This is a genomic window from Streptomyces sp. NPDC046900 (assembly GCF_040644975.1).
In the GTDB taxonomy this organism is placed as follows: Bacteria; Actinomycetota; Actinomycetes; order Streptomycetales; family Streptomycetaceae; genus Streptomyces.
Window position 1 is genome coordinate 114127 of record NZ_JBEYXD010000016.1, and the last position, 54702, is coordinate 168828.

The 54702-nt window shown below is 71.8% G+C and carries 51 protein-coding genes and 4 pseudogenes (1 of these 55 only partly in view); 36 read left to right on the forward strand and 19 right to left on the reverse strand.

The window, feature by feature from the left end; all coding sequences use genetic code 11:
* Together alc and allB are read right to left on the reverse strand one after the other, a co-directional pair.
* A protein-coding gene (gene alc, locus ABZ904_RS18675; RefSeq protein WP_361824407.1) for an allantoicase crosses the window boundary here: on the reverse strand, window positions 1-568 show its 5' portion. 548 nt of this gene lie to the left of the window's left edge; the window shows 568 of its 1116 coding nt (coding positions 1-568); the start codon lies at window positions 566-568; the stop codon falls past the left edge of the window.
* A gap of 47 nt (window positions 569-615) precedes the next feature.
* A complete protein-coding gene (gene allB, locus ABZ904_RS18680) occupies window positions 616-1956 on the reverse strand; it encodes an allantoinase AllB (RefSeq protein WP_361824410.1) in 1341 nt (446 codons plus the stop codon).
* 275 nt (window positions 1957-2231) lie between these two features.
* On the opposite strand from allB, the gene ABZ904_RS18685 reads away from it, so the two are divergent.
* Window positions 2232-3029 carry an IclR family transcriptional regulator gene (locus ABZ904_RS18685; RefSeq protein WP_360994642.1) on the forward strand — a complete coding sequence of 266 codons (798 nt, stop codon included), beginning with the start codon at window positions 2232-2234 and terminating at the stop codon, window positions 3027-3029.
* Between the two features lie 10 nt (window positions 3030-3039).
* Here the strand turns inward: ABZ904_RS18685 and ABZ904_RS18690 are convergent.
* The 3 genes and pseudogenes from ABZ904_RS18690 to ABZ904_RS18700 all read right to left on the reverse strand — a co-directional run.
* Window positions 3040-3384, reverse strand: a pseudogene (locus ABZ904_RS18690) (ATP-binding cassette domain-containing protein); the annotation flags it as partial.
* Window positions 3375-3656: pseudogene (locus tag ABZ904_RS18695) on the reverse strand (ABC transporter permease); the annotation flags it as partial. The pseudogenes ABZ904_RS18690 and ABZ904_RS18695, both read right to left, overlap by 10 nt.
* A 92-nt stretch (window positions 3657-3748) precedes the next feature.
* Window positions 3749-4063, reverse strand: coding sequence for a DUF5955 family protein (locus ABZ904_RS18700; protein WP_361824413.1), 315 nt, complete (start codon window positions 4061-4063; stop codon window positions 3749-3751).
* A gap of 187 nt (window positions 4064-4250) precedes the next feature.
* Here ABZ904_RS18700 and ABZ904_RS18705 point away from each other — a divergent pair, with 187 nt between their 5' ends.
* Both ABZ904_RS18705 and aceB read left to right on the forward strand, forming a co-directional pair.
* Entirely contained in the window at window positions 4251-4850 is a 600-nt protein-coding gene (locus ABZ904_RS18705; RefSeq protein WP_361824416.1) for a nucleotidyltransferase family protein, read from the forward strand.
* 198 nt (window positions 4851-5048) lie between these two features.
* Window positions 5049-6668: a malate synthase A gene (gene aceB / locus ABZ904_RS18710; RefSeq protein WP_360994649.1), complete on the forward strand. Its 1620-nt coding sequence runs from the start codon at window positions 5049-5051 to the stop codon at window positions 6666-6668.
* A 1-nt stretch (window position 6669) separates the two neighbouring features.
* Here the strand turns inward: aceB and ABZ904_RS18715 are convergent, their stop codons facing one another.
* The 3 genes from ABZ904_RS18715 to ABZ904_RS18725 all read right to left on the reverse strand — a co-directional run bounded on the left by ABZ904_RS18715 (window position 6670) and on the right by ABZ904_RS18725 (window position 9435).
* Window positions 6670-6948 carry a SelT/SelW/SelH family protein gene (locus ABZ904_RS18715; RefSeq protein ID WP_359403849.1) on the reverse strand — a complete coding sequence of 93 codons (279 nt, stop codon included), beginning with the start codon at window positions 6946-6948 and terminating at the stop codon, window positions 6670-6672.
* Window positions 6949-6965: 17 nt separating this feature from the next.
* Window positions 6966-7880 carry a HipA family kinase gene (locus ABZ904_RS18720; RefSeq protein WP_359403810.1) on the reverse strand — a complete coding sequence of 305 codons (915 nt, stop codon included), beginning with the start codon at window positions 7878-7880 and terminating at the stop codon, window positions 6966-6968.
* Window positions 7881-7953: 73 nt separating this feature from the next.
* Window positions 7954-9435, reverse strand: a complete 1482-nt coding sequence (locus ABZ904_RS18725) for an IucA/IucC family protein (protein WP_359403813.1) — start codon at window positions 9433-9435, stop codon at window positions 7954-7956.
* Window positions 9436-9537: 102 nt separating this feature from the next.
* Between ABZ904_RS18725 and ABZ904_RS18730 the strand changes: the two genes are divergently transcribed.
* The 5 genes from ABZ904_RS18730 (at window position 9538) to ABZ904_RS18750 (ending at window position 15599) form a co-directional block, all read left to right on the forward strand.
* On the forward strand, window positions 9538-11046 hold the full coding sequence (locus ABZ904_RS18730; RefSeq protein WP_361824420.1) for an IucA/IucC family siderophore biosynthesis protein: 1509 nt from the start codon (window positions 9538-9540) through the stop codon (window positions 11044-11046).
* Between the two features lie 128 nt (window positions 11047-11174).
* Window positions 11175-12701: a hypothetical protein gene (locus ABZ904_RS18735; RefSeq protein ID WP_359403819.1), complete on the forward strand. Its 1527-nt coding sequence runs from the start codon at window positions 11175-11177 to the stop codon at window positions 12699-12701.
* Window positions 12702-12720: 19 nt separating this feature from the next.
* Window positions 12721-13464 (forward strand): NUDIX hydrolase, encoded by a 744-nt coding sequence (locus tag ABZ904_RS18740; protein WP_359403822.1) that lies wholly within the window; start codon window positions 12721-12723, stop codon window positions 13462-13464.
* A gap of 60 nt (window positions 13465-13524) precedes the next feature.
* The gene (locus ABZ904_RS18745) at window positions 13525-14790 is read left to right on the forward strand and encodes a VWA domain-containing protein (RefSeq protein WP_360994661.1); all 1266 of its coding nucleotides are present in this window, start codon (window positions 13525-13527) and stop codon (window positions 14788-14790) included.
* A complete protein-coding gene (locus tag ABZ904_RS18750; RefSeq protein WP_359403828.1) occupies window positions 14790-15599 on the forward strand; it encodes a hypothetical protein in 810 nt (269 codons plus the stop codon). Before ABZ904_RS18745 ends, ABZ904_RS18750 begins: the two co-directional genes overlap by 1 nt.
* A 120-nt stretch (window positions 15600-15719) precedes the next feature.
* Here ABZ904_RS18750 and ABZ904_RS18755 read toward each other — a convergent pair whose 3' ends face one another.
* Window positions 15720-16346, reverse strand: a complete 627-nt coding sequence (locus tag ABZ904_RS18755; protein ID WP_361824425.1) for a winged helix-turn-helix transcriptional regulator — start codon at window positions 16344-16346, stop codon at window positions 15720-15722.
* Window positions 16347-16432: 86 nt separating this feature from the next.
* Here ABZ904_RS18755 and ABZ904_RS18760 point away from each other — a divergent pair, with 86 nt between their 5' ends.
* The 4 genes from ABZ904_RS18760 (at window position 16433) to ABZ904_RS18775 (ending at window position 19632) form a co-directional block, all read left to right on the forward strand.
* Window positions 16433-17641, forward strand: coding sequence for a pyridoxal phosphate-dependent aminotransferase (locus tag ABZ904_RS18760; RefSeq protein ID WP_359403834.1), 1209 nt, complete (start codon window positions 16433-16435; stop codon window positions 17639-17641).
* A gap of 96 nt (window positions 17642-17737) precedes the next feature.
* On the forward strand, window positions 17738-18388 hold the full coding sequence (locus ABZ904_RS18765; RefSeq protein WP_359403837.1) for a histidine phosphatase family protein: 651 nt from the start codon (window positions 17738-17740) through the stop codon (window positions 18386-18388).
* A gap of 54 nt (window positions 18389-18442) precedes the next feature.
* A complete protein-coding gene (locus ABZ904_RS18770; RefSeq protein WP_360994671.1) occupies window positions 18443-19066 on the forward strand; it encodes a hypothetical protein in 624 nt (207 codons plus the stop codon).
* A 131-nt stretch (window positions 19067-19197) separates the two neighbouring features.
* The gene (locus ABZ904_RS18775) at window positions 19198-19632 is read left to right on the forward strand and encodes an acyl-CoA thioesterase (RefSeq protein ID WP_359403840.1); all 435 of its coding nucleotides are present in this window, start codon (window positions 19198-19200) and stop codon (window positions 19630-19632) included.
* Between the two features lie 10 nt (window positions 19633-19642).
* Here ABZ904_RS18775 and ABZ904_RS18780 read toward each other — a convergent pair.
* A pseudogene (locus ABZ904_RS18780) lies at window positions 19643-19777 on the reverse strand (transcriptional regulator); the annotation flags it as partial.
* A gap of 3 nt (window positions 19778-19780) precedes the next feature.
* Between ABZ904_RS18780 and ABZ904_RS18785 the strand changes: the two are divergent.
* Both ABZ904_RS18785 and ABZ904_RS18790 read left to right on the forward strand, forming a co-directional pair.
* Window positions 19781-20296 (forward strand): annotated as a pseudogene (locus ABZ904_RS18785) (MFS transporter); the annotation flags it as partial.
* Between the two features lie 69 nt (window positions 20297-20365).
* Window positions 20366-20962 carry a 3'-5' exoribonuclease gene (locus ABZ904_RS18790; protein ID WP_360994674.1) on the forward strand — a complete coding sequence of 199 codons (597 nt, stop codon included), beginning with the start codon at window positions 20366-20368 and terminating at the stop codon, window positions 20960-20962.
* 346 nt (window positions 20963-21308) lie between these two features.
* On the opposite strand, the gene ABZ904_RS18795 is transcribed toward ABZ904_RS18790, so the two are convergent.
* From ABZ904_RS18795 to ABZ904_RS18820, 6 genes are all read right to left on the reverse strand, one after another.
* Window positions 21309-22688, reverse strand: a complete 1380-nt coding sequence (locus tag ABZ904_RS18795; RefSeq protein WP_361824432.1) for an 8-oxoguanine deaminase — start codon at window positions 22686-22688, stop codon at window positions 21309-21311.
* A gap of 125 nt (window positions 22689-22813) precedes the next feature.
* Window positions 22814-23734, reverse strand: a complete 921-nt coding sequence (gene pucL / locus ABZ904_RS18800; RefSeq protein ID WP_359406163.1) for a factor-independent urate hydroxylase — start codon at window positions 23732-23734, stop codon at window positions 22814-22816.
* 6 nt (window positions 23735-23740) lie between these two features.
* Window positions 23741-24148: a hydroxyisourate hydrolase gene (gene uraH / locus ABZ904_RS18805; protein WP_360994679.1), complete on the reverse strand. Its 408-nt coding sequence runs from the start codon at window positions 24146-24148 to the stop codon at window positions 23741-23743.
* Window positions 24145-24660, reverse strand: coding sequence for a 2-oxo-4-hydroxy-4-carboxy-5-ureidoimidazoline decarboxylase (uraD, locus tag ABZ904_RS18810; protein WP_359406157.1), 516 nt, complete (start codon window positions 24658-24660; stop codon window positions 24145-24147). The genes uraH and uraD overlap by 4 nt, the downstream gene beginning before the upstream one ends.
* A 208-nt stretch (window positions 24661-24868) precedes the next feature.
* Window positions 24869-25237 carry a helix-turn-helix domain-containing protein gene (locus tag ABZ904_RS18815; RefSeq protein WP_360994683.1) on the reverse strand — a complete coding sequence of 123 codons (369 nt, stop codon included), beginning with the start codon at window positions 25235-25237 and terminating at the stop codon, window positions 24869-24871.
* Complete coding sequence (locus tag ABZ904_RS18820) at window positions 25234-25482, reverse strand: hypothetical protein (RefSeq protein ID WP_359406151.1); 249 nt, start codon at window positions 25480-25482, stop codon at window positions 25234-25236. The genes ABZ904_RS18815 and ABZ904_RS18820 overlap by 4 nt, the downstream gene beginning before the upstream one ends.
* Before the next feature lie 225 nt (window positions 25483-25707).
* Here ABZ904_RS18820 and ABZ904_RS18825 point away from each other — a divergent pair, with 225 nt between their 5' ends.
* From ABZ904_RS18825 to ABZ904_RS18905, 17 genes are all read left to right on the forward strand, one after another.
* Window positions 25708-26787: a lytic murein transglycosylase gene (locus tag ABZ904_RS18825; protein ID WP_361824437.1), complete on the forward strand. Its 1080-nt coding sequence runs from the start codon at window positions 25708-25710 to the stop codon at window positions 26785-26787.
* A gap of 52 nt (window positions 26788-26839) precedes the next feature.
* The gene (locus ABZ904_RS18830) at window positions 26840-27883 is read left to right on the forward strand and encodes a sigma-70 family RNA polymerase sigma factor (protein ID WP_361824440.1); all 1044 of its coding nucleotides are present in this window, start codon (window positions 26840-26842) and stop codon (window positions 27881-27883) included.
* A 119-nt stretch (window positions 27884-28002) separates the two neighbouring features.
* The gene (locus tag ABZ904_RS18835) at window positions 28003-28941 is read left to right on the forward strand and encodes an ABC transporter ATP-binding protein (RefSeq protein WP_359406141.1); all 939 of its coding nucleotides are present in this window, start codon (window positions 28003-28005) and stop codon (window positions 28939-28941) included.
* A complete protein-coding gene (locus ABZ904_RS18840; RefSeq protein ID WP_360994691.1) occupies window positions 28938-29708 on the forward strand; it encodes an ABC transporter permease in 771 nt (256 codons plus the stop codon). Before ABZ904_RS18835 ends, ABZ904_RS18840 begins: the two co-directional genes overlap by 4 nt.
* A gap of 2 nt (window positions 29709-29710) precedes the next feature.
* Complete coding sequence (locus ABZ904_RS18845; RefSeq protein WP_359406135.1) at window positions 29711-30535, forward strand: ABC transporter permease; 825 nt, start codon at window positions 29711-29713, stop codon at window positions 30533-30535.
* 5 nt (window positions 30536-30540) lie between these two features.
* The gene (locus ABZ904_RS18850; protein WP_361824444.1) at window positions 30541-31788 is read left to right on the forward strand and encodes an MCE family protein; all 1248 of its coding nucleotides are present in this window, start codon (window positions 30541-30543) and stop codon (window positions 31786-31788) included.
* Window positions 31785-32822 (forward strand): MlaD family protein, encoded by a 1038-nt coding sequence (locus ABZ904_RS18855; RefSeq protein ID WP_359406129.1) that lies wholly within the window; start codon window positions 31785-31787, stop codon window positions 32820-32822. Before ABZ904_RS18850 ends, ABZ904_RS18855 begins: the two co-directional genes overlap by 4 nt.
* 185 nt (window positions 32823-33007) lie before the next feature.
* Complete coding sequence (locus ABZ904_RS18860; RefSeq protein ID WP_359406175.1) at window positions 33008-33988, forward strand: MCE family protein; 981 nt, start codon at window positions 33008-33010, stop codon at window positions 33986-33988.
* Entirely contained in the window at window positions 33985-35118 is a 1134-nt protein-coding gene (locus tag ABZ904_RS18865; protein WP_360994698.1) for an MCE family protein, read from the forward strand. Before ABZ904_RS18860 ends, ABZ904_RS18865 begins: the two co-directional genes overlap by 4 nt.
* The gene (locus ABZ904_RS18870; protein ID WP_361824447.1) at window positions 35115-36401 is read left to right on the forward strand and encodes an MCE family protein; all 1287 of its coding nucleotides are present in this window, start codon (window positions 35115-35117) and stop codon (window positions 36399-36401) included. Before ABZ904_RS18865 ends, ABZ904_RS18870 begins: the two co-directional genes overlap by 4 nt.
* Window positions 36398-37672, forward strand: coding sequence for an MlaD family protein (locus tag ABZ904_RS18875; RefSeq protein WP_361824450.1), 1275 nt, complete (start codon window positions 36398-36400; stop codon window positions 37670-37672). Before ABZ904_RS18870 ends, ABZ904_RS18875 begins: the two co-directional genes overlap by 4 nt.
* The gene (locus ABZ904_RS18880) at window positions 37645-38157 is read left to right on the forward strand and encodes a hypothetical protein (RefSeq protein WP_359406117.1); all 513 of its coding nucleotides are present in this window, start codon (window positions 37645-37647) and stop codon (window positions 38155-38157) included. The genes ABZ904_RS18875 and ABZ904_RS18880 overlap by 28 nt, the downstream gene beginning before the upstream one ends.
* A gap of 48 nt (window positions 38158-38205) precedes the next feature.
* Window positions 38206-38991, forward strand: a complete 786-nt coding sequence (locus ABZ904_RS18885) for a hypothetical protein (protein WP_361824453.1) — start codon at window positions 38206-38208, stop codon at window positions 38989-38991.
* 205 nt (window positions 38992-39196) lie between these two features.
* The gene (locus tag ABZ904_RS18890; RefSeq protein WP_361824456.1) at window positions 39197-40036 is read left to right on the forward strand and encodes a TIM barrel protein; all 840 of its coding nucleotides are present in this window, start codon (window positions 39197-39199) and stop codon (window positions 40034-40036) included.
* Between the two features lie 44 nt (window positions 40037-40080).
* Window positions 40081-40974 carry a 2-hydroxy-3-oxopropionate reductase gene (locus tag ABZ904_RS18895; protein ID WP_359406107.1) on the forward strand — a complete coding sequence of 298 codons (894 nt, stop codon included), beginning with the start codon at window positions 40081-40083 and terminating at the stop codon, window positions 40972-40974.
* Window positions 40975-41412: 438 nt separating this feature from the next.
* Window positions 41413-41649, forward strand: a complete 237-nt coding sequence (locus ABZ904_RS18900; protein ID WP_361824459.1) for a hypothetical protein — start codon at window positions 41413-41415, stop codon at window positions 41647-41649.
* A gap of 160 nt (window positions 41650-41809) precedes the next feature.
* A complete protein-coding gene (locus ABZ904_RS18905) occupies window positions 41810-42391 on the forward strand; it encodes a TIGR04222 domain-containing membrane protein (protein WP_359406101.1) in 582 nt (193 codons plus the stop codon).
* 57 nt (window positions 42392-42448) lie between these two features.
* Here the strand turns inward: ABZ904_RS18905 and gcl are convergent, their stop codons facing one another.
* Window positions 42449-44233 (reverse strand): glyoxylate carboligase, encoded by a 1785-nt coding sequence (gcl, locus tag ABZ904_RS18910; RefSeq protein ID WP_360994718.1) that lies wholly within the window; start codon window positions 44231-44233, stop codon window positions 42449-42451.
* 236 nt (window positions 44234-44469) lie between these two features.
* Between gcl and ABZ904_RS18915 the strand changes: the two genes are divergently transcribed.
* Entirely contained in the window at window positions 44470-45225 is a 756-nt protein-coding gene (locus tag ABZ904_RS18915; protein ID WP_360994721.1) for a hypothetical protein, read from the forward strand.
* Between the two features lie 44 nt (window positions 45226-45269).
* Here ABZ904_RS18915 and ABZ904_RS18920 read toward each other — a convergent pair whose 3' ends face one another.
* A complete protein-coding gene (locus ABZ904_RS18920) occupies window positions 45270-46877 on the reverse strand; it encodes an AMP-binding protein (protein ID WP_359406092.1) in 1608 nt (535 codons plus the stop codon).
* Window positions 46874-48553, reverse strand: a complete 1680-nt coding sequence (locus ABZ904_RS18925) for an AMP-binding protein (RefSeq protein WP_359406089.1) — start codon at window positions 48551-48553, stop codon at window positions 46874-46876. The genes ABZ904_RS18920 and ABZ904_RS18925 overlap by 4 nt, the downstream gene beginning before the upstream one ends.
* Window positions 48554-48654: 101 nt before the next feature.
* Here ABZ904_RS18925 and ABZ904_RS18930 point away from each other — a divergent pair, with 101 nt between their 5' ends.
* The 4 genes from ABZ904_RS18930 (at window position 48655) to ABZ904_RS18945 (ending at window position 54523) form a co-directional block, all read left to right on the forward strand.
* A complete protein-coding gene (locus ABZ904_RS18930; RefSeq protein ID WP_359406086.1) occupies window positions 48655-49491 on the forward strand; it encodes a LuxR C-terminal-related transcriptional regulator in 837 nt (278 codons plus the stop codon).
* A 221-nt stretch (window positions 49492-49712) separates the two neighbouring features.
* A complete protein-coding gene (locus tag ABZ904_RS18935; protein ID WP_361824465.1) occupies window positions 49713-52523 on the forward strand; it encodes an AAA family ATPase in 2811 nt (936 codons plus the stop codon).
* A 254-nt stretch (window positions 52524-52777) separates the two neighbouring features.
* Complete coding sequence (locus ABZ904_RS18940) at window positions 52778-53095, forward strand: trypsin-like serine protease (RefSeq protein ID WP_361824468.1); 318 nt, start codon at window positions 52778-52780, stop codon at window positions 53093-53095.
* Between the two features lie 267 nt (window positions 53096-53362).
* Window positions 53363-54523 carry a magnesium and cobalt transport protein CorA gene (locus ABZ904_RS18945; RefSeq protein WP_361824470.1) on the forward strand — a complete coding sequence of 387 codons (1161 nt, stop codon included), beginning with the start codon at window positions 53363-53365 and terminating at the stop codon, window positions 54521-54523.
* Window positions 54524-54702: the final 179 nt, after the last annotated feature.

Below are 54702 nucleotides of genomic sequence, written 5' to 3' on the forward strand. Positions count from 1 at the left end.
GGTGCTGGTTGACCCGCAGATGCGTGAAGCGCTGTTCGACGGCGACCGCGAACCCGTTGGCCGCGTGACCGCCGACCGGGGTGCGCGGGACGAGCGTCGTCCACTTCACGTCGTCGCCCAGCAGCTCCTGCGGGGACGGGGAGCCCGCTACCGCCGTGCCCTCGACGGACACCGCCTGCGGGTAGTTGCCGCGGAAATGGGCGGTGTCGACGACGATGCCGCGTACGACGCCCGGCGTGCCGAGGCGGATCAGCGCCCAGTCGTGGTCGTCCTCCGCGGGCCAGGGGTGCTCCGCCGAGCCGCCGCGGCGGCGCCGTGTCTCCCAGCCGTCCATGACCTTGCCCTTGTGCCCGAAGTGCTCGGGGTCGAACTCGGCGCGCCCGGGCACCAGCAGGTTCTCGCGCTGGGCGAAGAACTCGTCGTTGGCGGCGACGACCCCGGCGCCGAGCCGCCGGTCGGCGAGGTCGGCGTGGCGGGTGAAGGGGAAGTCGGCGGTGCGGTAGTCCGCGTACGGGTCACCGCCTCCGTAGGGGCCGGCGTCGCCGGTGAACGTGGGAATCGCCGTCACAGTGATCAGGTCTTCCTTTCGGGAGTCGGTCGCGGCGGGTGCGGAGGTCAGTCGGTTCTGGCGAGCAGTCGTCCCTTCGGCTCGGTGAACGCGCCGTCCGCCACGATGCGCTCGCCGCGCAGCCAGGTGGACTTGACGACGCCGTGCAGGGTCCGGCCCGCGTACGCCGTGACCCTGTTGCGGTGCTGGAGGGCCGCCGGGTCCACGGTGAAGGTCTCCTCGGGGGTGAACACCGCGAAGTCGGCGTCGCGGCCGGCCTCGATGGCGCCCTTGCGTGCGTCGAGTCCCGCCAGTCGTGCCGTGCGTGTCGACATCCAGCCCACCACGTCCTCAAGTCCGTGGCCGCGCCCGCGGGCCTCGGTCCAGACCGCGGACAGGCTCAGCTGGAGTCCGGATATGCCGCCCCACGCGGTCGCGAAGTCGCCGGTCTTCAGGTCGGCCGTCGAGGGCGAGTGGTCGGTGACCACGCAGTCGATCGTGCCGTCGGCCAGCGCCCGCCACAGCGCGTCCTGGTTGGCGGCCTCGCGGATGGGCGGACAGCACTTGAACTCGCTCGCCCCGTCCGGGACTTCCTCGGCCGTCAGGGTCAGATAGTGCGGGCAGGTCTCCACGGTGATCCGTACGCCCTCGGCCCTGGCCTCGGCGATCAGCGGCAGCGCGTCGCCGGACGACAGGTGGAGCACGTGCACACGGGCGTCGAGGCGCTTCGCCTGTGCGATGAGGTGGGCGATCGCCGTGTCCTCGGCGTCCTTGGGCCGGGAGGCGAGGAAGTCGGCGTACCTGGGACCGCCCCGCTGCGGGGCCGCGGCGAGCCGGCTCGGGTCCTCGGCGTGCACGATGAGCAGTCCGCCGAAGCCGGCGATCTCGGCCAGGGAACGGGCCAGTTGCTCCGGGTCGAGCGGAGGGAACTCGTCCACGCCCGACGGGGAGAGGAACGCCTTGAACCCGAAGACACCGGCCTCGTGCAGCGGTCGCAGGTCCTTGACGTTGTCCGGCAGGGCGCCGCCCCAGAAGCCGACGTCGATGTGCGCCTTGCCGGCCGCGGCCTCCTTCTTCGTGCGCAGGTGGCCGACCGTCGTGGTCGGCGGAAGCGAGTTGAGCGGCATGTCGACGACCGTGGTGATGCCGCCGGCCGCCGCCGCGCGGGTGGCGCTCCAGAAGCCCTCCCACTCGCTGCGACCCGGGTCGTTGACGTGGACGTGGGTGTCGACCAGACCGGGCATGAGGACGTCGTCGCCGAAGTCCTCCCGTCGGGTCCCGGCCGGCACGTCCGCGTCGTAGGGCAGTACGGCCGAGATCGTGCCCCCGGCGACCGCGACCGCCGCCGGGCGCGTCCCTTCGGGAGTGACAACGCGCCTCGAGCGCAGCACCAGTTCAGTGTCGGACACCCCGGCCCCTCTCTGCCGACGTCCTGCCCGCGGGAAACGGGAGTTGCCTCCACGGAACGAATTCAACGTTCTGTTGAAGGAGTCTTCACTCCCGCCCCTGCACCGTCAAGGGTGCGCCTACTCCGAGCACCTCCGGCACGGCCGTTCTGGACGTTTCCACAAGGCGGAATTAGACTTTCGTAACGAGAGGCGTAGCTATGCACCACCGGGCGGTGGACCGGCCGCCGGGTAGGCTTCTGCCCCTCCCTCCCTGTCCGCCCCGAAAGGAACGCGCCGTGCCGACGTCCAGCGCCAGCGACGCCCCCGCAAAGTCCGCCGCGGGCGGCGGCGTCCAGTCCCTCGAGCGTGCCTTCGACCTTTTGGAGCGAATGGCCGACGCGGGCGGCGAGGTCGGCCTGAGCGAGCTGTCCGCGAGCAGCGGGCTGCCGCTGCCCACGATCCACCGTCTGATGCGCACACTGGTGGCCTGCGGTTACGTCCGCCAGCAGCCCAACCGCCGCTACGCGCTCGGCCCCCGGCTGATCCGGCTCGGCGAGTCGGCGTCCCGCCTGCTCGGCACCTGGGCCCGCCCCCACCTCGCACACCTGGTGGAGGAGACAGGCGAGACCGCGAACATGGCCCTGCTCGACGGCGACGAGATCGTGTACGTGGCGCAGGTGCCGTCCAAGCACTCGATGCGGATGTTCACCGAGGTGGGCCGGCGGGTGCTGCCGCACTCCACGGGTGTGGGCAAGGCGCTGCTCGCCAACACGCCGGACGGCGAGGTGCGCGCGCTGCTCGCCCGCACGGGCATGCCCGCCGCGACGGAGAAGACGATCACCACTCCGGACGCCTTCCTCGCCGCACTGGCCGAGGTACGCCGGCTCGGGTACGCGGTCGACGACAACGAGCAGGAGATGGGGGTCCGCTGTCTCGCGGTGTCCGTCCCCGGCTCCCCGACGGCCGCGGCGATCTCCATCTCCGGGCCGGCGGGCCGGGTCACGGACGCGGCGACGGAGAAGATCGTGCCGGTGCTCCAGCAGGTGGCCGCCGAGCTGTCGGCGGCGCTGGCGAGCACGGGCCCCGCCGCCTGACCCACAGCCGTCACATGGGCTGCCCGTCGACCGGGGAGGTCAGCCGCCCGTCCGTCATCTCCCGCACCGCGTCCACTCCTTCGAGATGGGAGCGGTCGTGCGTCACCAGGACCGTGGCCGTGCCCTGCTCCCGTGTGAGACGGAACAGCAGGTCCACCACGGCCGCGCCCCGTTCGTGGTCGAGGGCGCTGGTCGGCTCGTCCACCAGCAGCACGGACGGCTCGTTCATCAGCGCACGGGCGATGTCGACCCGCTGCCGCCGGCCCCCGGAGAGCTGGTGCGGCCGGCGGTGCGTCTGCCCGGCGAGCCCGACCGAGGCGAGCAGGTCCCGGGCGCGGTCCGCCGCGCCGCGCCGAGCGCTCCGAGGACGGTCATCACCCCGGACGGCCCGAGAAGGGTCGGTGCGTCGAGCACGAAGGGCACGTCCCCGCCGGAGATCAGGACACCGGTCACGGCGGCCAGGCCGGCCCCGAGCAGGGTCCCGGCGACCAGCACGACGACCGCCTGGCCGAGCGCGTCGCGCAGCAGATACGGCGTGGTGGCGCCGAGCGCCTTCAGGACCGCGATGTCGGGCGACCGCTGGATCGTCCACACCGTGAAGAAGGCCCCGGTGACGAGGGCGGAGATCACGAGTTGGGCGTCGACTCGCACGGCCGCGGTGGCGGTGGCCGCGGAGCGGGGAGTCATCCGCCGCCGGGGATAGCCCCGGCCGCGAGCGCTCAGTCGCGGGGCGGCTCCCCGAACAGCTCCACCGCGCTGCGGACGTCCGCGAGGCCCCGGCCCAGGGCACTGACCGAGCCGATCGCACCGGCGACCAGCAGCAGGGACCGGCGCAGGCGCGGGATCTCGGGAGCGCCGCTCACGGCCATGGAGGCGAGCGCGGCGAGTTCGTCCTCGGCTATGCCGCGGTCGGGGAACTCGGCCGGGAGCATGGCGAGTTCGCGGCGCAGCTGGTACACCGCGGTCCGCAGTCCCGCCACTCGCGGGTCCTCATCGCTGCCGGTCACTGGCCTCTGCCCCAAGCTCCGCAACACAGCTCTCCCCCCTCGCACCCCTTTGCGCGCACGGCGTCGGTACGTCGCCCGGTGCCCCGTGGCGTCGGTCAGGCGCCGGGGGACGCGGGTCAGTAAACGCCAATCGGTGCGCCGGGCGCCACCGTGCGGACCGAAATTCAGCCCTGGGAAACCGCACGCCCGGCACGGGGTCAGGTATGCAGGACGTATGACGCGAAACGAAGACCGCATCGCCGGGCTCCTCCTCGCGGCGGGCGGAGGCCGGCGGCTCGGCGGACGGCCCAAGGCGCTGCTCGAACACCGCAGGCGGCCGCTCGTGGAGCACGCGGTCGAGGTCCTGCGGGCGGTCGGGTGCGCCCGCGTGCACGTGGTGCTGGGAGCGGCTGCCGAAGTCGTACGTGAGCGGGCGGAGCTCACCGGTTGCGTACTGGTGGACAACCCGGACTGGGAGCAGGGCATGGGTTCCTCGCTGCGGGCGGGGCTCGCGTCGCTCGCCGGGACGGGGGCGTCGGCGGCCCTGGTCCTGCTCGTCGACCAGCCGGGGATCGGTCCGGCGGCGGTGGCCCGGGTGCTGGCCGCGTACAAGGACGGGACATCGCTGGTCTCGGCCGCCTACGACGGGGTACGCGGCCATCCGGTGCTGTTCGGCGCGAGCCACTGGGCGGGCATCGCGGCGACGGCGACGGGCGACCGGGGGGCGCGCGACTACCTCAAAGCCCATGAGGACGCGATCACCCTCGTGGAGTGCGGGGACGTGGCGCAGGCCTACGACATCGACACCCGGGGCGACTTGGTCCACCTCGAGTGAGGGCGTGGCACCGAGCGCCATCTTGGCTCGATGCGGAGAATCTCGACGTCAACAGATCATTGAACTTCCACTATGAGGAAACTACTATCCACTGATCAGAAGCGTCTGACGGGCCCACCGGGTGCCGTCGGCCGCATCCGCGCCACCTGGCACCCAGTGCCGCGGCGAACTCACGTCAGCCGAAGGAAGTGACAGCTCATGTCCGCATCAGCGCCGTCGCCGGTCGTCGTCGAGGCCGAGCTCCTGCCGCGGCAGGACGAGGTCCTCACGGAAGCGGCCCTCGCCTTCGTGGCCGAGCTGCACCGCCGGTTCACACCTCGGCGTGACGAGCTGCTGGCCCGCCGGGCCGAGCGCCGCGCCGAGATCGCCCGCACCTCTGCCCTCGACTTCCTGCCGGAGACCGCGGCGATCCGCGCGGACGACTCCTGGAAGGTCGCCCCCGCGCCCCAGGCCCTCGACGACCGCCGTGTCGAGATCACCGGCCCCACCGACCGCAAGATGACCATCAACGCCCTCAACTCGGGCGCGAAGGTATGGCTCGCGGACTTCGAGGACGCCTCGGCACCCACCTGGGAGAACGTGGTCCTCGGTCAGCTCAACCTGATCGACGCCTACACCCGGAACATCGACTTCACGGACCCGGCGAGCGGGAAGACCTACGCCCTGCGCCCGGCCGAGGAGCTCGCCACGGTCGTGACGCGTCCCCGCGGCTGGCATCTGAATGAACGTCACCTCCTGGTCGACGGACAGCCGGTGCCCGGCGCCCTGGTCGACTTCGGCCTGTACTTCTTCCACAACGCGCAGCGCCTGCTCGACCTCGGCAAGGGCCCCTACTTCTACCTCCCGAAGACGGAGTCCCACCTGGAGGCGCGCCTGTGGAACGACGTCTTCGTCTTCGCGCAGGATTACGTCGGCATCCCGCAGGGCACCGTCCGCGCCACCGTCCTGATCGAGACGATCACAGCGGCGTACGAGATGGAGGAGATCCTCTACGAACTCCGCGACCACGCCTCGGGGTTGAACGCGGGTCGCTGGGACTACCTCTTCTCCATCGTCAAGAACTTCCGCGACGGCGGCCCCAAGTTCGTCCTCCCGGACCGCAACGCGGTCACCATGACGGCCCCGTTCATGCGCGCGTACACCGAACTCCTCGTGCGCACCTGCCACAAGCGCGGCGCCCACGCTATCGGTGGCATGGCGGCGTTCATCCCCTCCCGCCGCGACGAGGAGGTCAACCGGGTCGCCTTCGAGAAGGTCAAGGCCGACAAGGACCGCGAGGCGAACGACGGCTTCGACGGCTCCTGGGTCGCCCACCCGGACCTGGTGCCGATCGCCATGGCGTCCTTCGACCGGGTCCTAGGCGATCGGCCCCACCAGAAGGACCGCCTGCGCGAGGACGTGGACGTCAAGGCGGCCGATCTGATCGCCGTCGACTCCCTGGACGCCAAGCCGACGTACGCTGGCCTGGTCAACGCGGTCCAGGTCGGCATCCGCTACATCGAGGCCTGGCTGCGGGGTCTCGGCGCGGTCGCCATCTTCAACCTGATGGAGGACGCGGCCACCGCCGAGATCTCCCGCTCGCAGATCTGGCAGTGGATCAACGCGGGCGTCGAGTTCGAGAACGGCGAGAAGGCGACCGCCGAGCTCGCCCGCAGGGTCGCCGCCGAGGAGCTCGCGAACATCCGGGCCGAGATCGGCGAGGACGCCTTCGCGGCCGGCCACTGGCAGCAGGCCCACGACCTGCTCCTGAAGGTGGCGCTCGACGAGGACTACGCGGACTTCCTCACCCTCCCCGCGTACGAGCAGCTCGCCGGCTGACCTACTCCGCCGCCCTGTCCGAGTGGCCGAGGGGCTTTCCCGGGGCCACTCGGTCGCGCACCAGGCGCTTGACCGCCGTGGGCTCGGGGAAGCCCTGCTCACGGCGGTCCCAGACGACCTCGTCGTCCACCCGGACGACGAAGACACCGCCCTTGCCCGGCTTGAGGGCGAGCTCCGCCAGCTCGTTCTCGAACGTGGTCAGCAGTTCCTGCGCCAGCCAGGCCGCGCGGGGCAGCCACCGGCACTGGGTGCAGTACTCGATCTGGACGCGATGGGTCATCGCGCCGGCGGGGTCCGTCATCCCAGATGCACCGACCAATCCTGTTCCGCGGCCGGCTTGCCGTGCAGGTCCGGGACCCGCTTGAGCCAGTCCGGACGGCCCTGCTGGGTCCGCGCCGCGCGCCGGGCCTCCTCGGCCGCGAGCTCCTCCCGGGTGGGGAAGTCGGTGGGCAGCCAGGCCTCCGAGGTCTTGACCCGGGCCAGGAGGTAGTCGACGTAGGCGTCCCTGACCTCTCCGGGCGTCGCGAAGCCCGGCTCTCCGGCCAGCCAGGCGTCCGGCACCTCCCCGGTGACCTCGCGCAGCAGCTCCTCGGTCACCTCGGGCGCGAGCTGGTCCTCGGCGGCCCGCATGTCCGGGGCGAAGTGGCCGAGGGCGTGGTGCCGGAAGTCGTACGCCTTGTCCGGCGCCGAGGCGTCCCAGCGGTGGTGGAAGACGAGGGCGGCGCCGTGGTCGATCAGCCACAGCCGCGGGGGTGCGGTGCCGAAGGTGGGCCAGACCATGAGGTTGGAGCTGTGCACGGTGCGGTCGACGTTCACGGTCAGCGCGTCCAGCCAGACGATCCTGCCCGCCTCCACCGGGTCGACGGTGCAGGCCCGGGCGACCTCGGGGGTGAAGTCACGGGCGCCGGGGAGGTAGTCCATGCCGAGGTTGAGACCGGGGCTCGCGTTCAGCAGGTCGCGCACCTCCTGGTGCGGTTCGTGCGCGGCGATGGCCGGGTCGAAGTGCGCGAGGACCAGTTCGGGCACGCGCAGTCCGAGCCTGCGGGCCAGCTCCCCGACGATCACCTCGGCGACCAGCGCCTTCACACCCTGCGCGGAACCGGTGAACTTCACGACGTACGTCCCCAGGTCGTCGGCCTCGACGACTCCGGGCACGGAGCCGCCGGACCGGAGCGGGTTCACGTATCGAACAGCAGTCACGTCGCGCAGCACACCGGCCACTGTAGGACAGCCGCTCGCGGGGGTCTGTGGAGATCGCCTGCCCGCCGGGACCGCCGGCGGGCGTTCACCGGCAGGCCAGCGGGTTGGGCAGCGGCAGATAGCGCGCGTCGGCGCCGTCCGCGCCGGTCCAGCGCAGCAGGAGGTTGGTCTTGCCGGGGAGGGTGGGCGCGGCCAGCAGCCCGGGGATCTCGGGGACCGGGTGGCGGGCGAGCTCGGCGCGGGCGGCGGGCCAGGGGTTCCACCCGGGGTGGCGTTCGGTCAGCAGCGCGGCCAGTTCCGAGAGGTTGTTCACGACCAGGCAGTAGACCAGCCGCTCCCAGCCCGCCTGACGCGACACGTCCGTCAGGAGCTTCACGCCCTCCGCGTCCCGGAACAGCGCCTGCACCGGCAGACCGGAGGCGTCCACCGCGACGAGCGTGTTCTGCAGGTGCGCCTCCAGGACGACACCGTGCCGCTCGAACGTCTCCAGGGCCGGCGGGACGACCTGACGCAGATACGCCGTCCACCAGGCCTCCGGGTCGCTGAGCGCGTCGAGCGGGCTGCCCCCGAAGCCCTCCACCAGGCCGGCGGCGAGCAGCGGGGTGGCGCCGGGCAGGACGTGCCGGCGCAGGCCGTCACGGACCAGCACGGCCAGTTCCTCGAAGGCGAAATCGGCCGTGCGGTAGCCGCGGTCGCTCAGCCAGGCCGCCGGGCCCTGGGCCGCCGCGAACGCGCGGGCCACGGCCCCGTCGGTGCGGCGCAGCTCGAGCAGGTCGTGGCGCCACAGCCGGCGGATGTCGTTGGTGATCCGCACGTCCAGGCTGAACTTGACGAACAGGTCGTCGTCGGGGGCGTACACCGTACGGATCGCGGCCGTCGGCGTGACGGGCCGTGCGGTCGCGCCGAGCCTGACCAGGCGCCCGTCCGCGAACGCCTGCTGGATCTCCGGGCGGCCGGCGACCAGGCCGAGCTGCCAGGGGTGCGCGGGCAGCAGCCGGTAGCCGCGCGGTGCGGTGCCGAGGGCGTCGAGCGCTGTCGTGTCGCCCTCCTCCACCACGGCGTCCTCGCGGACACCCAGAAGGGTGAGCGGGAAGCGGGCGTACGCCTCGGGGGCGTACGGCAGCCAGCTCGCCACGGGCCCGCCGCCGCGCGCCTTGGGGGCGGGGTGGTGCGGGTGTCCCATGATCAGGGACTGTTCGGAACGCACATACGGGTCCTGCGGCGCCGTCGCGCGGGCGCGGGCCGTCAGGATGGCGGCCACCGCCTCCCGGCTGTCGAGCATCTCGCCCGGCAGTTCGGGATTGGACAGACCGGTGGCGCGGCGCAGCTCGTCGGCGGTGAGTTTGACCAGTTCGGCATGGGTGAGCGGGTGCCAGGAGCCGTCGGCGTACACCTCGGGGTCATGGGGCCGGCGCCCGCCGCGGACACGGAGCAGCCGGCCGCCGGCCCGCAGGCGGTGGACACCCTGTTCACCGGCGGGCTCCGCCGCCTCCCGCAGCAGGCAGTTGAGCAGCGGCGCCGCCGCGTAGGCGTCCGCGCGCTCGGGGACCTCGTCCCTGTGGTGCATGGGGTCCACGGTGGTCCATTCGTTCCGTACGGGCACTGGCGATCAGTATGTCTTTGGTGGTCCTTGACCACGATCCGCACCCAGCCCCCGAGGAGCCAGACCGTGCCCCCTTCTCCTTCGGCCGAGACCGAGCTCGCCGCCGAGCTCGACGCCGTACGGCCCGACCTGTCGGCGTCGTACGCGGCCGCGCTCCCCGGTGCCCGCTCGGCCGTCCTGTCGCGCCTGTGGCGGGCGCTGGCCCATGAGCCGCTGCCGTGGATCGCGCGCCGGGAGCCGGCGGCCGGGGGGCTCACGCTCCGACTGACCGACGGGCGCAGGCTGCACGGGCCGCTCGCCGACCCCTGCGCGACCGCCGCGTACGTGACCGAGGTGCGGCTCGAGGGACGGGCGTACGACCGCCCGGGCGCGCTGGTCAGGGCGCTCGGCGTCCCGGACGGCGAGTCGTTCGCCGCCGAACTCGACCACAGCTCCGCGTCGCTCGCACTGTCGCGGGCCGGCCGGCCGCAGGACACCGGGGAACCGGTGACGAGCTGGGCGTGGGAGCAGCGGGTGGTCGACGGGCACCCGTTCCACCCCAACTGCCGGTCGCGGCCGGGTTTCTCGGTCGCCGAGCAGCTCGCCTACGGGCCCGAGCACCGGCCGCTGGTACGCCTCGGTCTGGTCCCCTTGGACGACGGCGGTCTCGTACGGGGCGAGTGGCCGGAGTGGCTGCGGGACGGCAGGCGCCCGCTGGTCCCGGTCCATCCCTGGCAGACCGCGCACGTACTCGGGATGCCGGCGCAGGAGGGACCGACCGCCCATCCGCTGATGTCGCTGCGGACGCTGGCCCTGCCCGACGACGGCCCGCATGTGAAGACGGCGCTCAGCGCACGGCTGACGTCCTCGGTGCGGGACATCTCGGTGCAGTCCGTCGAGACATCGCTCACCGTCTCCGACTTCGTGGGGTCGATCGCCGCGCGCACCGACGGCCTGCTGCACGTCACCCGCACCCTCGGAGCGGTCAGCGCGCACTCCCCCGACCTCGCGGCGTTGCTGCGGGAATCGCCCGAGACCCACGCGGACACGGCGACCGGTGAACGGGTGGTCCCGGTCGCCGCTCTGCCGCTCACCGGCCTGCCCTCGTCCGCCGCCTGGTTCGCCGCGTTCACCCGTCTCGCCCTGACCGTGGGACTGCGCCTGCTGGACCTGGGCGTGGCGCTGGAGGCGCACGGCCAGAACCTGCTGGTCGTGCTCTCACCCACGGGCGCCCCACGACGGCTGGTCTACCGCGACCTCGCCGACATCCGGGTGAGCCCGGCCCGGCTGGCCCGGCACGGCATCAAGGCCCCGGACCTGGCCGGCCGGATGGTCACGGACGACGAGACGACCCTGCGCCGCAAGCTGTTCGGCTCGCTCGTGGCGGGCGCCCTGGCCGCGGCCGCGGGGTCGGCCCCCGTGCTGCGTGAGGCGCTGGAGCCGGCCGTGCGGGACCTGCCGCGCACGGCCGATCGGACGGCGCTGTGTGCGGAGCCTCTGCCCACCAAGGCCCTGACCCTGATGCGGCTGTCCCCGCAGCGGCCCGGCGATCTGTGGACGCTGCTGCCGAACCCGCTGACCGGGGCGGGCCCGTGACCGCGACGGGTCTGTCACGTCTGCTTCAACTACATGGAGATGGAAGGGAGTTGCATTGCGTCCCGGTCGTTCGGCACTGAATCATGGAGTGCTGCAGAAGTGGCGCGGTGGAACGAGGGGACTGAACAGTGGCCGACATCCGGGGGATCGACGAGTCGATGACCCCTCTGCGTCCGGACCAGCTCGACGCGGGAGCGGTGATCGCCCAGTCGCTGGACAACCAGTGGGTGAGTGCGCATCTGGCCGAGGAGATGATCCGGGACGGGAGATCGTTGCGGCAGGTGGCGGACCGGCGGGAGACACAGGTGCGCGCCGAGTACTTCCGCAGTCTGATCAACGCCCCTCAGGTCGTGGTGAACCGGGCGTTCTTCTACAACAACCCGGCGATCAGCCGGGACCTGATCGAGGGCGGGGACGCGCGGCAGGCTCATCGCAAGCTGCTCACCTCGGGCGCCCTGGTCCCGTATCTGCTCAACGAACGGCACCCGGCCGAGCAGCCCGCCCCCCATCTGCACGTGGACGAGGCCGGATACGCGGCGTGGCGGGACACCTTCGAGGAGATGTCCGCCACGGACCGGGTCCGGTGCGTGCGCATGTCGTGGGACGACCAGGAGAACCGGGAGCGGACCCGGGCCCGGCTGTACAGGCCGTTCGCCGCGAAGGTGCAGGGACTGACGGCACTGGACCTCGATCTGCTGGCCGGTCAGGTCGGCGTCGCGCCGGAGGAGTACGGGGCGTTCCGGCGGCGGCTGGGCGAGCTCGTCTCCTTCAGCAACGACCTGAACGTCCGGGGCGAGTCGGTCGTGCGCAACGTCCTGTACGAGCAGTTCGTGACCGTGCCGGGCAGCAGCGTGGTGGACGGGCGGTACGACGGCGCCAAGCCGTTCGCCGCACAGCTCAAGCAGCTGCTCGACCTGCTCTACAACGTCAACCTCGCCGATGCGCTGGGCCGCTTCCCGCTCACCCCGCAGGGCAGCCTGCGGCGGGTCGTGCTGCAGGAGGTCCGGCAGGTGCGGGACGATCCCGGGATCATCCGGGATCCCGAAGCGCTGTCCCTGTTCCTGCGAAGGCAGGCTTTCGGCATCGTCCAGGACCACCTCACGCCCTCCAACGTCGACGGGCTGGCCCTCGGGGACGTGTGGTCGCTGCGGCAGAGCGGGGCCTGGAACGCCTACATCAGGGCCTTCGGCGCGCTGACCGCGGACCCGCTGGCCTTCCACGACCAGGTGGGGCGTGTCTTCGACCACTACGTCCGGGTCAACCGGGCCATCGTGGACCTCGCGGCGGCGCGCGGGCAGCGGATCGGGACCAGCCGGTGGTCACCCGTCATCGAGGTCGTGGTCACCCTGGGCGGTTCGGTGTTCTCCGCGATTACCGGCGACCAGACCTGGGAAGTGCTGGGAAGTATCGCGCCCCTGGCGGCCGGACCGGTGGGCGGCTCGGTACAACTGGTGCTGCGCAACAGGCGGGAAGGCATGCGGGAACAGAGATTCGCCCGTGAGATCGCCCGGGTCCGACTCGACAGCGAGCGGGAATGGGCCGTGTTCCACGACCTGGTGAGCCGGCTCGGCGCCTACCGGGAGGCCGCCGCGCCCCCGCCGCGGGCGACCGCCGTCACGACCACGCAGGACGACGACGACCTGCAGGAGTGGTGACCGTCGTGCGCGGGAGCCGATGACCGCGTACCGGCGCGCACGGCGCGCCTATGAGGCCCTGCGCCGGGTCCGCCCGGAGTGGTTCCGCAACGAGTCGGGCGGTATCGAGATCCTGTCCGAACCCGCGCTCACCTCGTCGCTGTGGCGGATGCGGTGCCACACCGCCGCGCGGGAGGCGCGCGGCAGCCGGGGGCGGTACTGGTGGGCGCGACTGCGGCACGCGGTGCGTCCCGAAACCGTCGGTGTGGTGTCGGCCGACCGCTTTCTGTTCCATCTGCGCGATCCGGTGCGCTTCCCGGACGGAACGCTCGGTCTGTACAACCGGATCGTCCCGCCGCCGGGGGCGACACCGGGCGTCGTCGTGCTGCCGCTGCTGGGCCCGGACGGAGGGATCCTGCTGATCGAGCACTACCGGCATGCCACCCGGGAGTGGCACTGGGAGGTGGTGCGGGGGTTCGGCGAACCGGGGGCGAGCGCGGAGGAGAACGTGGCGCGGGAACTCCAGGAGGAGGTGTCCGCCCACCCGCGGCAGACGGTACCGCTCGGGGAACTCCACCCGGACACGGGCCTGCTGGCCCAGCAGGTCCAACTGTTCGCGGCCCGCGTGGAGTCCGTCGGCGAGCTGGAGCGGCACGAGGGGATCCGCCGGGCGAAGGTCGTCACCTGCGCCGAGGCGGAGGAGATGGTGCGTACGGGAGACATCACCGACGCCTTCACCATCGCGGTGCTCTACCGGGCCCGTCTGGCAGGGTTGTTCGATTAGACCACCAAGGTTCCACGGCTCGTTTTGAAGCGCGCGGCTTCTGATCAATAGGATCCGCCGATGATCACAAGAAAACGGTTGGCGACGGGTGTCTGTGCCCTGCTCGCCGCCCTGGCGGCCGGGATGGCCGTCCCGGCCGGCGCCGTCGCCGACGAGACGACGGCCCAGGCCGCGCCCAAGGTCGATCTCGTCCTCGACGTCAGCGGCTCCATGCGGGCGCAGGACATCGACGGCGGCTCGCGGATGGCTGCGGCGAAGCAGGCCTTCAACGAGGTGCTCGACGCGACACCGGAGGAGGTGCAGCTGGGCATCCGGACGCTGGGCGCCAACTACCCGGGCGACGACCAGAAGACCGGCTGCAAGGACACCGCGCAGCTCTACCCGGTGGGGCCGCTGAACCGGACCGAGGCCAAGACGGCCGTGGCCACGCTCCAGCCCACCGGCTGGACCCCGATCGGCCCCGCCCTGCTGAAGGCCGCGGACGACCTCAACGGCGGCAACGGCTCGCGCCGCATCGTCCTCATCAGCGACGGTGAGGACACCTGCGCCCCGCTCGACCCCTGCGAAGTGGCCCGCGAGATCGCGGCCAAGGGAATCGGGCTGACCATCGACACCCTGGGCCTCGTGCCGAACGCCAAGCTCAGCAAGCAGCTCAGCTGCATCGCCGAGGCCACCGGCGGCACCTACACCTCGGTGCAGCACAAGGAGCAGCTCTCCGACAAGGTCAACCAGTTGGTGGACCGCACGGCGGACAAGGTGGTCACCCCGGTCGCCGTGGAGGGCACCGGACAGTGCACGACGGCGCCCACGCTGAAGTCCGGCCTCTACACGGACCGCGAGGAGATCGGTCAGCACCGCTTCTACCGTGTGGACGTGGCGCCCGGTCAGGAGCTGCGCGCCTCCTTGAGCGTGGCCGACGACCGGCAGGTGAACCCGGACTACGGGGTGACGCTGCGGGCGATCAGCTCGCACGGGCGTGAGATCGTGCGCGGCGAGGCGACGGGCTCCGGCCGTACGGACGTCATGTCGACGGGTCTGCGCTATCCGAAGGCGAAGAGCGGCGAGGAGGACGCACCCGCCGAGACGGTGTGTCTCCAGGTCGCCAACTCCTTCTCGCCCGTGGCCGGTGTGAAGACGACGCCCGGATTTCCGCTGGAGCTGACCGTCGACGTCGTCGACGGGCCCGACCAGGCGGGCGACGTCGCCTCCTTCGGCCTCGGCCGTGGCTGGTGGCTGCTCGGCGCCCTGGTCCTGACCGGCTTCCTCGCGGGTGTCCTGTGGGGCTGGATTTCCCGCTGGCGGCTCGCGGTCTGGAGGACCAACTGATGCGTATCAAAACGATTCTGACCGCGGCGGCCCTGCTGCTGGGCGCCTCCGTCTCCCCGGCCCTCGCCGACTCCTCACCGTCCCCGAGCGCGTCCGGCGACAGCGCCGCGCCCACCTCGGCGGGCACGTCGTTCCGTACGGCGACGGAGATCGAGCAGGGCCAGCAGGCCACGGCGAGCGCCTCCACCGGTGACTACCTGTACTGGTCGTTCCCCGCGGACGCGGGACAGCGCCCCACCGTGAAGGCGACGGTGAAGCTGCCCTCGGCGTCCCAGAGCGGGACGCAGACCTGGCAGTTGGACGTGTACGACGGGCTGCGCCGCCGCCAGGCCTGCCAGTACGGCACGCAGACGCGCGCGGCGGCGCAGGGTGCGTCCTCCGTGAACCTGTCCTGCACGCTGCGCACGGTTCGCGCCTGGTCGGAGCAGTGGTCCGACGACCCGCTGCCGGGCACGTACTACGTCCGGCTGACGGCCGTGGGCCTCGGTGCCGCGGACCTCGGCATGCCGGTGAACGCCGAACTCCAGGTGCAGTCCAAGGAGATCGGCGGCTCGGCGGCCGTGGACGGTTCGCTGGCGCAGCCGCTGGTACCGGGGATCGCGACCACCACCTCGCAGCAGCAGTCGTCCGAGTCGGACGCGGCCGTGCTGTCCTCGCTGAAGCCCGACGACGGCTGGGCCTCCGGCTGGTGGTCCGACCGCTGGGTGTGGACCGCGGTCGGCGGCATCCTCGCGGCCCTCGCGGGCATCGGCGGATACGCGCTGACGCGTGGTTCGGGACGTCCGTACCGGGTGCCGCCGGGCGCCTGAGGCACCGCTCGGGGCAAGCGGAGGCCCGCCGTGCCGTCTCGGCACGGCGGGCCTTCCCGCTGAACTCCCTCGCAGCACACGAGGACGGCTGAAGGTGCCGGAAAACGCCATGCGCGCGGGTCAGTCCCCGCGCAGCGCCTTGGCGAGCGTCCCGTCCCCCGACACCTCCACGCGGCCTGCGCGTACGGCCTGATCCAGTGTCACATCACCTCTGCCCAGGGCGGTGCAGGTGCCGGCGTCGAGGGAGAGCCGGGCGTCGGGCTCCCGGGGGGCGGCTCCCTCGCCGTACACCGGGCCGTCCTCGGCGCCGAGCCGCAGATGGAACTTGCCCTCGTCCAGGTGGACTTCGACCAGGCCCTCCCCCTCCAGCGAGGCCAGCAGCGGCAGCGCGAACCAGTGCGCGCGCACCGCGTCCGTCGGCCTGCGCTCCCCCAGCGCGGGCCCGCCCCACGCGCCGAGCGCCTGGATCACCGGAAGCAACTCCCGGCCGCGAGGGGTGAGTTCGTACACGAACGCGGCGGAAGGCGGTGGCAGCCGGCGCCGCGTGGCCAGTCCGTCGCGTTCCATGTCCTTCAGCCGGGACGCCAGGACGTCCGTGCTCACGCCCGGCAGGTCCGCGTGCAGATCGGTGTAGCGGCGCGGTCCCGCGAGCAGTTCACGGACGATCAGAAGGGTCCAGCGGTCGCCGACGGCGTCGAGGGCCCGGGCCGTGGAGCAGTACTGGTCGTAGCTTCGGCGAGGTGACATGCGACGCAGTCTAGACACGTTGTTGGACTTTCCAAGCTCCCACTTGGTAAAACCAAGCATCACAGCTAGCGGAGGGGAAGCGACGCATGGAGTTCCGGCAGTCGAGCAAGCTCAGCGAGGTCTGTTACGAGATCCGCGGCCCGGTGATCGAGCACGCCGACGCGCTGGAGGAGGCGGGCCACAGCGTGTTGCGCCTGAACACCGGCAACCCCGCGCTCTTCGGCTTCGAGGCGCCGGAGGAGATCCTCCAGGACATGATCCGGATGCTGCCGCAGGCGCACGGCTACACCGACTCGCGCGGCATCCTCTCCGCACGCCGCGCCGTGGCCCAGCGCTATCAGGAGCGCGGCCTGGAGGTGGGCGTCGACGACGTCTTCCTCGGCAACGGTGTCTCGGAGCTGGTCTCGATGGCCGTGCAGGCGCTGGTGGAGGACGGCGACGAGATCCTCATCCCCGCACCGGACTTCCCCCTGTGGACGGCCGTGACGACCCTCGCGGGCGGCCGGGCCGTCCACTACCTGTGCGACGAACAGGCCGACTGGTACCCGGACCTGGACGACATGGCGTCGAAGATCACGGACCGCACCAAGGCCGTCGTGATCATCAATCCCAACAACCCGACGGGCGCCGTCTACCCGAAGGAGATCCTCGAGGGCATCCTCGACCTCGCCCGCCGGCACGGCCTGATGGTCTTCGCGGACGAGATCTACGACCAGATCCTCTACGACGACGCCGTACACCACTCGGCCGCCGCGCTCGCCCCCGACCTGGTGGTCCTCACCTTCTGCGGCCTGTCGAAGACGTACCGGGTGGCGGGCTTCCGCTCCGGCTGGCTGGTGGTGACCGGTCCGCAGCAGCACGCGCGGAACTATCTGGAGGGCCTGACGATGCTGGCCTCCATGCGGCTGTGCGCCAACGCACCCGCCCAGTACGCCATTCAGGCCGCGCTCGGCGGACGCCAGTCCATCCACGAGCTGACCGCACCGGGCGGCCGCCTGCACGAGCAGCGCGACCGCGCCTGGGAGAAACTCAACGAGATCCCCGGAGTGACGTGTGTGAAGCCGAAGGGCGCGCTCTACGCGTTCCCGCGCCTGGACCCGAAGGTGCACCGGATCCACGACGACGAGAAGTTCGTCCTCGACCTGCTGCTCCGCGAGAAGATCCAGGTGGTCCAGGGCACGGGCTTCAACTGGCCCGCCACGGATCACTTCCGCATCCTCACGCTGCCCTACGCGGACGACCTGGAGGCGGCGATCGGCCGGATCGGGCGGTTCCTGAGCGGGTACCGCCAGTAGGGGAACGGCCGTCTGGCTCAATCCGTCCTGCGCGCCGCCACGGGCGTGTGACACGGTGCCGGTAGACGGAAGCGGAAGGGCCAGGAAGGGCAGGGCGTGGGCGACCTCATTCTCGTCCGGCACGGTGAGACCGAGTGGTCGTTGTCCGGGCGGCACACCGGGCGGACCGACGTACCGCTGACCGACAACGGCCGGGAGCAGGCGCGCCGGCTGGCTCCGCTGATCGCGCGGCACCACATCGCCGCCGCGTTCGTCAGCCCGATGCAGCGGGCCCGCGAGACGGCCCGGCTGGCCGGGATCGGCGGGGCGCGCGTCGACGCGGACCTGTCCGAGTGGGACTACGGCGGGTACGAGGGGATCACCACCCACGAGATCCACCGCACGCGTCCGGACTGGTTCCTCTTCAGGGACGGTGTGGCGCCCGGCCCGCCCGAGCACCCCGGGGAGGGCCCGGACGAGGTCGGGGCACGCGCGGAGCGCATGCTCGCCAAGATCGACGCGGCGCTCGGCGACGCGGAGGGCAGCGTGGTCGTCGTCTCGCACGGCCACTTCCTGCGGGTGCTGACGGCGCGGCGCCTCGGGCTGCCCGCGTCGTCGGGCGCGCTGTTCCAGCTCTCCACCGGCACGCTGAGCCGGCTGGGCACGGAGCACCGGCGCCATGTCGTGGCCGGGTGGAATGTCAGACCCGACGCGTACTGTTCCCATGGGTCCGTCTCGGAAGGAGAGGCGGGGCCGGACGTGCCCTGACCGGGGCCAGGACACCGGTCCCCCGCCCGGTGCGCCCAGGGGAAGGAGCACGCCGTGACCCGACCGCCCACCGCCGCGCAGCGGCGAGTCATCGACGCGGCCGATCCCGTGACCGGCCGGCTCAAGGGGACGGACGCCCAGCTGGCCGCGCTGGTGAAGCGAGGCCTCGCGTTCCGGCATCCGCGTCCGCCGCACGACCACTTCCTGACCCCCTCGGGCCATCGCATACGCGAGTCGCCCCAGGAACAGCCGACCGCGGTCCCGGCGCCGTCCGACTCCGGTGTGTTCGCCGCGCGCGTCGGCGGCGAGGACGCACCGGCCACCGGGCCCGCCCGGCTGCGCGAGGTACGCGGCGCCTGGGAAGGACTGCTGGAGCTGCGCCGGATGACCAACCCGGACGGTGCCGTGGACCGTCCGTGCGGCTGGGAGCGGGCCCATCTGGTGCGGGCCGCGGCGCTCGCCCTGGAGGCGGCCGGACACCGGCCCGCCCCGGGCGAGGGCGACGGCTACCGGGTACGCGGGACACCGCAGCCGGAGGCGGTCGCGGTGTACGAACAGGACCTCGGGGCACGGCACGCCTGCGCGGCCACGCTGGAGAAGGCCGGGTGGCAGGTGAGCGAGCACACGCAGCCGCGCACCGGGGCGCGGTACCTGCTGGCATCACCGCGGCGCACATGAACCGGATGAACCCCCTGGCGCGAACCGCGCGGAGTACCGAGGAGCCGACCGCGGCCGGGTGATCAACACAGAGGGCACTGCCGTACATTCGTACGCTCGCACGTCTGTTGCCGTCACCTTGGAGGAAGAGCATGGCCGAGCACACCGCGGAGCCGTTCTCCGTCGCCGTCACCGTCCGCGGGTACGAGACCGATGCCCTCGGGCACCTGAACCAGAGCGTGTATCTGCAGTACGCGGAGCACGCCCGCTGGAGCCTGCTGCAGGCCGCCGGAGTGAGCCCGTCCGAGCTGCTCGCCAAGGGCGTGGGGCCGGTGGTCCTGGAGACGACGATCCGCTATCTACGGGAGCTGCGCGCGGGCGACGAGGTGGAGGTGACGTGCGCCTTCGAGTGGGGCGAGGGCAAGACGTTCCGGGTCGTGCAGACGATCCGCAGGACGGACGGCACGGTCTCCGCCGAGGTCACGGCGGTCGGCGGACTGATGGACCTCAACCTGCGCAAGCTGGTGTCCGACCCGCAGGGGCACTTCCGGGCGATGGCGAGCGAGCCGGGGGCATTCGGTCTGTGAGGTCGGCGGTCTACGCGTCGAGCAACTCCGGGCGGTGCTCGGCGTCGTAGACCGCGCGCGCCTCGGCGATGGCCACCCGGTGCCGTTCCACCCGGTCGGTGAGCGACAGCAGCGTGGCGTGCAACTCCTCCGCGATGGGCGTCAGTGACGCGTCCTTGGATACAGCGAGCCGGCCACCGGAACCGCGTTCCTGCCGGCACCGGTCGCGATCGGAGCGCTGATGCTGGGGCTCTCGGCACGGACCATCGCCCGGTTCGGCGCGTACCGGGTGCTCATGGCCGGGCTCGTGCTCATCGTCACCGGGATGGGCCTGCTGAGCCGCGCTCCGGTCGACGGTTCGTACCTCACCGACGTACTGCCGCCGCTGCTGCTGCTCGCCGCCGGGTTCGCGGCCGCGATGCCCGCACTGACCGGGCTCGCGATGTCGGGAGCCCGGAAGGAGGACGCGGGGCTGGCGTCCGGGCTCTTCAACACCACGCAGGTGGTGGGCGGTTCGCTGGGCCTCGCGACGCTGTCGACGCCGGCGGCGGGCCGGACCGGCGGACTGTTCGAGCGGGGAGCGGGGCTGATCCCCGCCACGGCGGCGGGTTACGGGCTGGCCTTCCGGGTGGCGGCGGGGGCGCTGGTCCTGGCGGCGGTCGTGCTGCGTCCCCGTCCGGAGTGACAGCGTGGGGGGCGACCAACACGGATCCCGGATGCGAGGGGGCGCCCGCGGCTGTCATGCTGCACAGCCATGGCACCACGAACGATCAAGCCGAGCCTGTACATCTCCGTGGACATCGAGGCGGACGGACCGATCCCGGGGCCGTACTCCATGCTGAGTCTCGGCGCCGCCGTGGCCGGGCGCCAGGATGCGGTGGGGTTCAGCGCGGCCGACCCGGAGGAGCACACCTTCTACCGCGAACTACGCCCGATCAGCGCGGAGTTCGTGCCCGAGGCGCTCGCTGTGAGCGGCCTGGACCGGGAGCGGCTGACGCGCGAGGGAAGTGAACCGGCCACCGCCCTGGGTGAGTTCGCCGACTGGGTACGCCGTGTGAGCACGGGCGCGCAGCCGGTGATGTGCGGCTACCCGGCGTCGTACGACTGGACGTTCCTGTACTGGTACCTGATCCGCTTCACCGGCGCGAGCCCCTTCGGGCACTCCGGCTGCCTGGACATGAAGACGCTGTACGCGACGAAGGCGGGCCTGCCGCTGCGGGCGGTCGCCAAGGGCACGATGCCGCGTCACCTCCTGTCGAAGCGCCGCCACACGCACCACGCCCTCGACGACGCCGTCGAGCAGGCCGAACTGCTCGCCAACCTCATGGCGTGGCCGGGCCCCGGCGCATAGGGCACCGGGACCCGGCCGAAGCCGTGGTACGGGCCCCATCGCGAGGACGCCCCGCACCGACCCGTTTGCAGACCGCTGGTCGCCATCTTGAGGGTGGGGATCTTCTCGTCGACTGGGTGGGCGGCCACGGCGGCTCCTCCGGTCGGTTGCACGTCGGCTCTGACGTGGGTGTCAAGGAGGTTGGTGCGTGTGGTCGTGCGGGACCGGGGACGGGATCGTTCGAGGGGAAGGGGTCCGTTCCGGGGCGCGCAGGTCCCTGCGCGCCCCGGAACGGGCGCCGTGGACCCGCTCGGGTCCACGGCCACCGGCCGGGAGCCGTCCCTCCCGGCCGGAGTCCGGCGGTGGCTCAGCCCTGGCCCGCGATGCGTGCCAGGCGCCGGGCCTCGTCCCGCGTGGCGCGGGCGACGGCGTCCTCGTCGACGTGCAGCAGGCGGCCGTTCTCGACGACGGGCTCACCGTTCACGAGAGAGAGCGTGACCGGGGCCGCGGCGCCGAGGACCAGCGCGGCGACCGGGTCCGCGATCGAGGCGTGGGCCAGCGTGTCGAGCTTCCACAGCACCAGGTCGGCGAGCTTGCCCGGCTCCAGGGAGCCGATCTCCGCGGCGCGGCCCAGGACCTGGGCACCACCGTAGGTGCCGAGGCGCAGCGCCTGACGGGCGGACAGGGCCGCCTCGCGATGGGCGCCCAGACGGTTGATCAGGAGCGCGTTGCGCAGTTCGGTGTGGAGCTCGCCGGACTCGTTGGACGCCGTGCCGTCGACGCCGAGGCCGACCGGGACGCCGGCCGCGAGCATGTCCGGGACCCGGGCGATACCGGCCGCCAGGCGGGCGTTGGACGACGGGCAGTGGGCGACGCCCGTCCTCGTACGGGCGAAGGCGGCGATGTCGGAGTCGTTCATGTGGACGCAGTGCGCCATCCAGACGTCCTCGCCGAGCCAACCGGTGGACTCGAAGTAGTCCGTGGGCCCCATCCCGAACAGCTCGTGGCAGAACTTCTCCTCCTCCACCGTCTCCGAGCCGTGGGTGTGCAGCCGCACACCCTTGCGCCGCGCCAACTCGGCGCCCTGCCGGAGGAGTTCGGTGGAGACCGAGAACGGGGAGCAAGGGGCCACGGCCACCTGCGTCATGGCGTCGAAGGAGGCGTCGTGGTGCTCGTCGATCGTCGCCTCGGTGGCGGCCAGCGCGCCGTCCAGGGTCTCGACCGCGAAGTCCGGCGGCAGTCCGCCGTCCTTCTTGCTGCGGTCCATGGAGCCGCGCGCCAGGGTGAAGCGGACACCCGTCTCGCGGGCGGCCCGGACGATGGCGCCGGACAGGTCGCCGGAGCCCTGCGGGTAGACGTAGTGGTGGTCCATGGCACAGGTCACGCCACCGCGGGCCATCATGGCCAGCGAGCCCTGCGCCGCGGCGTACGCCATCTCCTCGTCGATACGCGCCCAGGTCGGGTACAGCGCGACGAGCCAGTCGAAGAGGTTGTGGTCCGTGGCCAGGCCCCGGGTGATCCACTGGTAGAAGTGGTGGTGCGTGTTGACCAGGCCCGGCGTGACGAGGTGACCGGAGGCGTCGATGCGGCGTACGACGTTCTCCAGGCCCTCGGGGGCTGCTCCCGCGCCGACCGCCTCGATGCGGTTCCCGGCGACGACGACATGGCCCGAGGCGTACTCGGTGTCGTCCGCGTCCACGGTCGCGATCGCACAGTTCTCGATGACGATGCGCCGGTCTGCTGCCATGGTGCGTCCTTTTCGCTCTGTGGAGAGGGCACGGCAGGACCCCGGAGGTTTGAGTGCCGCGGCCCGGCGGCCACGGGTGCCGAAGGAGGACGGGTGCCCCCGGCGGACCGGGAGCACCCGGCGCGTCAGAGGTTGGTGAGGTCGACGGGGATCCGCGCCTCGCACCCCTCCCGCAGCACGGTGGCCTCGATCAGGCCGTACGGGCGGTCGGCGGCGAAGTACACCTCATTGTCGTTCTTCAGCCCGAACGGCTCGAGGTCGACCAGGAAGTGGTGCTTGTTCGGCAGCGAGAAGCGGACCTCGTCGATCTCGCCACGGTTGTCGATGATACGCGCGCCCATCTCGTAGAGCGTCTGCTGCAGTGACAGGGAGTAGGTCTCTGCGAAGGCCTGCAGCATGTGCTGCCTGGTCTGCTCGTAGGACGTCTCCCAGTCGGGCGCCGGCTGGTCGTCCTCGCTCCAGCCGAACCGCCAGCGGCCGGAGACCTCGGTGGCCAGGATGCGGTCGTACGCCTCCGGGAGCGTCGTGTACTTGTCCTTGACGTAGCCCCAGAACTCGGAGTCGGTCGTGTTCATCACGACGAGGTCCTTGAGCCCCGAGACGACCTCCCACTTCTGCCCGTCGTACGTGATCTGCGTCAGTCGGGTCTCCTGGCCCCTGCGGACGAAGGAGTGCCCGGCCTCAGCGGCGGCGGACTTCGAGCCGGCACCCGAGGTCCCGATCCGGTCCCAGGCGTACTCCTCGATGCGGATGCGGGCCCGGTGGATGGGTTCCTGCGAGGTCACGAAGTGCCGGGCGAGGTGGATACCGAACTGCTCGGCGCACTCGATGCCGTGCTCCTTGGCGAACGCGTACACCGTGTTCTTCGTGGTGTCGGTCGGCAGGACATGGGCGTTGGAGCCCGAGTAGTGGACCTCGTCCATGTCGCCGGAGAGCGACACCGACACGTTCAGGTCCTTGATGTGGTGGGTGGCGCCGTCCCGCACGATCCTGACGACGCGGTTCTCTGCTTTCCCGTACTGGTTCTGGCCGAGCATCGTGGGCATCTTCTGCTAGCTCCCTCGGTATACGGAGTAGCCGAACGGGTTGAGCAGCAGCGGTACGTGGTAGTGCTCGCCCGGCACGACGGCGAAGGTGACCGCCACCTCCGGGAAGAACGCTCCGGCCGCACCGCTGTCCCGATTCGCGGGGGCGTCCTGCTGCGCATCGGCTTGTTTCTTCGCGGTGCTTTCGAGGTGCGGCTCGACCTCGAAGTCGAGCCGTACATGGGTCGTGCCCTGGGGCGGCACCGGGAGGTCCTTGCACCGGCCGTCCGCGTCGGTCGCCGAGCCGCCGACCGCGTGCCAGTCGGCGCTCCGGCCCGAGCGGGCGGAGAGGCGGACCGGGACGCCTTCGGCGGGGCGGCCGGCGCTGGTGTCCAGGATGTGTGTGGACACGGAGGCGGTGGTCTCGGTACTCATGCGGTTTCCTCTTCGAGCAGTCGGGCGAGCCGGATGCGGTTGATCTTTCCCAGCTCGGTGCGGACGATCTCCCGCTCCCGCTCCGGCGGGTTGCCGATCCGCTCCTTGACCGCGTCGCGCATCTGCTCGCCGCTCCTCCCGGTCGCGCAGATGAGGAAGACATGGCCGAACTTCTCCTGGTAGGCCAGGTTCAGTTCGAGCATCTCCGCCTTGAGTTCCGCGGAGGCGCCGGCCATGCCGCGCTGTTCCCGGGCCGAGGTGGGGTCCCCGGCCTTGGGCCGGCCGATCGGCGGGTGCCCGGCCATCGCCTCCTGAAGGTCCGCCGTGGTCAGCTCCGCCATGGCGGTGTCGTTGGCGGCGTAGAGCTCCTCGGCGCTGGCGTAGGGGCGCGCGGCGAGCAGCCGCCCAGCCCACGCCGTGGAGGCGCACGCCTCGAGGAGGGCGGCCTGGGCCGCGTGCTCCCCCAGGGCGTTGAACCGGGCGAGGCCCGGCGGCGTGGAAGTCGACGTCACATGGGCCTCCGTGGCCTGTGTGCTGACTGGGCTGCGAACAGCTAACGCCCCCCGCCGAGGCGAGGTCAACACTTTGTTGAAAAATCGAGGTGGCGAAATCCTCGTACGGAAGACCGCCGCCCGAAGGCCGCACGGCGGCTCGTCACGGGAGGCGAAGGAAGGGCCTCGGGCTCGGCGGCCACTGCCGGGGAGGCAACGTCCGGGCCGGTCAGGCCCCCTTCTCACGGTTCAGGTAGTTGTAGACGGTGAAGCGGCTCACGCCCAGGGCGCTCGCGACGGTCTCCACCCCATGGCGCACGGAGAAGGCACCGCGGGCCTCCAGTATCCGCACGACCTCCTGCTTGGCCTTGCGGTCCAGTTCGGCCAGCGGCTTGCCCTGCTTGCGCTCCATGGCGACCAGGATGTGATCGAGCGAGTCGGCGAGCTGCGGCAGGCGTACGGCGACGACGTCCGCGCCCTCCCAGGCGAGCACGACATCGTCGGGGCCGGCCTGGTCCAGGGGCAGCATCTCTCCCCCCATGGCGTCGACCAGCGGCTTGACGGCCGTGATGAAGGGCTCGTCCCCGACACCGGTCACTTGCCCTCCTCCAGCACGTTGATCTGCAGCGTGACTCGGGTGGCGCCGGCTTCCAGGGTCTTGCGCAGCAGCGCGTCGACGGCGGTGAGCACCATGTCGGCGCCGCCCTCGGCGGTGTTGCCGAACGGGCCGACGTCCACGGCGTCCAGCTCGGCCGCCCCGATGACCTCACGGGCGACGAGCGCGTGCGCGGGCGCCTCGTCGAGGTCGAAGGGCTCGGTCGTGAACTCCACTCTCAAACGCATCGCGTGCCCCCAGAACGGTCGGCGACGGAGCCGCTCCGATCGCCACGACGCGACCCTAACCGACGCCGAACCCCCCGGCTCCCGAGCGCCTTCCTCGTACCGGAAGGCCGGCTGCGGGCGGACGGGGGCAGCGCCTCCCGTGGAACCGGCCCGCTCTCCCGCGACGGACACGCCGTCCGTCCGCGTAGAGCAGGGGACGGAACGTTCACACGGAGGGACGGCACAGTGGCAGGGCGACAGTTCAAGGTCCGGCTCGCAAGGGCCAGGGGTACGGCCGTCGCGGCGGCGGCCATGGCGGCGCTCACCGCCTCGCAGGCGCCGGGTGTGGTGGCGGCGCGGGCGTCGGAGCCCGCGCGGCCGGGGGTGCCCGCCGAGCTCGGCCCGAGCGTCTCGGGCGACACCCCGTACCGCACCGCGCTCCCGCCGCTGCGGACGGCGGAACCGGAGCGCGGCAGAGCTGCGGAGCCGATGGGTGGCGCCCTGCCCGCCGGCGTGTTCGCCGCGTATCGGCGCGCCGAGGCGCAGCTCGCGCGCACCGCGCCCGGCTGCCGGCTGCGCTGGCAGCTGCTGGCCGCGATCGGCCAGGTGGAGTCCGGGCAGGCACGGGGCGGCCGATTGACCGCGGACGGTACGGCCGCGGCACCGATCCTCGGGCCCCGGCTGACCGGCGGCGCCTTCGCCGTCGTCCGGGACACCGACGGCGGTGTGTACGACGGGGACACGGTGTACGACCGCGCGGTCGGCCCGATGCAGTTCATCCCCTCGACCTGGGCCCGATGGGGAGCGGACGGCAACGGCGACGGGCGGGCCGACCCGAACAATGTGTTCGACGCGGCGCTCGCCGCCGGGCGCTATCTGTGCGCGGGCGGGCGGGACCTCTCCGACCCCGCCGGCCTCGACCGGGCGATCCTCGGCTACAACCACTCGGACGCCTATCTGCGTACGGTCAGGGCCTGGTACGCGTACTTCCTGGAGGGACACCTGGTGGTGCCGGACCTGCCCGCCTCGTCCCGGGACCGCCCGGCACCCTCCCGCCCGAGCACGCCGAAACCCTCGCCGACGCCGTCCCACCGCCGCCCGGGCCCCGGCCCGTCCCATACCCCGAAGCCGACGCCGACGCCTGCCGCGCCCTCCCCCGGTCCGTCCACCTCGGCGGGCGCCGCGCCGGGCACGCATGCGCCGGCGCTGCCCCTGCCGACCCCGAGCATCGGGCTGCCCACAGGGCTGCTGCCCACCGGTCTGACGGGCGGCGGCAGGAATTCGTCGGGTTCCTCCCCCTCCCCAACCGCGGCTACCGGGCGGTAATGTCGCCATCCACCGGGTAGTAGATGCGGTGGGTAAGCGCAAAGGGGCCCTCATGGCGACGGAGCCTGCGAAGGCGGAGACGGCCACGCCCGCGGAGGCACGGGCGGCCCACGACCGTTGGGAGCGCATGTGGAGCCACCGCGAGCAACTGCTCAAGGTGGCCCGGCGCAGATCGGTGAGCCTCGAGGACGCCGAGGACGCGGTGCACGAGGCGATGCTGCGCGCGGCGGAGCGCCCGGATCTCGACGATGAACGTCTCGGCGCCTGGCTGACGACGGTGACCATGCGGCTGTGCGTCGACCGCCATCGGCAGGTCAACCGGGAGGCCGAGGTGCACCGCAGCCCCACGCTGATCGCCCCGGGCCCCGTGCCCGTCGACGAGGCGGTGTGCGACCGGGCCGAGGCCAGGTGGCTGGCCGTGCGCAGCGGGGAACTGCCCGGCCGTCAGGCGGAGGCGCTGCGGCTCAAGTCCGAGGACCTGGACGTCGGTCAGGTCGCCGTGCGGATGGGGCTGAGCTACCGCACCGTCGAATCGCTACTGGCCCGCGCCCGCCGGACGCTGCGCGCGTCGCTGGCCGGGACGCTCGGGTTCGTGCTGTTCCTGCTGGGGCGCGGCCGGCACGGCCTGGGCGGCAAGGCGCAGGCGGTGGCCGTCACCTCGACGGCAGCGACTCTGGTGGTGGCCGGATTCGTACTGCCGAACGCACTTGAGTCCAGCGAAGGCACACACGGTCCGGCTCCGCGGCCGTCCGCGTCGCCCAGCGCGCAGTCGCCCCGGCCGGGCAGCAGCCACGACTTGCGTACCCCGTGGGTGCGCGGGCCCGCCCCCAACGCGGCGCACCCCGCTCGGGGGGCGACAAAACCGCCTTCCGGCGGATCGTCCGCGCCGCAGTCCGTCCCGTCCCCGCCGGACGGCACGTCGGTCCCCGCTGCTGAGCTCTCGGCACCCGAGGTCCCGCAGGTGCCCGGCGTCACCGGGGTGCCGGACCTGCCGGTCAAGGTCAGCGTGCCCCCGCTCCCGTCGGTTCCGGCCACCTCCGCCCTGCCGTCCCTCTCCCTCCCCACGCCGGGCACGCCGCCCGTGAAGCTGCCCTAGACCGGCCGTAGACCCGTCCGGAAACCCGTCGGAAAAAAATCCGGCCTCGTCGCGACGGACGCCCCGCCCCTCCCCGTAGAGCGGATGTCGGAGCTGCTCGCGGGCGAAGGGTGGACGGGATGGGTGTCGAGATCTGTGTGGAAGGGCTGACCAAGTCCTTCGGTCACCAGGTCGTCTGGCAGGACGTCTCGCTGACCCTTCCCGCGGGGGAGGTCTCGGTCATGCTCGGTCCTTCCGGGACGGGCAAGTCGGTGTTCCTCAAGACGCTGGTGGGGCTGCTCAAGCCGGACCGGGGTTCGGTGAAGGTCGCGGGCCGGGACATCACCAGACTGCGGGAGCACGACCTGTACGAGGTACGGAAGTTGTTCGGGGTGCTGTTCCAGGACGGCGCGCTGTTCGGCTCGATGAACCTGTACGACAACATCGCCTTCCCGCTGCGCGAGCACACCCGCAGGTCCGAGAGCCAGATCCGGCGCATCGTGCTGGAGAAGATGGACATGGTCGGGCTGATCGGCGCCGAGGAGAAGCTGCCCGGCGAGATCTCCGGGGGAATGCGCAAGCGGGCCGGTCTGGCACGGGCGCTGGTGCTCGACCCGGAGATCATCCTCTTCGACGAGCCGGACTCGGGCCTCGACCCGGTGCGGGTGGCCTACCTCAACCAGCTCATCGTCGACCTCAACGCGCAGATCGACGCGACCTTCCTGATCGTCACGCACGACATCGCCTCGGCGCGCCAGGTGCCCGACAACATCGGTCTGTTGTTCCGGCGTGAACTGGTGATGTTCGGGCCCCGCGAGCAGTTGCTGACCAGTGCCGAGCCCGTCGTGCGCCAGTTCCTGAACGGCCGGATGCAGGGGCCGATCGGCATGGCGGAGGAGAAGGACGCCGCCCAGGTCGAGCAGGAGCTGGCACAGCTCGGCGACGGCCCGCGGACCCCGGGTCGCGGGGAGATGACACCCCGCCTGCTGCCGGGGCCCGGCATCAGCCGCCCGCCGCGCTGGGAGGCCATCGCGAGACGGGAGGCCGAGCTGCACCGCACGGAGGTGACCGGCGCATGAGCCTGTCCCCGGCCGGAGCGCTGCGGCACTCGGGCCAACTGTTCGCGATGGCGCTGGACGTGCTGCGGGCCCTGCCCCGACGCCCCTTCCAGGCACGGGAGTTCATTCAGCAGGCCTGGTTCGTGGCGAGCGTCACCATCCTGCCCACGGCCCTCGTCTCGATCCCGTTCGGGGCGGTCATCGCGCTGCAGATCGGCAGCCTGACCCGGCAGCTCGGCGCCCAGTCCTTCTCAGGGGCCGCCTCGGTGCTGGCGGTGCTGCGGGAGGCGTCGCCCATCGTCACCGCGCTGCTGATCGCGGGCGCGGGCGGCACGGCGATCTGCGCGGACCTCGGGGCGCGCAGGATCCGGGACGAGATCGACGCGATGCAGGTGCTCGGCATCGATCCGATCCACCGGCTCGTCGTGCCCCGTGTGCTGGCCTCCATGGTGGTGGCGGTACTGCTCAACGGGCTCGTGTCGGTCGTGGGCGTGGCGGGCGGCTACTTCTTCAACGTGATCCTCCAGCACGGCACGCCCGGCGCGTATCTGGCCTCCTTCACGACGCTCGCCCAGTTGTCCGACCTGTGGGCCGCCGAGATCAAGGCGCTGGTGTTCGGCGCGATCGCCGCGATCGTCGCCTCGTACAAGGGACTCAACGCCCAAGGGGGCCCCAAGGGCGTGGGCGACGCCGTCAACCAGTCGGTGGTGATCACCTTCATGTTGCTGTTCGTGACGAACTTCGTGATGACCGCGGTGTACTTCCAGATTGTCCCGCAGCGGGGGTAGCGATGCGACCTACACGACTCCTCGACGCCCCGCTGCGCTCACTCGAGCAGCTGGGCAGCCAACTCTCCTTCTACGGACGCTCACTGGCGTGGACGGGCCGCACCCTGCGCCGCTACAAGAAGGAGGTCCTGCGGCTGCTCGCCGAGGTCAGCTTCGGCCGTGGCGCGCTGGCCGTCGTCGGCGGCACGGTGGGGGTGATCGCCTTCCTGTCGTTCTTCACCGGCACCGAGGTCGGGCTCCAGGGCTACGCCGCCCTGAACCAGCTGGGCACCTCGAACTTCGTCGCGTTCCTCTCGGCGTACTTCAACACCCGGGAGATCGCCCCGCTGGTGGCCGGGCTCGCCCTGTCCGCGACGGTCGGCGCCGGCTTCACCGCGCAACTCGGCGCGATGCGGATCAGCGAGGAGACCGACGCTCTCGAGGTGATGGGCGTCCCCTCGCTGCCGTTCCTGGTGACGACCCGGATGATCGCCGGTTTCGTCGCCGTGATCCCGCTGTACGTGATCGGGCTGCTGTCGTCCTACCTCGCGGCCCGCACCATCACCACCGTCTTCTACGGGCAGTCGAAGGGCACGTACGACCACTACTTCCACCAGTACCTGCCGCCCGTCGACGTGCTGTGGTCCTTCGGCAAGGTGATCGTCTTCGCGCTGCTGATCATCCTTGTGCACTGCTACTACGGCTACCACGCGAGCGGCGGGCCGGCCGGTGTCGGCGTCGCGGTGGGCCGCGCGGTGCGCACCTCCATCGTCGCCGTCAACGTCCTGGACTTCTTCCTCAGCCTCGCGATCTGGGGCGCCAACACGACCGTGCGGATCGCGGGGTGAGAGGGGTGAGAGTGCTGAGACTCCGGCTGTACGGCATCGCCTTCATCGCCGTGCTGGGGCTGCTGCTGTCGCTGGCCGTGGCCGTGTACCAGCAGGCCTTCACCCCCGTCGTGCGGATCAAGCTGGAGGCGGACCACCTCGGCAACCAGCTCGATCCGCGGGCCGACGTCAAGCTGCGCGGGCTGCTCGTCGGCGAGGTCCGCGGGGTGCATACCGACGGCTCGAAGGCGACCCTCGACCTCGCGCTCAAGCCGCGTTACGTGGCGTACATCCCCTCGGACGTGCACGCCCGGCTGCTGCCCAAGACGCTGTTCGGGGAGAAGTACGTCGACCTGGTCGCTCCGGCCCGGTCCGCGGCCCGGCCCATCCGCGCCGGGGACGTCATCACCCAGGACCGTACGAGGACCGGCATCGAGCTCCAGCAACTGATGAACGACCTGCTGCCGCTGCTGCGCACGGTCCGGCCCGGCGAACTGAACGCCACGCTCTCGGCGTTCGCCACCGCGCTCGAGGGCCGCGGCGACCGGATCGGCGACAACCTCACCCGCGTCGAGGGCTATCTGCGCCGCCTCAATCCGCATCTGCCGTCCCTCAAGAGGGACATCGCACGCTTCGCCGACGTCGCCGAGGTGTACGCCGACGCCGCGCCCGACCTGATGCGGATCCTGCACGACACCGTCACCACCAGCCGCACCCTCGTGGAGAAGCAGGACCGGCTGGCCGCCGCGCTCCGCACCACGGCGACGGTCGCGGGCACCGCGCGGGACGTCCTCGACGAGAACGGCGACCGGCTGATCACCCTGGGCCGGGTCTCCCGTCCCACCCTGGAGCTGTTCGCCCGCTACTCCCCGGAGTACCCCTGCCTGCTGGCCGGTCTGGTCTGGCAGGAGCAGGAGTCCGAGAAGGCGTTCCGCGGCGGCGAGATGCGTATCACCCTCGAGGTCGTGCGTCCGCAGAGCGCCTACCGGCCCGGTGAGGAGCCGCGCTACGCCGAGCGGTCGGGGCCCGACTGCCGCGGCCTGCCCCATCCTCCGGTGCCCGGACCGAAACCCAAGCTCGACGACGGTACGAAGGCCGACGGTTCGGGGGGCGCGCTGCCCGGAGGGGCCACCGTGTCCGGCACCGCGGCCGAGCAGCGTGCCGTGGGCTCGCTCGTAGCCCCCGTCCTGGGCGTGCCCGCGGACGAGGTGCCGCCCGTCGCGACCCTGTTGTTCGGACCGCTCGCCCGCGGAACGGCGGTGAGCGTCACATGAGCAGGACACACGCCCGGCAGACGGTCGCACCGCTGGTCAAGTTCAGCCTGTTCGCGCTGGTGACGATCGCGACGACGGCGCTGCTCGCCGCCACCGTCGCGGGTGTCTCGTTCACCCCGAAGCAGACGTACCACGCGGTGTTCAGCGATGTCACCGGCCTGCAGGAGGGCGACGACATCCGGGTCGCCGGGGTGCGGGTCGGCGAGGTCGAGGGCATCCGGATCAAGGACCGGACGCTGGCGGAGGTCACCTTCACCGTCGCGGCCGACCGGCCGTTGCTCACCGGCACCCACGCCCTCGTCCGCTACCGCAATCTGGTCGGGCAGCGGTACATCGCGCTGACCGAGGGGCCCGGCGACGGCACCCGGCTGCGGCCCGGCGGCACGATCCCGCTGTCCAGGACCCAACCGGCGCTGGACCTCAACGCGCTGCTGAACGGCTTCAAGCCGCTGTTCGCCGCGCTCAGCCCCAACGACGTCAACCAGCTCGCCACCGAGATCATCCGGACCCTGCAGGGCGAGGGCGGAACCGTGAACAGCCTGCTCGCGCACACGGCGTCGCTGACCACGACCCTCGCCGACCGTGACGCGCTCATCGGTTCCGTGGTCGACAACCTCAACACGGTGCTCGCGACGCTCGACAAGCGCGGCGCCCGCTTCTCCGGGCTGATCACCCAGCTGCGGCGGGTGATCTCCGGGCTGTCCGCCGACCGCAAACCCATCGGGGATTCCCTGGTGAGCATCGGCGATCTCACCGAGGCCACCTCGGGGCTGCTGAAGGACGCGCGTCCGCCGCTGAAGGACGACATCGCCGGGCTGACGACCTTGACCGGAACGCTGAACAGGAACGAGAAGACCGTGGAGGGCGTGCTGAAGCGGCTGCCGGACAAGCTCAACGAACTGACGGGGACGGCGTCCTACGGCTCGTGGTTCAACTTCTACCTGTGCGACTTCGACGGCCGCATCGTGCTGCCGAAGACGAAGCAGGTGCTGACTCCCGAGATGCACGTGGCGCAGGCGAGGTGCGGCGGATGAGCATCCTGCCGGGCAGGGCCCGAAGCCGCCGTCCGGAGCCCCTGGTGAAGGTGCGCGTCCTGCCACCGAAGCTGCCCAGGGTGCGGCTCCCGGCCCGCCGCGGCCGGACCGGTCGCCCCGAACCCCTCGTCAGGGTGCGCGTCCTGCCGCCCAGGCTGCCCGGGGTGCGGCTGCGCCGGCCACGGCTGAAGCCGTTCCGTGAGCGCAACCCCCTCGTGGTCGGGGCCGTCGGCCTCACTGTCCTCGCGCTGCTGACCGTGGCCGCGTTCAACGCCGACAGCCTGCCGCTGATCGGCGGCGGCGAGACGTACAGTGCGGCCTTCTCGGAGGCGGGCGGTCTCAAGCCGGGCGACGAGGTGCGGATCGCCGGGGTCAAGGTCGGCGCCGTCAAGGGCGTGGACCTGGAGGACGACCACGTCAGGGTGACCTTCAAGGTCAAGGGCGACCCGGAGATGGGCACCACGACCGGCGCCTCGATCCGGGTGAAGACGATCCTCGGCGCCAAGTACCTGGCGCTGAGCCCGAAGGGACCGGGCCGGCTGAGCCCGGGCAGCGAGATCCCGCTGGGGCGGACGGTCTCGGCGTACGACGTCGTGCAGGCGTTCAGCGATCTGACCACCACGACGGAGAAGGTCGACACCCAGCGGCTGGCGAAGGCGCTGGACACCGTCTCCACCACCTTCCAGGACTCCCCCGCCGAAGTACGCGCGTCCATCCAGGGATTGGCCAGGATCTCCCGGACCGTCGCCTCGCGCGACGAGGCCCTGCGCAGGCTCCTGGAGCACGCGAACGGGGTCACCGGGGTGCTGGCCGAGCACACGAAGGACTTCTCCGCGCTGGTGAAGGACGGCGACGAACTGTTCAAGGAGATCAGCAAGCGCCGCGCGGCGATCCACACCCTGCTCAAGAGCTCCGCCCTGCTGGGCATCGAGCTGTCCGGGCTGGTCGAGGACAACCGCAAGGAGATCGGGCCGGCGCTCAGGAACCTCAACACGTTCGTGCGGATGCTCGAACGCAACCAGGCGAGCCTCGACCGGAGCGTCAGGCTGCTCGCGCCCTACATCCGGGTCTTCACCAACACCCTCGGCAACGGCCGGTGGTTCGACACCTACGTGCAGAACCTGGTCGCGGCCCCGCTGGTGCCGCGGACGGGAGGTTCACGATGACGAAACGCTTCGGTCTGCGCCGTGCCCTGGCCCTGCTCACCGCGCTGGCCGTACTCGCCGCACTCGCCGTCGCGCTGTGGCCGCACCCCCGCACGGTCCACGTCACGGCGTACTTCCCGCGCACCGTCGGCATCTACCCCGGTTCCGACGTCCGTGTCCTCGGCATCCGCATCGGCGAGGTCAAGACGATCACACCGGAGGGCGGCCGGGTGCGGGTGGAGCTGGAGTACGACGAGGGACGCCGGGTCCCGGCCGACGCGCGGGCCGCCATCATCAACTCCTCGGTGGTCAGCGACCGTTACGTCCAGCTGCTGCCGGTGTACCGGAAGGGCCCGGCTCTGCGCAGCGGCGACGTGATCCCCGAGTCGCGCACGGCCGTCCCCGTGGAGCTGGACCGCATCTTCGACAGTCTGCACACCACGGCCGACGCGCTCGGGCCGAAGGGCGCGAACAAGGACGGCTCCCTGTCGCGGCTGCTCGGGGTGAGCGCGGACAACCTCAGGGGCCAGGGCACGAACCTCAACCAGGCGGTCGACGACCTCTCGCAGGCGGTCACCACGCTCTCCGACGGCCGGGGCGATCTGTTCGGCACCGTGCGCAACCTCCAGGTGTTCACGGCCGCGCTGGCGGCCGACGACACGAGCGTGCGGTCGTTCAACGACGACCTCGCCGAGGTGGCGGCGCAGCTCGCCGGGGAGCGCGACGACCTCGCGGCGGCCCTGCGGCACCTGGCGACGGCACTCGGCGACGTGTCCGACTTCGTGAAGGCCAACAAGAGGTCATTGACCGAGAACGTCCGGGGCCTCAGCAAGGTCACCAAGGTCCTCGTCACCCAACGGGCCGCGCTGGAGGAACTGCTGACCGTCGCCCCCACGGGTCTGTCGAACCTGGAGAACGCCTACAACCCGTCCTCCGGCACCCTCGACACCCGCGAGAACGTACAGAATGCGCAGGACCCGGCGTCCCTGCTGTGCTCCCTGCTGAAGACGACCGGGGACGAGGGCGGCAGGAACCCGGACTGCAAGGAGCTGCGGCGGCTCTTCGACTCCCTGCCGAAGGTGCCCACGGCGCCGGCCGGGACGGGCACGGTCGACCGGACGCTCGGCGGGATCCTGGGGGGCGCGGCATGAGGATCCTGAGCACGGGACGGGCGGTCGCGTGGGCGGTGACCGGTGCGCTGCTGCTGTCCGGCTGCGAGTTCAACGGCTGGTACGACGTCCCGCTCCCCGGCGGTGCCGCCGCGGACGGCCACGCGTACCACGTCACGGTCGAGTTCAGGGACGTCCTCGACCTGGTGCCGCAGTCGGCGGTCAAGGTCGACGACGTCACGGTGGGCGCCGTCGAGAAGGTGGAACTGGAAGGCTGGCACGCGCGGGTACGGCTGCGCGTCGCCGACTCGGTGAAGCTGCCCGCCAACGCGGTGGCCGACCTGCGACAGACCAGCATGCTCGGCGAGAAGTACGTGGCACTGTCCGCGCCGGCCGGCACCCCGCCGGTCGGAAGGCTTCGCGACGGCGCCGTCATCCCGCTCTCCCGCAGCGGCCGCAACGCGGAGATCGAGGAGGTGCTGTCCGCTCTCTCGGCGCTCCTCAACGGCGGCGGAGTGGCCCAGCTCAAGACGATCACCGTGGAGCTGAACAAGGCGCTGGAGGGGCGCGAGAGCCGGGTGCGGTCCCTCCTCACCCAGCTCGACACGTTCCTCGGCGGTCTGGACGAGCAGCGCGCCCAGATCGTCCGCGCGCTCAAGGGCATCGACCGGCTGGCCGAGCGGCTGCGGACCGAGAACAGGACGATCGGCCAGGCCGTCGACGCGCTGCCGCCCGCCCTGAAGGTCCTCGCCGACCAGCGGAAGGACCTGACGAAGATGCTCACCGCCCTCTCGCGGCTCGGCACGACCGGCACCAGGGTCGTCAACGCCTCGCGGGACGACACCGTGGCCGACCTCGAGCAGCTGCGGCCGATCCTGCGACAGCTCGACAAGGCGGGCGACGATCTCCCCGACTCCCTGGAGCTGCTGACGACCTACCCGTTCCCGCGCAACGCGGTGGACGCGGTCAAGGGCGACTACGTCAACCTCAAACTGACCGCCGATCTGGACCTGGCGGACCTCTACGGCAACCTCACCCGCAAGCCGGGCAAGGGCGGCGGCAAACCGGGCAAGCCCGGTACCCCTGGCATTCCCCCGCTCCCCAGCGTACCGAGCGTTCCGGTGCCCACGGCGCTGCCCACGGTACCGGGCCTTCCCAAGGTGCCGAAACCGCCCGTCCCGACCTCCCCTCCGCCGGGTGGTGGCGGCCCGCTGTGCCCGCCGGTGTGCACCGCAGCGTACGGCACCGCGGGGAACGCGCGCCGCCTCCCGCCAGGGATCGACCTCGCCCTCGCCGAGCTCATGCTGAAGGGGATACAGCCGTGATCACACGTACGGTCAAGGCCCAGCTGATCGCCTTCGCCGCCCTCACCGCCCTCGGGGTGTCCTACGTCGGCGCCGAGTACACCGGCCTGGCGGACGACATCCTCGGCCGCGGCTACACGGTGAGCGCCGACTTCGCCGAGTCCGGGGGCATCTTCCCCGGCGCCGAGGTCACCTACCGCGGAGTGCCGGTCGGCCGCGTGAGCGATCTGCGGCTGAACGGCTCCGGTGTCTCGGTGTCCCTGACGATCAAGGACGGCGCACCGCGGATCCCGGCCGACACCCTGGCGGTGGTCGCCGACCGTTCCGCGGTCGGCGAGCAGTACGTCGACCTGCAGCCCCGCCGCTCGGGCGGCCCGTATCTGATCGACGGCAGCCCGATCCCGCGCAGCCGCACCCGTGTCCCGCTGCCCGTCACCGATCTCGTCCTCAGCCTGGACCGGCTGGTCGAATCGGTTGGCAAGGACGATCTGCGCACCACCGTCGATGAGTTGGGCAAGGCCTTCGCCGGCACGGGACCGCGGCTGAGCCGTCTGGTGGACTCGGGCAACGCACTGGTCGAGTCGGCGTCCGACTCGCTCCCGCAGACGGTGTCCCTGATCGAGGACGCGCAGAAGGTGCTCAAGACACAGGCCGACAAGGGCTCGGCCATCAAGTCGTTCTCCCGCGATCTGGCCGCGCTCACGGAACGGTTGAAGTCGAGCGACGGTGACCTGCGCAGGCTGATCGGCGACACGGCACCCGCCGCGCAGGAGGTCGACTCCCTGCTGAGGTCCGTCCGGCCGGACCTCCCCGTCCTGCTGGCCAACCTCATCAGCGGCGGTCAGGTCACCACGGCGCGGCTGCCCGGCCTGGAGCAGGCCCTGGTCACCTTCCCGGTGGTGGTCGCGGGCGGCTACACCGTCCTCCCGGGCGACGGCACCACCCACTTCGGGCTCGTCGTGAACGTGGACGATCCGCCGCCGTGCACCCAGGGGTACGGGACACGCCGGCGCGATCCCTCCGACACCAGCACACGGGCGGCCGACACCGGTGCGCGCTGCACCGCGCCGCGCGGGAGCGCCACATCGGTGCGCGGCGCCCAGAACGCCCCCGGCGCGCAGAGCGGTTCGGGCGACGCCGACCGGTCCGCCTACGTGACCCCGTACGACCCGGAGACCGGCACCGCCACCGGCCCGGACGGAACGCCCGTCGAGATCGGCTCGACGGGCGGCGAACAGACCGTCTTCGGAAAGGAGTCGTGGCAATGGCTGCTCGTGGGACCGATGGCATGAGCGGGGGCCGTCGCAGGGCGCTGTCCGCGGGACTCGTCGCCGTGACCGTGCTGACCGTCGCGCTGTCGGCCTGGCTGGGCGTGCGCCTCGCCGACCAGCGCGCGGTGGAGCAGCGCAGACAGGACATCCTGGCGGCGGCCCGCCAGTCGGCGCTGAACTTCACCTCGCTCGACTACCGGCACTACCGCGAGGACAGCGGGAACGTGCTCGACGGCGCCACCGGCGACTTCAAGAAGCAGTTCGCCGCGCAGACCGGGGAATTGACGAAGCTCGTCGCGCAGAACAAGTCGGTGTCCGAGGGACAGGTCCTCGAGGCGGGGATCGTGCGCTCGGACGACCGCTCGGCCCGGGTCCTGGTCGTCGCCGACAGCAAGGTGACCAACACCGCGGCGCCCCAGGGACAGGCGCGCACCTACCGGCTGCAGCTCGACCTCGTGCGCGAGCGCGGCCGCTGGCTGACCTCCGACGTCGCGTTCGTGGGCTGAGCAGGCCGTCTCGCGATCCGCCAGGCCACATCAGTGAGGAGAGACACCGTGGCGAACCCGAGTTCCCGAGTCCGCGGCGCCGGCTCACCCGCCCGTCGCACCATGTCCGCGGCCGCCCGCGCGGCGGCCAAGCGCGCCGGACGGCCGGCGCGCCCGGAACAGCACGGTGCCCTCGGGGCGGAAGGCCCCGCCGACGAGGCACCGCGGGCCGAGGAGCAGCGCTCTGGGCGCACCCTGCTCATCGAGGCCCCGCCGAACGGCTGGGAGGACCCGCCGGAGCCGTCGCGGGAGTCCGCCGAGGAGAGGCCGGAGAAGGGCACGCCCGCCCGGTGGTCCGGCACCGGGCTGCTCACCGTGGCGCTCTGCGTCCTGCTGGTGGCGGGCCTGGCGGCCGCCGCCGTCCTCGGATGGCAGTACCGGGAGGGCCGACGGGCCGAACGGGCACGCGAGGAGGCGCTCGCGGCCGCGCAGAAGGCGGCACCGGTCGTGCTGTCGTACGACTACCGGCATCTGGACCGGGACTTCGCGCGCGCCCGCGCCTGCCTGACCGGCGCCTTCCGCGACCAGTACCTCAAGACCACGAAGACGGTGGTCGGACCGACCGCGGCGAAGTACCACGGAGTGGTGAAGGCGACGGTGGCGGCGCCCACGGGCGGTTCCCCCGCGGCCTCCGTGGTGTCGGCCGCACCGGACCGGGTCGTGGTGCTGCTGTTCGTCGACCAGGTCACCCGGAGCACCCAGGTGTCGAGGTCCCGCCTCGACCTGAACCGGGTGCGGATGACGCTCACCCGTACCTCCGGGGGCTGGAAGGTGAGTGCCGTGGACGCGCTCTGACCCACGCCGGCAGGCCCTCGCCTCCGTACACGGCGGTGCCCTCGCGCAGTTCGCGCGGGGGCACTTTTCGTGAGCTCTCTTGACACTCACCCCTCACCGGCGGCAGTCTTCCATTAAGCAGAAATCATATTCCGCAATACGGAATTACAGTGATCCTGGGCTTCAGCACGGAAGCACCGCCGGAAGGGAAGGGAGCCCCGCCCCGATGGGATTCGCAGACCAGCGCTTCACCGTCAACCTGTCGATCCTCTTCACGGAACTCCCGCTCCTGGAGCGGCCCGCGGCCGCCGCCGCGGCCGGCTTCACCGCGGCCGAGCTGTGGTGGCCCTGGACCGACTCGCCCACCCCGGAGCGCTCGGAGCTCGACGCCCTGAAGAAGGCGATCGAGGACGAGGGCCTCCTGCTCACGGGCCTCAACTTCTACGCGGGACAGCTGCCGGGCCCCGACCGCGGCGCCCTGTCGGTCCCCGGCGAGGAGTCGGAGAAGTTCCGCGCCAACATCGATGTGGCGGCGGACTTCGCCGAGGCGCTGGGCTGCCGGGCGCTCAACGCGCTGTACGGCAACCGCGTCGACGGCGTCGACCCGGCCGAGCAGGACGCGCTCGCTCTGGAGAACCTGGTCCTCGCGGCCCGCGCCGCCGACCGGATCGGAGCGGTCCTGCTGATCGAGGCGTTGAACAGGCCCGAGTCGCCCCGTTATCCGCTGGTGTCGGCCCCGGCCGCCGTCGCGATCGCCGACCAGGTCGACGAGGCCACAGGCCTCGGCAACGCGCGGTTCCTGATGGACCTTTACCACCTGTCCATGAACGGCGAGGACCTCCCGTCGGTGATCGAGCGGTACGCGTCCAGGACCGGCCACGTCCAGGTCGCCGACAACCCCGGTCGCGGCGCCCCCGGCACGGGTTCGCTCCCGCTGGAGGACCTCCTCGACGAGCTCGCGAAGTCCGGCTACACGGGCCGGGTCGGCCTGGAGTACAAGCCCGGGGACAAGCCGAGCGCCGAGACCTTCGCGTGGCTGCCGGTCGAGGCCCGCTCCTCCCGCTGAGCGCCACCCCACCGAGACACCAGAGCAGTCAGAGAGGCACCCTCATGACCAGCACCCTCCCCAAGATCGCCTGGATCGGCCTCGGCATCATGGGCTCCCCCATGTCGGAGAACCTGATCAAGGCGGGTTACCACGTCACCGGCCACACCCTGGAGCAGGAGAAGCTGGACCGGCTGACCGCCGCCGGCGGCACCGCGGCGGGCTCGATCGCCGAGGCCGTGCGGGACGCCGAGGTGGTGATCACGATGGTGCCCGCATCGCCGCAGGTCGAGGCCGTCGCGTACGGCCCGGACGGCATCCTCGCGAACGCCCGGCCCGGCGCCCTGCTGATCGACATGTCCTCGATCACTCCGCAGACCTCGATCGACCTCGCCGCGGCCGCCCGGGACAAGAACATCCGTGTCCTCGACGCCCCGGTCTCCGGTGGCGAGGCCGGCGCGGTCGAGGCCGTGCTGTCCATCATGGTCGGCGGTGAACAGGCCGACTTCGACGCGGCCCGGCCGGTCTTCGAGGCGCTCGGCAAGACCGTCGTCCTGTGCGGACCGCACGGTTCGGGCCAGACGGTGAAGGCCGCGAACCAGCTGATCGTCGCCGTCAACATCCAGGCGTGCGCCGAGGCCGTGGTCTTCCTGGAGAAGTCGGGCGTGGACCTGAGGGCTGCCCTGGAGGTCCTGGGCGGCGGGCTGGCGGGCTCCACCGTGCTGGCCCGGAAGAAGGACAACTTCCTGAACCGCGACTTCAAGCCGGGCTTCCGTATCGACCTGCACCACAAGGACATGGGCATCGTCACGGACGCGGCCCGCTCCGTGGGCGCGGTCCTGCCGGTGGGCGCCGTGGTCGCCCAGCTGGTCGCCGCTCTGCGTGCACAGGGCGACGGCGGGCTCGACCACTCGGCCCTGCTGCGGGCCGTGGAACGTCTCTCCGGCACACAGGCCTGATCCCTCCAAGACCCCGGGCCGCGCCGGCGCCGACACCTGTCCTGTCGCGCCCAGGCGCCGCCGCGGCCCGGAACCAGCCGCCGCACGGGACGACCGTCGCCGGCGGCCCCACGCAGGCCGCCCGTGACCACGCCCGTCTCCTGACGAGGGGTCGGGAGACGGGCGCGAGGCCCGCCACCACCGAGCGACCCGGATGAGGGGTGGTCGCCCGGATCGGCGGAGAGCGGGACCGGGACCGCGGTGGCGTGCGAGCCAGTGCGGTGGCGAAGGCCCCGGGCGTCTTGCTCCCGACCAGAGGGAGGCAGGCCCCCGGGACCGTCGCGCCCGCCGCGGTCCCGGCCCGCGTACGACCGAGAGCGCCGGATGCACGATGTCCCGTATCCGGCGCTCTCGGTGTGCCCGGGTGCGGTTCCGGCCCGGTGGCAGGAGGCTGAAGGCATGGAGCTGCCAACGGAATTTCCGCACATCGTGGTGCACCCCCCGGCCCTCGACGGATCGCGACGGGTCACCGAGGGCGACGTGACGCTCGGGATCGCCAGCCATCTGGACGACGTCATCGAGATCCTGCGCATGGCCGATCTGGACCGCATCGAGGTCGAGGAGGGCGACCTCATCGACTGGCAGGGCGGAGGACCCGACGACTGGCCGGGACTGTCGGACCTCGACGCCGAATGAGAGCGCTTACGCCTGCGTGCGTAAGCCGGCTACGCAATCCTCAAATCAACCTCTGAACACTGTTCAAAAGGCTTCAACCACCCCGGTCCGAGGGCACATTCTCGGTACACGGGGCCCGCCGGCACGGGGGCGGCGGGCCCCGACTCGTTCGGGGGACCCTATGGACACCACGTCGACGATCCGGTTGGAGCCGCACGAGATCGCGTTTCTACGGGGTGGTCCCCGCGCCGCCGTCACGGTCGCCGTGCTCACACTGCACCTGCGGGGCGCCGTCGGACCCGGGCGGCCCGCGACGATGCGGACCACGGGGGCGCTCAACGACCCGGAGCAGGCCGTCCCGGCACTGACGAAGGCCGTGCACTCCGCGCTCTACCGGACCGCGGGGATGGGGCAGTTGCTGGAGCGGCGGGGCGTGCGAAGCGCGCTGACCGAGGTGCGCCGCGGTCTCAGGGCGGCCGGACTGCTGCGCGCCTTCCCGCCCGGCCCCACATGGACGGCACGGCGCACTCTGCGGTCCCTGCGCGCCCGGGACCCGCTTCCCGAGTCCAGGACGGGGCTCACGAACGACGAACTGCTGCTCGCCGTCGCGCTGTACGGCGACCAGGCACTGACCTCGCTCGTGCCACGCTTCGCCCGTGCGGCCGGGCTCGTCGGGCGTGCCGGGACCACGGAGCTGGAGCTCCGGCCGGGCTGGGGTGCGACCGGTGGCAGCGGGGACGGCGGCGGCTGCGGGATGGCATGAGGACAGCCGTGCGGGGCGGCCGGTCGTACACCCCGGCCACCCCTTGCGGCGATCCGGTCAGACCTTCAGCGTCTTGATGGAGGTCGGCGCGTGGCCGGGCTCGGTCGCGATCTCCTCGAACTCGACGACCTGGCTGATGTCGTTGGTGGTCGACATCGAGATGTTGGTGACGCGCTCCAGGATCGCCTCGACGACGACCGGCACCCGGTACTCGGCGGCGAGCTTCTTGGCGTGCTCGAAGGCGGCGCCCAGTTCGTTCGGGTCGGTCACCCGGATCGCCTTGCAGCCGAGGCCCTCGGCGACCTTCACATGGTCGACGCCGTAGACGCCCAGCTCCGGCGCATTGACGTTCTCGAACTCCAGGTTCACCTGGAAGTCGATCTCGAACGCCCGCTGCGCCTGGCGGATCAGGCCGAGGTAGGCGTTGTTCACCAGGACATGGACGTACGGGATCCTGTGCTGGGCCCCGACGGCGAGCTCCTCGATCATGAACTGGAAGTCATAGTCGCCGGAGAGGGCGACCACGGACGCCTCCGGGTCGGCCTTGGCGACGCCGAGGGCGGCGGGGACGGTCCAGCCGAGGGGGCCCGCCTGACCGCAGTTGATCCAGTGGCGCGGCCGGAAGACGTGCAGCATCTGGGCGCCGGCGATCTGTGAGAGACCGATGGTGGAGACATACCGGGTCTCGGGGCCGAAGGCCTTGTTCATCTCCTCGTAGACGCGCTGCGGTTTGATCGGGATGTCGTCGAAGTGCGTACGACGCTGGAGCCTTGCCCTCTTCTCCTGTGCGGCGGCCGCCCAGGCCGAGCGGTCGGGCAGGTCGCCCGCGGCCTTCGACTCCCGGGCCGCCGCGACGAACAGCTCCAGAGCCGCCTTGGCGTCGGAGGCGATGCCGTAGTCGGGGGCGAAGATCCTGCCGATCTGGGTGGGCTCGATGTCGACGTGGACGAACGTACGGCCCGCCGTGTAGACGTCGAGCCGGCCGGTGTGCCGGTTGGCCCAGCGGTTGCCGATGCCGAGGACGAAGTCGGACTCCAGGAACGTCGCGTTGCCGTAGCGGTGCGAGGTCTGCAGGCCGACCATTCCGGCGTTCAGATCGTGGTCGTCGGGGATGACGCCCCATCCCATCAGGGTCGGCACGACCGGAACGCCCGTCAGTTCCGCGAACTCGACGAGCAGTTCGGCGGCGTCGGCGTTGATGACCCCGCCGCCGGCGACGACGAGCGGGCGCTCGGAGGCGTTGAGCAGCGCCATCGCCTTCTCGATCTGGGCGCGGGTCGCCGCGGGCTTGTAGACCGGCAGCGGCTCGTACGTCTCCGGGTCGAACTCGATCTCGGTGAGCTGGACATCGAGCGGGAGGTCGATGAGGACGGGGCCCGGCCGGCCCGAGCGCATCAGATGGAAGGCCTGCTGGAAGACGCCCGGGACCTGCGCCGCCTCCAGGACGGTGACGGCCATCTTCGTGACCGGTGCCGCGATCGACGCGATGTCGACGGCCTGGAAGTCCTCCTTGTGGAGGACGGCGGTCGGCGCCTGCCCGGTGATGCAGAGGATCGGGATCGAGTCACCGGTCGCGGAGTACAGGCCGGTGATCATGTCGGTCCCGGCCGGACCCGAAGTGCCGATGCAGACGCCGATGTTGCCCGGGCGCGTACGGGTGTAGCCCTCCGCCATGTGGGAGGCGCCCTCGACATGGCGGGCCAGGGTGTGGCGGATGCCGCCGGAGGCCTTGAGGGCCGCGTAGAAGGGGTTGATCGCCGCACCCGGGACCCCGAAGGCGTCGCTGACGCCCTCGCGCTTGAGGATCTCGACTGCCGCTCGGGCAGCGGTCATACGAGCCATTGAGTACTCCTGCTTCGGCTGTCGGACTCGCGCTCCCGTCGCGCCCCGCGGTGAGCACTTCCGTAATACGGAAATTGAATTCTACTATCTGGAAGCAATGTAGGTGGGAGGCAGAAGACCGTCAAGAGAGGGTGACCGGGACGGTCACCGGCCCGGCGAAGCGGGCGAAGCCCAGGACAAAAAGGGCTGTGCAGGAGCACGATGGGAGCGCTGTCCCGATCGCCTTGGAGTGGGCCATGCCCGAGAGCGTGCCGGTGCACTGTCCGGCCTGCCGGCGCGAGCACCTCTACACCGCGCCGGCCTATCCCTGCCCCTGCGGCGCACCCGTGGCACCGCCGCTGAGCCGCCGTTCCACGCCCTTTGTGATCACTCACCGCACATGGGACGAGGAATGGGTCACGGTCCGCTGCGCCAGGTGCGCCCGCGAGGACCAGTGGCCACAGCCGGAACTGGGCTGCCCCTGCGGAGCCGTCCTGCGGATTCCGCTGCACGGGGGGCCGCGACCGGCCGACCCCTCGGCCCGGTCGCATCCGGACGACGTGCCGGACCCGGGTCTTCGGCCCCGGAGGAGCAGCGTCACAACGCAACACGGCACCGGGCGGGAGTCGTCCCCCACCGACTTCCGGCCCGTCGCCATCCGCACCCCGCGGGACGCCGTCACCGCCACCGCGCTCTATCTGCGCAGGCTCGGCTACCGGGACGTCCGGCGCGCCGCCCAGCGGCCGCCCAACGGGATCGGACTCGCGGCACGCGGAATCCTGGCGCAGGTGGACCCGACGCTGCGCCCGGCCGCACCGCGGGACGTGGAGTGCCTGTGGCTGACCGCCATGTCGGAGTCCGTCCGCTGCGCCTACTTCTCCCTCGCCGGATACGACGACGACGCGCGCAGCGTCGCGAACCGCCTCGGCGTAGCCCTGTTCGTCCTCGATCTCACGGGCACACCGCAGCCGGTGAACAGCCCGGCCGACGAGCTGGCCGCCGGCCGCGGCTGATCATCCCCGCGGCCGGCCGGACATCCGGCGCTCCGAGCGTCGGCTCACTCGCCGTAGGTCTCCCGCAGCTCGATCTTGCGCACCTTGCCCGAGACCGTCATGGGGAAGGAGTCGAGGATCTGCACCCTGCTCGGGATCTTGTAGTGCGCGAGCTGTTCGTCACAGAAGGCCCGCAGCTCCTCCAGCGTGGGCGGATCGGCCGGGTCGCGCGGGATGACACAGGCGAGGACCTCCTCCCCGTACCGCTCGTGGGGAACACCGACCACTTGGACGTCGGCGACCTTCGGATGCGCGTACAGGAACTCCTCGATCTCGCGCGGGTAGATGTTCTCCCCACCGCGGATGATCATGTCCTTGATGCGGCCGACGATCTCGACGTAGCCGTCCTCGCGCATCATCGCGAGGTCACCGGTGTGCATCCAGCGGCCGGAGTCGACGGCCTCCGCGGTCTTCTCGGGCTCGTTCCAGTAGCCGAGCATCACGCTGTAGCCGCGGGTGCACAGTTCGCCCGCCGAGCCGCGCGGCAGGGTCACACCGGTCACCGGGTCGACGACCTTGACCTCGATGTGCGGCAGGACCCGGCCGACCGTTCCGGTGCGGTGCTCCAGGTCGTCGTCCATCCGCGTCTGCAGGGACACCGGCGAGGTCTCCGTCATGCCGTAGCAGATGGACACCTCCTCCATGTGCATCTCGGCGACCACCCGCTTCATCACCTCGACCGGGCACGGGGAGCCCGCCATGATGCCGGTGCGCAGGGACGACAGGTCGTACGACGTGAAGTCGGGCAGGTTCAGCTCCGCGATGAACATCGTCGGCACGCCGTACAGGGACGTGCAGCGCTCCTGCTGTACCGCCCGCAGCGTGGCCGCCGGCTCGAAGGACGGCGCCGGGATGACGATGCACGCGCCGTGCGAGGTGGCGCCGAGGTTGCCCATCACCATGCCGAAGCAGTGGTAGAAGGGCACGGGAAGACACACCCGGTCCTGCTCGGTGTAGCCGACCGTACGGCCCACCCAGTAGCCGTTGTTCAGGATGTTGTGGTGTGAGAGCGTGGCGCCCTTGGGGAACCCGGTGGTGCCCGAGGTGTACTGGATGTTGACCGGGTCGTCGCAGCTCAACCCGTCCGCCGCGGACACGAGTCGTTCGCGCGGCACCGAAGCCGCGCCGGCGGTCAGCACCTCCCAGGACGGGTCGCCGATGTAGACCGTCTCGCGCAACTCGGGGCAGCGGCCGCGGACCTGGTCCACCAGGACGCGGTAGTCGCTGGTGCGGTGGGCCAGGGAGGCGACCAGCAGCGAGACCCCGGACTGCCTGAGCACATACTCCAGCTCATGGGCCCGGTAGGCGGGGTTGATGTTCACCATGATCGCGCCTATGCGCGCGGTGGCGTACTGGATCAGCACCCACTCGGGGCAGTTGACCGCCCATATGCCGACCCGGTCCCCCTTACCGACAGCCTTGGCGAGCAGCCCGAGGGCCACCTCGTCGACGGCGGCGCCGAACTCCGCGTACGTCCAGCGCCGTCCGGACGGTACGTCCACCAGGGCCTCGCGGTCCGGGTGGGCGGCGATCGCACGGTCGAGGTTGGCGCCGATGGTGTCGCCGAGCAGCGGCGTGGTGCTGGTCCCGTGCGTGTACGACAGCTCCGTCACCGGAAGTCCTCCTCGCGGTACTCGTGTGCCGAGCCCGCCGCGGTGGCCTCGCGCAGCTCGATCCGGCGGATCTTGCCGGAGACGGTCTTGGGCAGTTCGCCGAACTCCAGACGCCGGATGCGCTTGTAGGGGGCGAGGACCTCACGCGAGTGCTCGAAGAGGACCTTCGCGGCGTCCGGGCCCGCCTCCCAGCCGGCGGCGAGCACGACGTAGGCCTTGGGAACGGCGAGCCGCAGCTCGTCCGGCGCGGGCACCACGGCCGCCTCGGCCACCGCCTCGTGCTCGAGCAGCGCGCTCTCCAGCTCGAAGGGGGAGATCTTGTAGTCGGAGGCCTTGAAGACGTCGTCCGCGCGCCCGATATAGGTGATGTACCCGTCTTCGTCCCGCGAGCCGATGTCCCCCGTCCGGTAGAAGCCGCCCGCCATGGCCTCCGCCGTGCGGTCGGGGTCGCCGTGGTAGCCGGTCATCACACCGACGGAATCGGCGGACAGGTCGATCGCGATCTCGCCCTCCCGCGCGCCCGGCACCCCGGTCACCGGGTCCAGCAGTTCCACGCGGAATCCCGGGCTGGGACGGCCCATGGAGCCGGTCTTCAACGCCTGGCCGGGGCTGTTGGACACCTGCACGGCCGTCTCCGTCTGGCCGAAGCCGTCCCGGATGGTCACGTCCCAGGCGCGCCGCACCTGCTCGATGACCTCGGGGTTGAGCGGCTCTCCTGCGGCGACCGCCTCGCGCGGTGGGGTGCGCAGCTGGCTGAGGTCGGCCTGGATGAGCATGCGCCACACGGTCGGCGGGGCGCAGAAGGTCGTCACGCCCGCGCGGTCCATCTCGGCCATCAGCCGGGGGGCGTCGAAGCGGGTGTAGTTGTGCAGGAAGACGGTCGCCTCCGCGTTCCACGGCGCGAAGAGATTGGACCAGGCGTGCTTGGCCCAGCCCGGCGAGGAGATGTTGAGGTGCACGTCCCCGGGCTTGAGGCCGATCCAGTACATCGTGGCCAGGTGGCCGATCGGGTACGAGACATGGGTGTGCTCGACCAGCTTGGGGCGGGCGGTGGTGCCCGAGGTGAAGTAGAGCATCAGCGGGTCGTCGGCATGGGTGGGGCCGTCCGGCTCGAACCGGGCGTCGGCCGTGTACGCCTCCTCGTACGCCCGCCAGCCCTCGGGCGCGCCCCCGACCGCGATCCGGCCGTAGTCGCCCGGCACCTCGTCGAACTTCGCGGTGTCCTCGGCGCGTACGAGCACATGCCGGACCCGGCCGCGCTCGACGCGGTCGCGCAGGTCCGCCGGTCCGAGCAGCGGGGTGGCCGGGATGACCACCGCGCGCAGCTTCATCGCGGCCAGCGCGGTCTCCCACAGCTCGGCCTGGTTGCCGAGCATGACGAGGACGCGGTCCTCGGCCCGCACCCCCCACGCGCGCAGCCGGTTCGCCACCCGGTCGGAGCGCTCGGACATCTCGGCGAAGGTGAGCCGGGTGCCGGTGCCGTCCTCCTCCACGATGTGCAGGGCCGTGCGGTCGTTGCCGTCCGCGATGACGTCGAACCAGTCGAGCGCCCAGTTGAAGTACGCCGGACGCGGCCAGCGGAAGCCCTCGTAGGCCGTGGCGTAGTCATCCCGGTGAGCGAGCAGAAAGTCCCGCGCGGTCCGGAACGCTTCCGTCGCGTCGGTGTTCGCCGTCATGTGTCCTCCTCATTGCCGGACAGCCACCTAGCATCGTGTAATCCGTGATGGAGGTCTCACCACCCCCGAACGGGGGTGCGCCGCGATGAAGGGTTGAGCACGTGGCAGCTGACGCAGCCGAGGCGGTGGAGGTACGGGGCGCGCTCGTGCGGCTGAGGCGCGCCACGGGGCTGCCGGTCGCCTTCGGGGGCCTGGTGGAGTCCGGGCGGCCGCAGATACGGATCAGCGAACTCAGCGGCACCGCCACCACCGCGCTCAGCTCGCTCGCCGTCGTCTCCGGCAACGGCCTGGGCGGCAAGGTGGTCGCCCTGTCCCGGCCGTGCGCGGTGACCGACTACTCGGCCTCCCGGCAGATCACTCACGAGTACGACGTGGCGGTGGCGACGGAAGGCCTCAAGTCCGTGCTCGCGATCCCGGTCGTCGTACGGCGCCGGGTGCGCGGTGTGCTGTACGGCGCCCTGCGGACCGCGCAGCCGCTGGGCGACCGCACACTGAACGCGGCCGTGGAGGCGGCACGGGACGTGGAGCAGGCTCTGGTCGCACGGGACGAGGCACAGGCCGTGCTGGCGGCCGTACGGGAGCCGTCGGCGCCGGCAGGCGCGGCATGGGAGCAGGTCCGTGAGGCCCACGGCGTGCTGCGGACGCTGGCCGGACGCATCGAGGACCCGGCGCTGCGGGCCGAGATCCTCGAGGTCTGCGGGCGCCTGGCGGGCGCGGCGTCACCCGGCTCCGGGGCGCGGACCGCGGGCCTGTCCCCGCGGGAGGTGGACGTCCTGTCGTGCCTGGCGGTCGGGGCGACCAACGCCATGGCCGCGGAACGGCTGGGGCTGCGGCCGGAGACCGTGAAGGGCTATCTGCGGTCCGCGATGCGGAAGCTGGGTGCGCACACCAGGTGGGAGGCGGTGGTGGCGGCGCGCCGGGCCGGAGTCCTGCCGTAGGCCCCGGCCGGCTTGCGGCAGCTCCTCCCCCGTGACTCCCGGTGGACCGGCACCCACCCGCGCTTCGTGCCCTCACCCGGATTGCCGGCTCTTCATTCGTTCAAGACCGAACTGAATTCCCTTGTACCGGGCCCGCTGTTATTCCCCTCACCACACCGCCCGTCCGAATTTCAAAGACCGACTGCCTAATATTGGCCAGGACACGACACACGGAGGGAGCGGTGACCGTGCGACGGGACTTCAAGGAGCCTGCCCGACCCCGCCCCGACCTGGTCATCGGCCGGGAGGAGCTGTTCGCCGGAGCGCGCGAGCAGCTCGCCGCCGGGGGCAGTGTGCTGGTGCACGGCCCGGCGGGAATAGGAAAGTCGACGGTGCTGCGCGCGCTGGCCGCCGAATACGGTGAAACCGTGCGCACCGTCCTGCGCTGCTCGGCGACCCAGTCCGAATCCCATCTGCCCTTCCTGGCCCTCGCCGACCTGCTCGGTCTCGTGGTGGACGAGGTCGCCTCTCAGCTGCCCGCCCCTCAGCGCACCGCCCTGGAGTCCGCGCTCACCGGCCGCGGCGAGTCCACGCTGCAACGGGACGGACTCGCGCTGCGGCTCGCGGTCCTGTCCACCCTGCGCGCGCTCGCCGCCCGCGGCCCCGTACTGATCGTCGCCGACGACCTGCAGTGGCTGGATCCGGCAAGCACCGAACTGCTGGGCTTCGCCGCCCGGCGCCTGGGCGGCACGCCGGTGCAACTGCTGTGCGCGGTGCGCACGCACAACGAACCGCAGGCCCAGGAGCACGACCGCTACCTGGGCACGTCCCCGCCGGACACGCTCGCGGTCCGGGTCAACCCGCTCACCCGCACCCACGTCGCCGAACTGCTCGACCATCGCGGCTACACCGGCCTGCCCCGCTCCACCGTCAGGGACATCCACCGCACCAGCGGCGGCAATCCGCTGTTCGCGCTGGAGCTCGGCCGTGCCCTCGCCGAGAGCTCGAGGCCCCCGAGACCCGGTGAGCCGCTGCCGGTGCCGACCTCGCTGCGTGCCCTGGTGCTGAGCCGGCTGGAGGCGCTGTCCGCGGAGGCGCGCCGCACCCTGCTCGTGGCGAGCGCCGGGGCACGGCCCACCCTCGCCCTGCTGCGCGCGGCCGGCCGGCAGAACGCCGAGGCGGAGACCGCGCAGGCCGCCACGCTCGGGCTGCTGGGGACGGAGCGGGACACGCCGGGAGTACGGTTCGCGCACCCGCTGATATCGGCCGCGCTGTACGCCCAGGCGAGCCCGGAGGAGCGGCGCGGCGCGCACGCCGCGCTGGCCACGGCGGCCGCCGATCCGATCGAGCGGGCCCGGCATCTCGCGCTGGCCACCACCGGCACCGACCCCCATGTGGCCGAACGCCTCGGCGAGGCAGCGGCCGCCGCCCGGGACCGGGGCGCCCCGTCAGTGGCGGCGGGGCTCGGACTGCTCGCGGCCCGGCACACTCCCGGCGACGCCGTCCCGGGCCCGGACACACGGCGGTCGCAGGCCGCCGAGGACGCGCTGACCGCGGGAGAGACGGACTTCGCCCGGGACATCGCCCACGAGGTGCTGGCCCAAGCGACCGAACCGGCGGACCGGGTACGGGCCTGGATGGTCGTGATCGACGCCGCCGGACACGCGATGGCCGAGGTCGACTCGGTCTTCCCCCAGGCGCTCGCGGACGCGGGCGACGACCCGCGCCTGCTCACCCTGGTGCACTACCAACTCGCCTGGCGTGCCCTGCTCGTGGAGGGCGACTTCGAGCGGGCGCGGGAGGAGGGCGCGCTCGCCGCGGATCTGGCGGCGCGGGCCGGGGACCGGCGCAACGAGCTGCTGGCGCTGGCCTTCCAGGCCCAGGCGGAGACCCTGATGGGGCATCCGGACGCCCCGGCGACCATCAAGCGGGCGCTGAAGGAACCCCAGGACCCCCGGGTGGCGTGCGACCACAACGGCGCGGGCGCCGTACGGTTCCGCTGGCTGGTCATGAGCGACCAGCTGGGCGAGGCACGCAAGACGGTCAGCGCCCTGCTGCGCGAGGCACGGCGACGCGGCATGGTCGAGGCCGAGGTCCACTTCCTGCGCGGGCTCGCCGAGACCGAGCTGCGGGCCGGGCACTGCGGGCGGGCCCTCGACCTGGCGCGGGAGAGCCTCCGGCTGGCGCGGGACACCGGGATCGGGGAGGCCGCGAGCGCGATGCTCACCTCGCTCGCGGAGGCCGCCGGCGGGGAGGTGGACCGGGCGCTGACGCTGGCCCGCGAGGCGGTGGGGCGCGCCGAGGAGGACGGCGACGTGATCTATCTGTCGCGGGCGCTGGCCGCGCTGGGGCACGCCCAACTGGTGGCCGGGGACGCGGCGGGCACGGTGCGTTCCCTGCGCCGGGTGAGGGAGCTGGAGGAGGGCCTCGGGGTCACCGACCCGGCCCGGGGGCGCTGGCAGGGCGACCTCGCCGAGGCGCTGGTCCGCGTCGGGGAGCCGGCCGAGGCGCAGGACGTCGTCGACGCCACCCGCGCCCGGGCGCTGCGGCTCGGCCGGGAGAGCGTACTGGCCGTACTGGACCGGGCCGAGGCCCTGATCCGGGCGGGGCGCGGCGAAGTCGAGGAGGCGGAGCGGCAGTTGACGTCGGCTCAGGACCGGCTGGCGGCCCTGGGCTACTGCCTCGAGGAGGCGCGGGCGGCCTATGCGCTCGCGCGCCTGCGCACCCAGCGGCCGGGTCCGGCGTCGTACGACGAGGCGGCCAGGCTCTTCCGCCGCTGCCGCGCCATGCCGTGGCTGCGCCAGGTGGAGACCGCCTCCGTCACCGGCCCCGCCCAGCCGCCCCTGGCCGCGGCCGCCCTCGACACCCTCGCCGCGACGGAGCGGCAGGTGGCCGCGCTGGTCATGGAGGGTGCGACGAACCGCGAGATCGCGGCGCGCCTGTTCATCAGCGTGAAGACGGTGGAGGCGACGCTGACGCGCGTCTACCGCAAACTGGGCATCCGGTCCCGGGTGGACATCGTGCGGCTGGCGGCGGGGCAGCGTTCGGGCTGAACAACCCTTGCTGGAAACCAAGTTGACGGTTATACGCGCGCAGACCGAGGGTTAACCCTGCCCAACTGCCCTTAGGGGGTTCCCTCATTGGGGCAGGACCCCTCCGGCTCCTAGCGTAAGGGCGTGCCGCTCGCCCGGGCACACGGGGGTCCCTCCCCGCACTCGGCTTCCGTCGGGTGTGACGGAGCCACGACCTCCGTGCACCACCCCCCACCCGCGCGAACCCCCCCACCGGCATTCCGCTGAGGAGACCCATGTTCGGCCTCAACCGCGCCAGGAGAACGGTCGCCGCCGCCGACCAGCCGCGCACCGCCACGGTGCCGATCGTGTCCGACTCCAGCTGCCGCGGCTCGTACGGCTCCGACTTGGTCGCGAGCGACATGGTGTGCGCCGGATACTCGTCCGGCGGCGTGGACACCTGCCAGGGCGGCAGCGGCGGTCCCCCGCTCATCGGGGGCGTCCTGGCAGGCATCACTTCCTGGGGCAACGTCTGCGCGGAGGCCGGTCACCCGGGTGTCCACACCCGGCTCACCACCTTCTCGAACCTGGTCACGGCGCAGGTCACCTCGTAGCCGGCCCCGAAGGCTCCTGAGTACCACTCAGGTAGATGCCAGGGGGCGTTGCGGGCCTCCACGAGCGGCCCGCAACGCCCCCTTTCCACTGTCCGCACCGGGGCCGTCCCCGTCCCGGCCCGTTGGAGGCTGCCGCCCTGTTCGCGGACAGTCACGGTCCGCAACTCTCACCGGATCCTGGTCGCACTCCCCGCTCTCGCGCCGTTTGCCCCGTATATCCTGCGACGTGATCACGCAGACGTACGTTCGACACGGGAGGCAGCCGCGATGTCCGAGCGTCGTGCCCGTCCGACCCCGAGGGGTGGCAGGAAGTCCGTCTGGCGCCGCGGTCTCACCCAGCCACCGGCACCGCCCGCCGTCCCGGCCGCGCCCGGCCCGGACCAGCCGCCGGCGGAACCGGCCGAGGCGGGCAGCATCGTCCAAGCGGCCCTGTACCGGGACGGCGTCCGCGTCTCGTCGCCGGCTTCCCTGGCGGACACCTTCCGCGAGCTGCGCGACGAACCGCACGGCATGGCATGGATCGGTCTCGCCCGTCCGACCGAGTCGGAACTCCTGTCCCTGGCCAACGAGTTCGACTTGCACCCGCTCGCGGTGGAGGACGCGATGGAGGCGCATCAGCGGCCCAAGCTGGAGCGGTACGGCGACACGCTGTTCGTGGTGCTGCGCGCCGCCCGCTATCTGGACGCCCCCGAGGAGGTCGACTTCGGCGAACTGCACGTGTTCGTCGGCCCGGACTTCGTGATCACGGTCCGGCACGGAGCGGCCCCGGACCTGTCGGCGGTCCGCCGCCGCATGGAGGAGACGCCCGAGCTGCTGAAACTGGGCCCGGAGGCGGTGCTGTACGCGATCCTGGACGCGGTCGTGGACGGGTACGCCCCGGTGGTGGCCGGGGTGCAGATCGACGTCGACGAGATCGAGACCGAGGTCTTCCGCGGCGACCCGGAGGTCTCCCGCCGCATCTACGAACTCTCCCGCGAAATGGTGGAGTTCCAGCGCGCCACCCGCCCCCTGGTGGGCATGCTGCACGGCCTGATGGCCGGTTTCGCGAAGTACGGCACGGACGAGGAACTCCAGCGCTATCTGCGCGACGTCGCCGACCACGTCACCCATATCAGCGAACGCGTCGACGGCTTCCGCCAGGCCCTGACGGACATCCTGACGGTGAACGCCACACTCGTCACCCAGGAGCAGAACGCGGAGATGCGGGCGCTGGCCGAGGCGGGCTTCGAGCAGAACGAGGAGATCAAGAAGATCTCCAGCTGGGCGGCGATCCTGTTCGCCCCGACGCTCGTCGGAACCATCTACGGCATGAACTTCTCGCGCATGCCCGAGTTGCACTGGGCCCTCGGATACCCCTTCGCCATCGTCCTGATGGCTGTCGTGTGCACCAGTCTGTACCTCATCTTCAAGCGGAAGGACTGGCTCTAAGAGTCATCACGTGATGCCGTGATGTCCGTCCGGTGTCTATGCGGAGCTGGCGCGCCTGGGTGGCGTGTTGTCCGTACAACCGGATGTTCCGACGTGGGCCTTGTGCCGCTCGTTCGCGGGTCGGGTCTCATTCGGGGTTTGTCCGGTACCGGTCGGTGTGTTTTGTCGAGCAGAGGCCC

What these genes read in the sequence shown, in the direction of transcription:
- ABZ904_RS18870 (WP_361824447.1), top strand. Translation starts at nt 35,115, where the DNA reads ATGAGGATCCTGAGCACGGGACGGGCGGTCGCGTGGGCGGTGACCGGT.
- uraH (WP_360994679.1), bottom strand. Translation starts at nt 24,148, where the DNA reads ATGAGTACCGAGACCACCGCCTCCGTGTCCACACACATCCTGGACACC.
- ABZ904_RS18840 (WP_360994691.1), top strand. Translation starts at nt 28,938, where the DNA reads ATGAGCCTGTCCCCGGCCGGAGCGCTGCGGCACTCGGGCCAACTGTTC.
- ABZ904_RS18830 (WP_361824440.1), top strand. Translation starts at nt 26,840, where the DNA reads ATGGCGACGGAGCCTGCGAAGGCGGAGACGGCCACGCCCGCGGAGGCA.
- ABZ904_RS18760 (WP_359403834.1), top strand. Translation starts at nt 16,433, where the DNA reads ATGGAGTTCCGGCAGTCGAGCAAGCTCAGCGAGGTCTGTTACGAGATC.
- gcl (WP_360994718.1), bottom strand. Translation starts at nt 44,233, where the DNA reads ATGGCTCGTATGACCGCTGCCCGAGCGGCAGTCGAGATCCTCAAGCGC.
- ABZ904_RS18890 (WP_361824456.1), top strand. Translation starts at nt 39,197, where the DNA reads ATGGGATTCGCAGACCAGCGCTTCACCGTCAACCTGTCGATCCTCTTC.
- ABZ904_RS18725 (WP_359403813.1), bottom strand. Translation starts at nt 9,435, where the DNA reads ATGCACCACAGGGACGAGGTCCCCGAGCGCGCGGACGCCTACGCGGCG.
- ABZ904_RS18900 (WP_361824459.1), top strand. Translation starts at nt 41,413, where the DNA reads ATGGAGCTGCCAACGGAATTTCCGCACATCGTGGTGCACCCCCCGGCC.
- ABZ904_RS18915 (WP_360994721.1), top strand. Translation starts at nt 44,470, where the DNA reads ATGCCCGAGAGCGTGCCGGTGCACTGTCCGGCCTGCCGGCGCGAGCAC.
- ABZ904_RS18905 (WP_359406101.1), top strand. Translation starts at nt 41,810, where the DNA reads ATGGACACCACGTCGACGATCCGGTTGGAGCCGCACGAGATCGCGTTT.
- ABZ904_RS18835 (WP_359406141.1), top strand. Translation starts at nt 28,003, where the DNA reads ATGGGTGTCGAGATCTGTGTGGAAGGGCTGACCAAGTCCTTCGGTCAC.
- ABZ904_RS18750 (WP_359403828.1), top strand. Translation starts at nt 14,790, where the DNA reads ATGCGTATCAAAACGATTCTGACCGCGGCGGCCCTGCTGCTGGGCGCC.
- ABZ904_RS18845 (WP_359406135.1), top strand. Translation starts at nt 29,711, where the DNA reads ATGCGACCTACACGACTCCTCGACGCCCCGCTGCGCTCACTCGAGCAG.
- ABZ904_RS18745 (WP_360994661.1), top strand. Translation starts at nt 13,525, where the DNA reads ATGATCACAAGAAAACGGTTGGCGACGGGTGTCTGTGCCCTGCTCGCC.
- ABZ904_RS18790 (WP_360994674.1), top strand. Translation starts at nt 20,366, where the DNA reads ATGGCACCACGAACGATCAAGCCGAGCCTGTACATCTCCGTGGACATC.
- ABZ904_RS18795 (WP_361824432.1), bottom strand. Translation starts at nt 22,688, where the DNA reads ATGGCAGCAGACCGGCGCATCGTCATCGAGAACTGTGCGATCGCGACC.
- ABZ904_RS18945 (WP_361824470.1), top strand. Translation starts at nt 53,363, where the DNA reads ATGTCCGAGCGTCGTGCCCGTCCGACCCCGAGGGGTGGCAGGAAGTCC.
- ABZ904_RS18705 (WP_361824416.1), top strand. Translation starts at nt 4,251, where the DNA reads ATGACGCGAAACGAAGACCGCATCGCCGGGCTCCTCCTCGCGGCGGGC.
- ABZ904_RS18880 (WP_359406117.1), top strand. Translation starts at nt 37,645, where the DNA reads ATGGCTGCTCGTGGGACCGATGGCATGAGCGGGGGCCGTCGCAGGGCG.
- ABZ904_RS18940 (WP_361824468.1), top strand. Translation starts at nt 52,778, where the DNA reads ATGTTCGGCCTCAACCGCGCCAGGAGAACGGTCGCCGCCGCCGACCAG.
- ABZ904_RS18715 (WP_359403849.1), bottom strand. Translation starts at nt 6,948, where the DNA reads ATGACCCATCGCGTCCAGATCGAGTACTGCACCCAGTGCCGGTGGCTG.
- ABZ904_RS18740 (WP_359403822.1), top strand. Translation starts at nt 12,721, where the DNA reads ATGACCGCGTACCGGCGCGCACGGCGCGCCTATGAGGCCCTGCGCCGG.
- ABZ904_RS18775 (WP_359403840.1), top strand. Translation starts at nt 19,198, where the DNA reads ATGGCCGAGCACACCGCGGAGCCGTTCTCCGTCGCCGTCACCGTCCGC.
- aceB (WP_360994649.1), top strand. Translation starts at nt 5,049, where the DNA reads ATGTCCGCATCAGCGCCGTCGCCGGTCGTCGTCGAGGCCGAGCTCCTG.
- ABZ904_RS18865 (WP_360994698.1), top strand. Translation starts at nt 33,985, where the DNA reads ATGACGAAACGCTTCGGTCTGCGCCGTGCCCTGGCCCTGCTCACCGCG.
- pucL (WP_359406163.1), bottom strand. Translation starts at nt 23,734, where the DNA reads ATGCCCACGATGCTCGGCCAGAACCAGTACGGGAAAGCAGAGAACCGC.
- ABZ904_RS18855 (WP_359406129.1), top strand. Translation starts at nt 31,785, where the DNA reads ATGAGCAGGACACACGCCCGGCAGACGGTCGCACCGCTGGTCAAGTTC.
- ABZ904_RS18820 (WP_359406151.1), bottom strand. Translation starts at nt 25,482, where the DNA reads ATGCGTTTGAGAGTGGAGTTCACGACCGAGCCCTTCGACCTCGACGAG.
- ABZ904_RS18755 (WP_361824425.1), bottom strand. Translation starts at nt 16,346, where the DNA reads ATGTCACCTCGCCGAAGCTACGACCAGTACTGCTCCACGGCCCGGGCC.
- ABZ904_RS18925 (WP_359406089.1), bottom strand. Translation starts at nt 48,553, where the DNA reads ATGACGGCGAACACCGACGCGACGGAAGCGTTCCGGACCGCGCGGGAC.
- ABZ904_RS18895 (WP_359406107.1), top strand. Translation starts at nt 40,081, where the DNA reads ATGACCAGCACCCTCCCCAAGATCGCCTGGATCGGCCTCGGCATCATG.